Origin of the sequence: Vagococcus salmoninarum (genome assembly GCF_003987495.1) — a bacterium.
GTDB classification, from domain to species: domain Bacteria; phylum Bacillota; class Bacilli; order Lactobacillales; family Vagococcaceae; genus Vagococcus_D; species Vagococcus_D salmoninarum.
The window spans coordinates 115,343-157,820 of the sequence record NZ_NGJU01000004.1; the positions used below are offsets into that span (position 1 = coordinate 115,343).

A 42,478-nucleotide genomic window follows, 5' to 3' on the forward strand; every position below is an offset into this window, starting at 1 on the left:
AGAAAATATAGCTTGCTTATTTTTTTTATTTTCTTGGTACTTAATCTTTATTTGTAAGTACAAATGTGCAGAAAGGATCAAAAAAAATGCATTGACTAAGTAAGCCACTTTTTCACTAAACAGATTAATAAGCCCTAAGGCAAGGACTGGTCCAATTACTAATGAGAAATCAATTTGAATATTCATCAAACTATTTACCGTTACTAAATACTCTTTGGGAGTTAATTCAGTAATAATAATATTTTCACCTGATTTTGACAAAGGTAATACCGCGCTAGATATCCCTAAAATCGTGAAGAATATGACGTAGGAATTAACAGTAGTTAAATTCGCAAAAAACAAATACACAAAAAGGATTGCTCTAAGTAAATTAGTTAAGTATATAACTTTAACAACAGAATACCGATCTAATACAAAGGCAATTAGCGGCGCAACAATAATTGAAGGTAATTCTAATGTAATCAGTGAAATAGCAATCAAAAACGGACTTTTTGTTTGATTATATATAAACCAAATGAGGGTTAAACTCATAGCTGATTGACCGATACTTGTTAAACTCGCACCTAATAAAAATTTAGACATGTCATTTATCTTAAAAACTTTTAACATGGGATTATTTTTTTTCATATGTGTTACCTTCTCTTTATAAATAGCTTCCCTTCCTTGGCAGTTGATTGAATCGAAATTTAATTGCTTTAAACATCTTTCTTACACTTCTCAGACCATATTATTTCCCATACTTCATTTCGGAAATTTTCTAAGATAAACTAATTTCTTCTTTTCGATAGTTACTTTTTTCAAGTAAAGCATATTTTATAAAAGAAGACAACAAAAAAGGGGCCGCGACATTCGTCACGACCTCCCTTTCACTTTAAATATCCAAACTTTCTTGTCCGACAGGCTCTTCCACTTCAGGAACGAAACTAATTAAGACTTTACGGGGTTTGCTGCCTTCTGAAGGGCCAACAACACCTTGTTCTTCCATCTGGTCAACGATCCGGGCGGCACGGTTGTAACCGACTCTAAAGCGCCTTTGAATCATCGAGATACTAGCAGTTTCCATTTCGATGACCATCGCAACAGCATCATCATATAATTCATCTAAAGGTTCCCCACTAGCTGAGTTGTTAATCGGTTCTTCTGAGGGCATCATGCTTTCTTGATAATCAGCCCCTTGTTGCTCTGTGACAAAGGACACCAAATCTTCAACTTCTGAGTCAGAGATAAAGGCACCTTGCACACGGATTGGTTTATTCTCACCCATCGGTAGGAAGAGCATATCTCCCCGACCAAGGAGTTTTTCTGCTCCGTTGCTATCAATAATCGTCCGAGAATCCGTTCCACTGGAAACAGCAAAGGCGATTCTAGAAGGGACATTAGCTTTAATAATTCCCGTAATAACATCCACACTTGGTCGTTGGGTCGCTAAAATCATATGAATCCCAGCAGCTCGAGCCATTTGGGCTAAACGCGTAATCGCATCTTCCACTTCGTTACTAGCTACCATCATTAAGTCGGCTAACTCATCAACAATCACGACGATAAAAGGTAGGACGGGGCGATTTTCGCCATCTTGCATATTGTGTTCAATCACCATCTCGTTATAACCAGTAATATTTCTAACGCCACTACCTGCAAAAAGTTCATAACGACGTTCCATTTCACTAACAACTTTGTGTAATGCTTGAGCGGCTTTCCGAGGATTAGTCACGACTGGTGTTAATAAATGAGGAATGCCATTGTAAACATTCAGCTCCACCATTTTCGGGTCAATCATCATTAATTTAACTTCGTGAGGTTTCGCACGCATTAAAATACTTGTGATAATCCCATTAATACAAACTGATTTCCCACTACCTGTTGACCCGGCAATTAATAAATGGGGCATCTTCGCTAAATCAGCAGAAATCACATTTCCTGAAATATCTCGGCCTAAAGGAACTTCTAATAAATTAGATTCGTTTTTCGGCTGTGCTTCAATAATATCCCGGAATGAAACCATACTGACTGCATTGTTCGGGACTTCGATCCCAATCAAAGACTTACCAGGAATTGGGGCTTCCATCCGAATGTCTTTGGCAGCTAAAGCTAAGGCTAAATCATCAGTTAAGCCGACAATTTTACTAACTTTAACGCCGACAGCTGGCTGAATTTCATACTTAGTAACTGAGGGCCCTAAGCTAGCTCGCACGACTTTAGCATCGACACCGAAACTTTTAAACGTTGTTTCTAAGACGCCGACATTTTTTTCAATTGATTTGTATTCATCACTTTGATCAGTTAAAGGAATTTCATTTAATAAGTGAGACTCTGGTAAATGATAGTCCCGGTTTTCTGTTTCTTCCGGAATTTCAAATTCCAACTCTTCCCCTTCAGCCTGATCTTCAGCTAAGTCTGTTGGAGCAGGAGTCTGTCGTTTAATTGGTTCCTCAGACTCAAATTTATACTGATTTTGATAACTATCAATTTCCAATGACAACTGTTCTGTTTCAGCTTTCTTAAGGCTAGCTTGTGCTAAGTCTTCAACTGATTCCCGGGCTAATTCTTCCCCAGGTGATAAGTTTCGGACTTGGTTCTTAGCTGCTTCCGCGGCTTGAAGTTCTTCTTGTTCAGCCTTTAAAACAGCTTTTTCCGCGGCCTTGGCGGCTTTTTCAGCCTCTTTTTCGGCTTTCAATTCTTGCTTAGCAATTCTTTTAACTTTATTTTCAGCTAGTTTGCTACTAACATTTTTACTGTAAGAACTGATTCGATCAGTCATTTCTAAAATATTCATATTAATTAGTAGTAAACTCCCACTTAAAATTAATAAACCAGAAATCAAATAAGTGCCTAACTGGGAGACTAAGAAGTAAGTCGTACTGTATAAGAGACCTCCAACCATACCACCACCAACATTTTGATTGACAGTATTGCCACGAATATCCGTAAAGAGTTTTTGCCAAGTTAACTTAATAATATTCGTTTCCTCAGTCATGATTGATTGAAACAACACGCTGTGAATTAAAATTAAGACGCCAGCATATAAAATAATTGCGCCGATAATGCGTTTTTTTTCTTTAATTTCTAGATCTTTACCTGCAAAGACTAGGGCCACACCGTAAATAATTAAAAGTAGGCCTAATAAGGGATAAGTGCTACCACCAATGATTCTTAAAACATTTGCTACTAAGACACCTAAAAATCCTAATTTTAAAGCTCCAAAAACACCTAATAAGACAAATACTAGGCCAATTATAATGTACATTGTCCGTTCTTGTTGCTGTTGTTGTTTTTTAGTTACTTTTTTTCTACTTGTTTTTTTCTTTGCCATCAATTTCCTCCTGACTACTAACGACATTCAAAGACTTGTTAGTAGAGTTCCTTCCCATTATACACCAAAAGAGAGAATAAAATAACTGCTTTATTCTCCCTTTATTTAACTGTCTTTATTGGTCTTTCATCGCGGCCTTTAAAGCTAAAGCTAGTGGACTTTCTTCAGGTTCACTTTCTTGGCTGTATTGTTTCAGTAACCGTTTCTCTTCGTGCTTCGTCATTTTTTTCTTCCGTTCTTGCCCTGTTGGAATTTTTTCGGTAATGACACAGAATTTACATTTGAAAAATTCACCATTTTTACCTTCATGAATTTCCATTTTTTTATGACATTGCGGACAACGCTTATTAGAAACTTTCGGGTCCTTACGACGGCGGTACTTACAATCTTCTTTCGTACAGACAAAAATCTTACCATCACGAGTATTTCGTTCTCGTAAAGGTGAGCCACAATCTGGACACTCTTTGGCGGTAATTGAAAAGTCTGTGTACTTCTTCTCACTGGTTTTAATTTCTTTAACTAGTTGAGCAGTATCTTTTTCAATTTGCCGAATAAAGTCTTGGCTTTTCCGTTTGCCTAAAGCAATTTCTTCTAATTCCCGTTCCCACTTTTCTGTTAAGTCAGGTGAGACTAACGAAGGATTGACGAGTTTCAACAACTGTTTGCCTTTTGGACTAACGGTTAGTTTACTGCTACTTCGTTCCATTAATTCCGATTTAATTAATTTCTCGATAATTTCGGCTCGAGTAGCTGGTGTCCCTAATTTATGTTTTTCCATTAAACCAAGTAAGTTACCTTCTGATAAAGGTGCTGGTGGCGTCGTTACTTCTTTATTAATCACTAAGGTAGCAGCTAAGCTTTGACCTGCTGTAAACTCAACTTGTCGCTGACTGTCATTTTTATTAGTGCCTTTCCAACCAGCTTCTTCAATTTTAACTTGTTTAAAGACAAACTGATGGTTGCCAACAGTTGCTTCAACGGTTTGTTGATTAGTGACATGAGGGTCACCAAACAAACTCAAGAATCGTAAGGTAATCATTTGATAAATCTTTTGTTCGTCGTTATCCATTTTTTCGGCCCGTGGTGCTTGCTCCGTTGGAATCAAGGCATGGTGATCCGTGACTTTGCTGTCTTGGAAAACTTTTGGTACTTTGACAACTGCTCCTTGGCGAATAATTGCTTTTGCTTCATTAGGATAGTAGCTAGTGACTGCTTGAAGACGTTCTTTCATTGTCCCCTTCATGTCACTTGTTAAATATTTAGAATCCGTCCGGGGATAAGTCACAACTTTATGAATTTCATATAAACTTTGAACGATTGATAACGTCTTTTTCGCTGAAAAGCCATACCGTTGGTTAGCTTCTCTTTGAATTTCCGTTAAGTCATAAGGGAGCGGTGCTCCTTCGGCTTTTTTCTTATTAGTAATTTTTGTGACTTTGACTGGTTTTGTGCCAATCTCTTTTAAGATTAACTCAGCTACTTCCCGTTCTTTCATACTTCGTGGGTTAGCTAGTTGCAAACGGCCTTTTAAGCCTTGATACGTTAAATCAATCGTAAAGAAATTTTCTGGTCGAAATTTTTCAATCTTTTCTTCCTGGCCTCTAACTAAGGCAAGGGTCGGCGTTTGCACACGACCAGCTGATAAGCTGTCTTCATACTTAACTGTTAAAGCTCGCGTCACATTTAAGCCAACTAGCCAATCAGCTTCTGCTCTAGCTAAAGCTGAGTAATACAAATTATCGTATTTTTTACTTGGTTCTAATTTTTTAAAACCATCTTTAATCGCTTTTGTTGTTTGTGAGGAAATCCAGAGACGTTTCACTGGTTTAGTAAAACGGACGTATTCTAATATCCAACGCGCGACAAGTTCCCCTTCACGTCCAGCATCAGTGGCGATTACGGCTTCGCTAACATCTTGCCGTTTTGCCAATTGACTGATCGCTTTTAATTGTTGGCCTGTTTTTGGTAATGGTTTGATGCCGACTTTTTTAGGAATCATCGGTAAGCTCTCCATCTGCCATGTTGCCCACTCTTTATTGTAATCTTCCGGCATTTTTAAGCCTAATAAATGACCAAGTGCCCAAGTAATAATGACAGTTGGTCCTTCAATATAACTTTTTGATTTTTGAGTTGCTCCAAGAACTTTAGCTAGATCTCTTGCAACACTTGGTTTTTCCGTGATAATTAGTTGTTTCATCGTTGTCCTTTCCATCTTCTGATAGCTTGCGACAATGTCTCAGAAGCATCAGTCCTTTGTACTGTTGAAGGTCCTCGTCACAATCGTCGCAGTAGAGTAGCTCCCCTTCATTCCAAAAGGCTGTTAAGTAATCTGGTTTCTCTTTCATCATACTATATTTTGCCTGTAATTGGGCAAATTTTTCTTGATAAGCTAACTGGGCTGAAGCTAAATCTGCAAATAACGTCTCTTCAACGATATCATCTTCCCAATCATCAAAAAACCACCATGGCTCATTTTCACTATATGTTGTAATTAATTGATACATGATTTACCATCCTGTCTACATAATCTAATCGCTTTTCCCTAGTTTAATAGCTTTTGCTCTTTTCTGCAAATAATTGATTTGAACATTGTCGAACAGAAGACTTTTATGCCTCAAAGACAAATAAAAAAGCTACTTTTTCAGTTAAAGTGAAAAAGTAGCTCAGCTTTATTATTCGCTAACAGGTTTAATTTTTCCATCCCATTGTTTAGTAATCCAAGCTTGGGTTTCTTCTGAACGCAGTGCAGCTAATAATTTATCAATTGCCTCATCGTTTTGATTATCACTACGAACAGCTAAAATATTCGCATAAGGTGAGTTGTCTTTTTCAACTAAGACTCCATCTTTTTCCGGTGATAAATCAACGCCACCAGCAAAGTTGGCATTAATTGCAATTAAATCTGCTTCATCTGCTTCATAGGCTTTTGTTAGCAACTCAGGGTTAACATCATAAATAAATTCTAAGTTTTTAGGATTTTCTTCAATGTCATCAAAAGTCGCTGTTAATAAATCTGTGCCAGCTTTCACTTTAACTAAGCCAGCATCTTGTAAAATCGTAATAATCCGGCCCCAGTCAGAGACAGAGTTACTTGCAATGACTTTAGCACCATCTTTTAAATCTTTAATATCTTTTAGATTTTGGGAATACAACGCCATTAATTCAATGTGAATGGCCCCTTTGTTAACAAAATCATAGCCATTTTCTTCGACTGATAAATCGAAAAAGGGAATGTGTTGGAAGTAATTTGCATCAATAACTTTTTCGGCTAAAGATTTATTCGGTAAAATATAGTCATCGAATGTTTCGATTTCTAAATTAACGCCTTCTTCAGCTAATTGCGGTTTGATATGTTCTAAAATTTCCGCGTGAGGTGTGGCTGATGCCCCAACTTTAATTGTTACTTCATCTTTATTACCAGCTGTCTCTTCTTTACCTTTACTGCCACAACCAACTAAAGCTAACGCTAAAGTACTTACTGCTAAAATCCCGATTAATTTCTTTTTCATACTTAATTCCTCCTATTTTTTATACTATTTTAACGTTTATCTGACTTCTTCACGGCCAGATCGCCAATTCCTTGAATAATAAAAACGATAATTAAAATACAAATGGTTGCAAACAAAGTAACTGTTTGATTGCCTCGCATAAAGCCATCCTGATAAGCTAGGCCACCTAAACCACCGGCACTAATAGCACCAGCCATTGCGGTAAAACCGATCATTGTAATCGTTGTAACAGTTGCGCCTGAAATTAAAGCTGGCAAACTTTCTGGTATTAAGACTTTCCAAATGACTTGTAAGCGGGTGGCTCCCATCGCCTCCGAGGCTTCGAGAACACCACTGTCAACTTCCCTAAAAGCAATTTCAACTAAGCGACCATAAAAAGGGGCTGCTGAAATAACTAAAGCGGGAATTGCTGCTGTCGGTCCTAAAAAAGTACCAATCATTAATTTAGTTATAGGTATTAATAAAATAATTAAAATGATAAAGGGCACTGAACGACAAATATTACTAATGATTGAAATAATATTATAAAATACTTTTGCCCCAGAATTTGAACTTTTACTTAAGTAGTATAACAATAGCCCTAAAATAATCCCAATTATAATGACAAAAATCATAGAAATTCCAGTCATATATAAGGTTTGTTTCGTAGCTTCTAGAAATTTTTCACCATCTAATTTTGAAAAATCAAAATACTCTTCTGCTAATGTTTTCTTCATTTACTTTTCCCCTCCACACCGACGCCAGCTTTTTTGAAAAAAGTCTCAGCTTTGGCAATTTCCGCTTCAGAACCAGTTAATTCGACAATCAGCGTTCCAAATGAGCTACTTTGGGTTTGTTGAATTTGCCCTTGGATAACGTTAATATCAACGTCACATTGGCGGATAACTTGAGAAATAATGGGGTTTCTTGCTTTACTGCCTTCAAAAGATAGTTGTAAGATTTTACCAGCTGTAAAGGTTTCTGCTAAGAAACTTAAGGCATCTTGATTATTTTCTGCCGGTGCCGTTTCTTGTTGGACAAAACGCTTCGTAACCGCTTTTTGGGGATTACTAAAGACTGTTAAGACGTCTCCTGATTCGACAATTTTACCTTGCTCCATGACTGCAACTTTATGACAAATTTTACGAATCACATGCATCTCATGAGTGATTAAGACAATCGTCAAGCCTAGTTTGCGATTAATATCTAGCAAAAGTTCTAAGACTTCATCTGTTGTTTGAGGATCTAAAGCACTCGTTCCTTCATCACATAATAAGATTTTAGGGTCATTAGCTAAGGCTCTCGCAATTCCAACCCGCTGTTTTTGCCCACCTGACAATTGACTAGGATAAGCTTTCTCACGCCCTTCTAAACCAACCAGTTTGATTAATTCTTGAGCTTTCTCTTCTCGTTCTGCCTTAGGAACACCGGTCATTTCTAAAGGTAGCGTAATGTTATCAATAACCGTTCGTGACCACAATAAGTTGAAATGTTGAAAAATCATGCCAATTTCTTTCCGAAATTCCCGTAACTCTTTCGGATTCAACTTAGTAATGTCTTGATTATCAATAATTACTTCTCCCCCAGTTGGAATTTCCAAACCGTTTAATAACCGGACTAGGGTACTCTTACCTGCCCCTGAGTAACCAACGATCCCAAAGATTTCACCTTCAGCAACTGAGAAATTAACATCAGAGACAGCCGTTACTAAGCCACTTTTACCTTTAAATTCTTTTTTTACATTTTTTAAATTAATGAGAGTCATCATTTTCACTCTACTTTCTGTGCATTTCACTTATTTTCTACTTTAAGCTGATATCCGATAAACCCAAGCTATCGCTTCCCTTGTCTATTACTTCATCAACTCGTTCCTCGTTGTGAGGGGATGATGAGGCAACGCAATGTCATGGCTGACATTCCCTTGTACTGCAAGTCATCTAATTACTACGTAATTAGTGGCTTGCAACAAAAAAGCTTCCGTCCTTGTTTTTGCAAACAAGGACGAAAGCTTATGATTTCGTGTTACCACCTTTATTTATTACTACCTCGCGATAGTAACCTTCATCAGTACAGGACAAATTCGTCGGATACTGGTACACTTTAACGGGTGTTTACGTTATAAACTTACTGATTTAACAGCTCATCTATACTGCTCAAAGACCATCTTCCATCTCATTTCAGTTATCCGCTTGCACCTGACCGGACTCTCTTTTAAACTTTCCTGATATGTACTCTTCTTTTCAAAGCATTTCATTTATTGTTACCCATTCTATCAATTAGAATTTTAAATGTCAATCTAATTCGTTAAATTCTTTTTCCTCTACATCAGTTAGAACAACTAACCATGCAAAATCTTCATTTTTAGCATCTAGGGCTGAAGCATCGCTTAAGGCTTCTTGGTTAATTGATACAACTTTACCACTTAAAGGCGACACTAATTCTGTCACAGCTTTTTCAGCTTCAATTTCTGCGAAAGACTCGCCAGCTTTTAACAGATCACCAATTTTTGGTAATGAGACAAAAGTAACACTGCCAAAATCATCTTGGCCTTGATTGGTTAAGCCGATTGAATAATCTTCTTCAATTTTTCGCACCCAGATTTGTTTATTAATTACTTTTTTCATTGCACTACTCCCATTTGGATGTTTATTTTAATAACTCTTCGTATTGACTTTCTTTAAAGCCTAATAAGACAGGCTGACCATTTTTTTCCATAATTGGACGTTTGATTAGCATACCATCGAGACATAAACGACCAGCAGCTTCTTCGATTGAAAATTCATTGACAACATTTTTTAGTTCTTGTTCACGGTAACGAATCCCACTCGTATTAAAGAAACGGCGAATCGGTAAGTCACTTTCTGCCATCCAAGCTGCTAATTGCTCTTTAGTTGGTGGCGTTTCTATCATATCGATTGTATTATAAGTCACATTGTTTTCATCAAGCCAAATTTTAGCCTTCTTACACGTTGAACATTTCGGATACCAATAAAAATTTACCATCTGATCCCTCTTTCCATTAATTATCTATTCTTAGTATAACATAAATTCGACTTAATTCTAAGGTTGTCTTGTGATATTAGTAATTATTATCTGACTTTCTTTATCACGACAACTCTTAATTTATCAAAGAAAAACAGACAACTTTTGGCTAGTTGTCTGTTTTAAAATCTAAGTAATCGTCTTTTTGAAAACGCATTGACATAATAATTCCGACACCAATCAAGTTACCAATTAAAGATGACCCACCTTGGCTAATAAAAGGCAGTGGAATCCCTGTTAATGGCAGTAGACCAATATTTGCCCCAATATTTTCAAAGACATGGAATAAAATCATCATAATAATCCCCGTTGCGATGTAAGCATAAAACTCGTTGTTCGTGTCAAAACACACACGAATCATGCGGTAGATTAAAATAAAATACATGATGATAATTAAACAACCACCAATGAAACCAAAGTTCTCACCAATAACTGTGAAAATCATATCTGACTCTCGGACTGGTACATAAACTTCTGAAACATTGAAGCCTTTACCAAACATCCCACCTGAACCAATGGCTATTAACGACTGAGCTTGTTGGTAAGAGTGACCAGAGGCATCGTGGAAAGGATCTAACCAAGATTCTACCCGTAGTAGCTGGTACTGCTTAACCCCTGCTGTTCGTAAAAATTCCCGACCACTGTCAGTTGTTACTAAGAAAATCGTAATCCCTGCCCCAATCGCAAATACCGTAATCACTGGCAAGATGATTTTCCAAGAAATTCCTGACATTAAAAAGATACCACCTAAAATCGCTACATAGACTAATGAGGTTCCTAAATCTTCTTGAAAAGTTAATAAGAAAATAACTGGTGCTGTAAATGCGGTCAGCTTACCGATTAAAATAAAATCATTTCTAATTGTATGCTCTCGGTTGACATTATGCCTTGTAACGACATAGGCCAACATTAAGATATAAGCAATTTTCATTAACTCCGAAGGCTGAAAGGTAAAACCACCAAAACTAAACCAGTTTTTCGAGCCTGTCAATTCTGCTAATTTCTTATCGTGTAAAAAAATTAAGGCAGTCATTAAGCCGAGCCCCATAACATAAAAGACCGGTGTCATTTTCCACAACATCTTTGACGTAAACTGCATTAAAATGACGACAGCGATTGCTCCAATTAAGAGCCACAAGACTTGTTTTAACATTGGTGTCAAGATATCTTTGGTCACTAAATCGTGAGTCAAAGCGACGTATAAGGAGGCTAGCCCCATCAATGATAAAACAAACACAGGTAACATCACACCGTAATCAATGCGATTATCTAAACTATATTTGTATTTCTTTTTATTCATAGCACATCCCTTTTCTATTCTACAATATACTATTATACCTAATCTAATCTTTTCTTAATAGCTTACTGACTAACTTTAAGAATTCTTTACTATTTCAATGGTTTTAAAAATTCAACAACTGCTTCAAAAGTTGCTTGTGAAGCTGGCAAAGTCATATCAAACTGATACTCGTGGTCCAGTTCTTCTTGACTGTCATAAAAAGCAGTAACAACTTCAGTTCCTTGGCTTTCAAGAAGTTTAGCTAAAGCTTTTCCTTGGTCTTCAAATGAGAAGTTATGGGCATCAGTAATAAAACTTCGTGGGAAATTTCCAGTAATATGAGTTAACATATCTGCTTCCTGAATAATTGTCGATTCAAACCAATCCGGATTCCCTGTATAGGCCCACCCGATTCTTTTAACAAAAAAATCAAGTAAAGGCAGTTCTCTTAAGGGTTTTGTCGCCTCACTTAAAGAAAAGGGGGCACAAAAGAAAATCGCGCTTTTTATCGTAGCTGGATCGACCGTTCTTTCAAAACCAGTCCCTTGAGCGTATTCATCGTTAACTTGACTATTAATAAATTGGGCAACTATTTGGCCCCCAGCTGAATCACCACCAAAGACAACATTTTCTAAGTCTAAAGAATAATCTGTGGCTTTTAACTGAATTTCACGATAAACTTCTGCTAATTGAATTAAGGGCCCTGGGTATCTCGTCCTAGGTGCTAAGTCATATTCGATGTTAACAACGGCAAAGCCCTCTGCTGCTAACATGTTTGTATAAATACTAACATCTTCCTTTTGACCACCGACATAAGCACCACCATGAAGCCAAAAAATTACTGGGTGTTTGCCAGTTGTTTTCGGTAATATTAGATCATAACGATTATTTGCTGCTGAAGAAGGATAGCTTAAATTCTTTTGAACATCAATTTTTTGGTTGACTTCCAAATAGTTAGTAGGCTCTTTCGCAGGGCCACCGTTAGAAAATACTTGGTGAATAACTCCCGCTGCCGGATAGGGTGTAAATACTGCAACAAACAGTGACAACAACAGACAAACAAATAGAACAATTCCAGTATCTTTAAAAATGCTTTTCATTAATTAATTCCTTCTCCATCTCAGGTCATTTCAACCATCTTTTGGGCTTTTTTTATTACCAATATTGTAACTTGTTTTAGTGACAATCACAACAGTAAGAGAAGCCCGCGAATTCTTCCAACTATTCTTTGAGCTAAATTCATCTTATACTGCTCTAATCACTTAGAATGAAACATTAAAGGTTAATGTGTCTATCAATTAATTTTACACAGGTTGTAAAAAACACGAATTGGAGTTAATGCCTATTTTATGGTATAATAGACTTAGAGGAAACAATTACATGTTTCTTTTTTCTTTTAATCCTTGAAAGGGAGTGGCGTACTAAATGTTTAGACCAGCTCAAAAAGTTGCTTCAGAAATCGGTAAAGATTTCCTACCTGACACTAAAGTAAAGTTTTATTTCCGTGGTGATTTAGAAACCGGTAAAGTAATTAAACAAATGACAAACTCAGCAATTATTTCCATAAAAAAAACTGCTGACAATAAAGATGTCATTTTCCAAACAAACGGCAATATCGTCATCAGTTATGAAGACTTAAAATTAAAAACGAATTAATTAAATAAAAAAAACGGTTAGCAGTGACTTATCTCTGCTAACCGTTTTTTTATGCAATTATTTTTAAACCAACAGCAGCGATTAAGATCAGACTAATACAGACAATCCGCTGCCAGTCTTTTCCTTCATTGTAGATTAACATGCCTAGGATCGCTCCCCCTGAGGCACCAATTCCGGTCCAGACAGCGTAAGCCGTCCCCATTGGCAAATAGTCCATGCTATATGACAGTAATAAAAAACTAACGGTAAAAGTCCCTACTAATAAAAGTAAAGACGACAGATTTTTTTTATTATTAAAACGATTAATCGAAGCCACCCCAAACATTTCAAAGATGCCAGCAAAAATTAATGAAATCCAAGCCATTATTGTTCCCCTCCTGCATTCACTTCTTTAGGTGTTGCTAATTTAAGTCCAACAACCCCAATTAATAGTAAAACAATTAAACCAATTTTTGCCACACTTAGAGGCTCTTTGAATAAGAGACTTTCTAATAGCACTGTCCCTGTCGTTCCAATTCCAACAAAGACAGCATAAACAGTTCCCACTGGTAACTTTTGACTTGCTGAGATCATTAAATAAAAACTAAAAAAGATTGCTAATATTGTTAGCCCCCACTCGAACAAGTTACTGGCATGTTTTAAGCCAATTACCCAGCCAACTTCAAACATTCCTGCAACTAATACTTTTGTCCATTCTTTGTTCATGTACTCCACCTCATCATTATTATTAATTGCCCAGCGCAAACAGAAAAAGCCTAGGAATCTACTGCGCTATCCAGTATCTCCCAGGCTTTTATCCTTCCGTGACATAATCTATGATTATGAGTTTTCTCTTGGACCAGACCACTGACGTGCGGAACCCTAGAAAACATTTACTTTTCAATTATCATTTCATTATACTCATTTACACTAAAAAAGCAAGCCTCTAACTAAAAGATGTCCATGAATTTTCTACCTATAGAATAAACATATGTTTTTTGATATACTGAATAGTATCTTACGTAAACGGATGTGATAACTATCAAAAAAACAATTATTACTATATTAGGAATCATTTTATTTTTAGAATTAATTGCAGTAGGCTACTTTGCTGTCACTAATCAACAAGGGAGTAAAAAACAAGAGATTGAAACCCTCATTACGAAAGAGGATCAAAAGCGAACCCCTGTTAGTGAATCTTCTGAAGTGACCAGTGAACCTTTAACAACTGAAAGCTCTGATGAACATGAGAACTGGCTAAAAAGTGACTCAGAAATTAGCTTTCCAATCTTGATGTACCACAGTCTTTCTGAAGGTAATAGCCTAAAAATCCCGCCTGCCGAATTTAAACAACATATGGAGTGGTTAAAAAAAGAAGGCTACTACACATTAACCCCTGAAGAAGCTTACGACGTTTTAACCTTAAATAAAAAACCTGCCGAAAAAATTGTCTGGATTACTTTCGACGATGGCTATTTAAACAATTACACTGATGGCTTTCCAATTTTAAAAGAGCTAGACTTAAAAGCAACCATCAACTATATTACAACTAAAATTGAAGCAGAAAACACCTTTAATCTAGCTCAAATGAAAGAGATGAGTGACAGCGGCTTAATCAGTATTCAAAGCCATACTGTCAATCACTTAGAAGTCAATGTCATGCCTTATGATCAACAGTTTAGTGAAATGGCTGATTCTAAAAAATTATTAGACGATCAACTTAAGCAAAACACAACGACTTTGTGTTATCCTGCTGGTCGTTACGATGAAAACAATTTTAAAACAGCTAAAGATGCTGGCTATCAACTGGCTCTAACGACCGAACCTGGCTATGCCCAAGCCTCTGATGGTCTCTACGCCTTAAAACGAGTACGAGTTTCTCCTGGCTACGATGGTGCTGGTTTTGGTAATTTACTATTAAGTAATCAATAATAAAACAAAAAACTTAGAACCCCTGACTGGGATTCTAAGTTTTTTTGTGACTGATTTATTTAGTTCCGAATAAACGGTCGCCGGCGTCACCTAAACCTGGTACGATGTAACCATCTTCGTTCAGACAGTCATCTAAACCAGCTGTGTAAATATCAACATCTGGATGAGCATCTTGTAAGGCTTTCACACCTTCTGGCGCTGCTACTAAACAGACAAATTTAATGTTGTTGCCGCCACGTTTTTTCAAAGCATCAACTGCTAAGATCGCTGATCCACCAGTTGCTAACATTGGATCCACAACGAATAACTGACGTGTTTGAATATCAGAAGGTAATTTAACAAAGTATTCAACTGGTTCCCATGTGTCGTGGTCACGATACATACCGATGTGTCCAACTTTAGCAGCTGGAATTAATTCTAACATCCCGTCAACCATGCCGATACCTGCCCGAAGGATTGGTATAATCGCAACTTTTTTACCTGACAAAGCTTTTTGAGTTGATGGTCCCATTGGCGTCTCAATCTCAACATCTTCTAAAGGCATGTCTCTTGATACTTCAAATGCCATCAACATTGCTATTTCATTAACAACCTCACGAAATACCTTTGTACCACAGTTCTTATCACGGATGATAGTTAACTTATGTTGAATTAATGGATGATCAATAACTTGAAATTTTCCCATAGCAATTCTCCTTCTTTCTGGTTTTGACTTCTCGTCGTTGGCAATAACGCCTATGGCTAGAAGTCTTCTATTTTTTATCCTCTACTATTGTAAAGGAAAAAAGAGTGATTGACTAGTCAATCACTCAAGTTTCTAACGATAAAGTGGAAATTTTTCAGTGATTGCTTTAATTTCTTTAGAAACTCTAACTAGAGCTTCTTCATCGGTGTGGTTTGATAGGGCCACATCAATTAATTCCGCAATCCGAGTCACATTAGCTTCTCGCATGCCACGAGTCGTAACAGCAGGTGTCCCAATTCTAATACCACTTGTTTTAAAGGGGCTTAAAACTTCAAAAGGAATCGTATTTTTATTAACAGTAATATGGACTTTATCTAACAATTCTTCTGCTTCTTTACCATTTAAACCATAACCTGACACGTCAATTAGTAACAAATGATTGTCAGTTGCGCCACTAATTAAACGCGCTTTTGGCGCTTGGTTAAAGACTTTCGCCATAGCTTTAGCATTCTCAATCACTTGCCATTGGTAATCTTTAAAATCCTCATCTTGGGCTTCTTTAAAGGCTACTGCTTTAGCAGCAATCACATGTTCTAAAGGACCACCTTGAATGCCAGGGAAAATCGCACTATTAATTTTCTTAGCTAATTCAGCATCATTTGTTAAGATTAAACCACCACGAGGGCCTCTTAAAGTTTTGTGAGTCGTTGATGTCACAATATCCGCATAAGGCATGGGATTATCATGATACCCTGCGGCTACTAGACCAGCAATATGAGCCATATCGACTAATAATTTAGCGCCAACTTCATTAGCAATTTCTCTAAACTTAGCAAAATCAATTGTTCGGCCGTAAGCACTAGCTCCTGCCACGATTAACTTAGGTTTAATTTCCCGCGCTCTGATGCGCACAACATCATAATCAATGACTTCTGTTACTGGATCAACACCGTAACCATGGAAGTCGTAAGTCTTACCACTAAAGTTGACTGGTGAGCCATGAGTTAGATGACCACCGTGGTTTAAATCCATCCCAAGAACTTTATCACCAGGCTCAATTAAAGCCAAATAAGCCGCTGTATTCGCTTGTGAACCAGAATGTGGTTGAACATTAGCAAAATCAGCATCAAACAATTCTTTCGCTCGCTCAATGGCTAAATTTTCAACGATATCCACATACTCACACCCGCCATAATAACGGCGACCAGGGTAACCTTCCGCATACTTATTCGTTAAAATACTACCTTGAGCAGCCATAACTGCTTCTGAAACAAAGTTTTCCGATGCGATTAATTCGATATTTCTTTCTTGTCTTGTTGCCTCTTTATTGATTGCATCCCATAATTCAATATCATTTCCCTTAAAACTCATACCATCAACACCCCATTTTCTTTTCTATATTGTACCATAGTAAGCTTTCATTCCTCAAAATAAACAAGCCCTAATTAAAATATTCCTGATTTGCGGCTTTTTTTAAGCGATTCATGTAGGCTCGCCCTTCACCTTGATCTGGATAAGTCTCAGCTAAAATCAAGTCTAACTGAGGATCTAATTCATCTAACGCTCTCAGACCACTGAACAAATTTTTACTAGCCACAAGAACATTATTGTCTTGACTTAAAGGATAAGCTACCTGGAATTCTCCCTGATATTGGTTAATTAACTGCTGATTAGCTAACAGACCGACTTGTAAGCCTTCCTCGTTAGCCCACTTTAAGGCAGCTCCCCACTTAGATTGATGACAGTCAATCATCATGACTTTAGTGACTGGTGCATAATGTTGATACTTCATCCCTGGCGCTTTAGGCGCTTCATTTTCATCAACTAAGTGTTGGTCTAACTTAATATCCCCAACAACTGCCATTAATTGCTCTTGAGTAATTAAGCCTGGTCGCAAAATGACGGGAATCTCTGAAGTTAGATCTAAAACTGTTGATTCTAAACCAACTTCAGTCGGCCCATCATCTAAAATACCGGCGATTTTACCGGCTAGATCATGAAAGACATGAGCAGCTGTCGTTGGACTTGGGCGACCTGACGTATTGGCGCTAGGGCCAACAAGAGGAACCCCTGCTTTAGCAATCAAGTCTAAGGCTAGCTGGTTATTTGGTACTCTAAAACCGACTGTGCCTAAGCCGCCAGTCGCATTACTTGGTAAGCTACCTTTTTTGATGTTAAAAATTAACGTTAATGGTCCCGGCCAAAAGGCTGCCATTAGTTTTTCCGCTTTTTCTGACCAACTAGCAACATAGTCACTTAGCTGACTTTTATCAGTAATATGAACGATTAAGGGGTTGTCACTTGGGCGACCTTTGGCCTGATAAACTTTTGCAATTGCTAAAGCGTTCGTGGCATCAGCCCCTAGTCCGTAGACGGTTTCCGTTGGAAAGGCGACAACTTCTCCTGCTTTCAAACAGTTAGCAGCTGCTTCTATATTGGCTTGTTTAAATATTTTTGTTTCCATAGTAAATTTGTACTCCCTTACTCATGATTTACTTGCTACTAATACGTGCCTTGTCATTGGCCAGACTATGTTAATAACTAATTATCTTTCAACTGAAATCATCCGATCTTGGCCTTGTAAATCTTGATGAACCAGTACTTGATGGTCTGGAAAGGCTTTTTGAAATAACTCTTGGACTGCCTGACCTTGTTGATAACCAATCTCTAAATAGATTTTTCCAGTTGCTTTTAGCCTTAAAGGTAATTCTTCCGCTAGGCGTTCATAGATTTTTAACCCTTGATGGTCAGCAAAAAGCGCTAATTTTGGCTCGTGTTGTCTGACACTTTCATCCATCACTGCCCATTCATCGTAACTGATATAGGGGGGATTAGAAACAATAATATCAAACAGCTGATGCTTGACTGGGGCTGTTAAATCCCCTTGATAAAAAGCTACTTCTAAAGCTAAGTTTTGACGATTCTTTTCTGCCACGACTAAGGCTTCTAAGGATAAATCAACAGCTGAGACTTGCCAGTCAGGCGCTTCCCCTTTTAAGGACAAAGCAATTGCCCCCGTTCCCGTACCGATGTCTAAGACTGATAAGTCAGCCTTTCTTGAATTATTAGTTAGAACTAAGGCTACTAATTCTTCCGTTTCTGGTCGCGGGATTAACGTCCCTGAGCTAACTTCAAAACGCCGACCATAAAACTCACAAGAACCAATAATATATTGTGGGGGATAATCTTTTAAAATTAAAGCCAAATCAGCTTCTAATTGTTGGACCTCATCCAGTGGCATCGGCTTTCTAAGATTCATTAGCAGCTCGGTTTTCTGCCAACCTTTTCGTTCCAGTATTAAATACTCAGCAATATAGCTTTCTTTATCAGCCTTTTCTAAAAAAGAAGAAGCCCAGTTAAGGACTTCTACATAAGTGGGATTATCCATTTTGAATCTCTTCTAATTTCGCAGTTTGATCATAGATAACTAAAGAATCAATGATTTCATCTAATTCACCAGATAAAATTCGATCTAATTTTTGAATCGTTAAACCGATTCGGTGATCAGTTACTCGGTTTTGAGGATAGTTATAAGTTCTAATTCGTTCAGAACGGTCACCTGTTCCCACAGCTGATTTACGACTAGCATCGTATTCACTTTGAGATTCAGATAATAATTTATCTGAGACACGAGCACTTAAAATTTTCATTGCTTTCTCTCTGTTTTGAAGTTGCGACCGTTGATCTTGCATAGCCACAACAATTCCCGTAGGTAAGTGAGTTAAACGGACGGCTGAAGCAGTCTTGTTGACGTGCTGTCCACCGGCGCCACTAGCATGGTAAATATCAACCCGGATGTCTTTCTCTTCTAAGTTAATCTCAACTTCTTCCGCCTCTGGTAAAACGACCACTGTAGCAGTTGAAGTATGAACCCGACCTTGAGATTCAGTTGATGGTACTCGTTGAACACGGTGAGCACCACTTTCATATTTAAGTTTTGAGAAAACATTTGTTCCAGTAATCATGGCAATGACTTCTTTGTAACCACCGATACCAGTAATATTCGCTTCTAGGACTTCAAACTTCCAGCCTTGAGAAGACGCGTAGCTTTGATACATTTCAAATAAATCCCCAGCAAATAACGCCGCTTCGTCACCACCAGCAGCTCCTCGTATTTCCATAATAATGTTTTTATCATCATTAGGATCTGAAGGGATTAATAGAATTTTGATTTTTTCTTCAATTTCTTCTTTTTCTTTTTTCAAATCAGAAAGTTCTTCTTTTGCCATCTCTTGCATATCGGCATCAAGTTTCTCCCCTAGTAATTCTTCAGTTTCAGCAATTCCTGAAACCACTTCTTTATAACGACGGTACACTGCCACAGTTTCCCGTGAACCAGCTTCCTCTTTTGATAATTCCATAAAACGTTTCGTATCTGACACAACTGTTGGGTCACTTAATAATTCCCCTAGTTCTTCATAACGGTCTTCAATTGATTGTAGTTGATCGTACATCGTTGTTCTCCTTTATAATTATGTATTTTTAGCGTTCACTTGGCTTTGGATTTAAAGCTTCGCTACAAAGGCTGTTGCAAATAGTGTTTGCGACAAACAGGGAAGTACGCTTCATTACCACCAATTTGGATTTGTTCTCCTGAATAAACTGCTTGGCCGTCTAACTGGCGCAAGTTCATAATCGCCTTGCGATGACAGAACCAACAAATTGTTTTCAACTCTTCTAATTTATCCGCATAAAGTAATAAATACTTTGAGCCTTCAAACAATTCGTTCCGAAAATCATTTTTCAAACCAAAAGCCATCACTGGAATGCCTAGTTCATCAACGACTTTGGCAAATTGAATGACATGATGTTTTTCTAAAAACTGTGATTCGTCGACTAAGACACAGTAAGGCTCAAAGTCTAACTCTTTAATAAACTGATAGACATCGGTCTGACTAAAAATTGGCGTAGCTGGTCGGGATAAACCAATCCGACTTGAGACTTTGCCAACACCGTCTCGTGTATCAAGGCCACTAGTCATCAAGACTACTGGTTTATTTTGTTCTTCGTAATTATGGGCAACTTTGAGAATTTCAATGGTTTTACCACTATTCATTGCACCGTATTTAAAAAATAATTGAGCCATAATAAGACCTTCACTTTCATTTTCTTCCTCTGTAAGTATACTGTATTTCCTGAAAAAAATCATCTTATTAGTTAAAAAAGCTAGCTTATGTCTTTAGTTTCCTTGTGATTGTTAAACAATCTTTGAAAAAGTTCCCTTGACTCGTTTTAAAATTGAACTTTGAAGCCTGGAAATTGATGGATGCCTGTGCCAAAATAAACTAAATCAAGATGTAACAACTCGGCCTTAGCTTTAAGTAGCTCTGGCAAAATCTCTGGTCCTAGTTCTAATTGGTTATGGGAGGGAAACACCCTTCTCACTCCCTCTAAACGAGCAATTTTTTCCCAAGAGTTGACTAAATCAAGGGGGTTCGTTGAAGGATAAAAGGCGTAGATTGGCGTTTCATCACTGTATAGTAAGTCACCAGTAAAAAGATAGCCTGAAGTTAGATCATAATAAACTAAGTGACCTGGACTATGACCAGGGGTATGAAGAACTTGGATGGCACGTCCCCCAAGCTCAATGACTTGGCCGTCACTTAAAAAATCTGTGGCTGGACCTTTAAACATTTCAAACGTCGCGACTTGAAACTCAGCTGGAAGTTCTTGGCTTAAATCGCGAGTCAATTCCCCTCGGACGTGTTCGTTAGTTTGACTGGGGATGCCATTAGCTAGCCAATCCCCTTCACTTTCATGAAGGTAGACTTCTTGATTGGCTGTTAAACCATTCGTATGATCCCAGTGAACATGAGTTAAATAGGCACTGTAAGGTAAACTTGTTAAAGACTTAACGACCTCATGAATTTGACCAATCCCTAAGCCAGTGTCAATTAGCATCCCTTGGTCTTGACCTAAGATCAAAAAACTGCGCACCTTTTCCCAATGACCGTATTCACTAATGGCAAAGGTTTGCTCATCAATTTTTTCTATTGTAAACCATGATTCCTCCATGTTCTTCCTCCTTTTTCTTTAAGTGTTTCAAAAAGGCTTGCTTGATTACTAGCTAACTCTAAGTAGCCTAATAATTTTAAGCCTGTCAACGAATTTTGCAAAAAAGGAGGGTGACAGTCGTCACACCTCCTTAATGGCTTACTTTAACTATTAATTTGGACCTTGGCCTTTAAACCAGCCAGTCTTAGCATTGATCGTTACTAAGTAGATTGGTAATTCTTCTTGTAAACGATCTTTTAACAATGAAGATTGTGTATTCGTTGCAAATAGATCATAGTAGGCTTCGCCGTCAACAATCATTCGCGGTCTTAGTTCATAACCACCTTCAACAATATAGCGACGACGTAAACTTTCGTTAATCACTTTATCTTGAATACCAGGTGCCCATGACCAATCCCCAGTTTGGACGCCAGCACCTTCATTAGGAATAATGCCACTTGGGGCATTTCCTTGAGTATTGTTAGTTGGTGCTACTGGTTGTTGCCCTTGAGGTTGAGCTTGCCATTGGTTTTGGTCTTGCCATTGACTTGCTGGTGGCACGTAACTACCTTGAGAGGCAGCTGCTTCTTTTTCAGCTGCTACAAGTTGGTCGGCGGCTTTTTTCTCTGCTGCTTTCAAAGTTGTTTCAACTTTGTCTAAATCTTTTGTGTATGTATCTTTTAAAGTTTGATTTGTTAATTTATTGATAGCTGCTTGGGCACTTTCAACATCTTTACGGCTTACTTCAGCTTTGGCTTTTTCAACTTTTGCCACTAACTCTTTGGCTTTTTTATTCAGCGAACCTTGTTCTTTGGCTAATAAAATTCCTTGATTAATTAATTCTTCAAATTTATTTTCTGGTGTTTTAATTTCTTGTGGGTAAACTGGTTCTTCGTCTTTTAAGACCGGTTTATCGGCTAGTTTATCGCCTTTAATAACTGGGCTAATAAATAATTGATTTAACGCCGTTTGTAATTCAATTTTATGACTTAAGTCCTCAATCATTGGGTCAAATTCCCCTTGAACTTTTTCATCTTTTAACGTAGCGACTTCTTTAGTTAACTTATCTAAACTGGCCTCTGAGGCGTCTTCATTTAAAAAGACTTTTTCTTCATTAAAATATAGTTTATTAAAGTTATTTTCTAGTAACGCAACTTCCTTAGCTAAATCAGCTGCCGCCTTTTCTTGGGCTTTTCCTTGATAGCTCGTAAAACCAAAGTAACCACCGACTAGTAACAACAAAGCTAATAGCCCCCAAAGGATTTTTTTGTTAAATGGTTTCCGTTCTTTTGGCGTTGAGACTGGTGTCTCTGGCGGAGTTCCTTCTGCCTTAGGCTCAGTCTTAGCAGCTGGTGGGATTGGCGTTGCATCAGGAGCAACAAACTTCTCAATGATAACCTCTTCCTTTTTAACTTCGATTGCTTCTTTAGTCGTAGACTCTTCTGCTTCTGCATGAACTTCAGCTTCTTCTGCCATAGCCGCTTCTGCTTTAGCGTTTAATGCTTTAAGTTCACTTAAATCTTTCGTTAAGTCTTTTGTAAAGTCTACGAAGGTCGGTTCGAATTGATCACAGTTGGGACAAAATTCTTCATCTTTCTGTGAGACATAGCCACAGTTAGGGCATTTTTTACCTTTTTTCATCATTTTTTTATCACATTCCTATTTTAATTTTAAGTTTTTTTGTAATAACAAATCATGTCTAGTTTAACATATAATGACGCCCTTTGTTAACTATTTTCGGTAAATGTCTAAGGATCAACTGGCATGTCCCTTGTCTCAAATCCCAAGCAGTGCTTGTTCTGCTTAAATTAAGGACTAGTCGTTGTTTCTTTAGGAGTAATCCAAATATTCAACCAATCTGGGCTATGCCCTACTTCAAGATTAACTTTGTCAGAATAACTAGTTTCGACTAGCTTAGATTCTGATTGCCTAATTTCTAATGGATTATCTTTTATGCGCTGGAAAATCAATTCCCGATCGTACTCTTCATTTAAAGAGACTATGACCATCTTTTTTTTGAGTCATAAGTCAACCTTACTCTATTCCTCAACAACTTCCTCAAAAGGCAAGATAAATAATGTCACTTCTGTTGACGTATGAGCGGTTTCCAAGCTTAACTTGTCTGAATAATTAGCCGTTTCACTTTTTTCAAGGATCGCTTCCCCTTCCACAGGATCTTTTTCTAACATCTTTTCAAAAACCCATTCTTCACGGTAGTCATCCTCCCCTAAAGCGCCAAAAAGCATTTCCATAATTCGACTGACTTCTCCTCTTGAATCATCTAAGTCTCTATTTCTAGTATCAATATAAACCAACACACTTTCTAAATGCTGACTATCTGGCCAACCTTCCGATTTATAATCTATTTCAATGACTTTATTCCGAGTTTGATAGATTGTACTATTCTCAATCAAATTAAGTTCATGAAAAATATCATAGTCCAACAGATTTTCTTCGAACTCACCGATTGTCTGCTGGAAATGAGGTCGATTTTTCCACGCCTCTCTTTCTTCTAAAAGGGCTAATTCTTCTTCAGAGGTTAGTGGCTCATCACTAACCTCAGGCTCTGATATCGCCAAGGAGCCACAACCACTTAAAAATAATAGTAAGGAAAGGAATAATACACCTTTTTTCATAAAACTACCCCACTTTCTAATTCGTAAATTTTATCAGCTAACTGATCAATATGTCCTTGGTCATGACTTGTAACAATCATTGTTTTGCCTGCCGACTTAGCTTCTATTAATAGTTTTAAAATATCCGCAACCCCTTCTTTGTCTAGACCGTTAAAGGGTTCATCTAAAATCAATACTTGGGGGTCTTCCATAATACTTTGAGCAATACGCAAACGCTGCTTCATTCCTAGTGAATAATGTTTATATTTCTTTTTCCCAGTCTGACCTAGTCCAACTTTTTCTAAATAATACTCAACTTCTGTTAAGGGGATTTTTTTTTGAATATTAGCTAACAGTTGTAAATTTTCTAATCCTGACAAGTAGGGAATAAAATCTGCTTGTTCGATGATTACCCCAGCCTCTTTAATATAATTTGTGCCATGAATAATTGTTTGCTTACCAACTGTCACCGAACCTTCATCTGCTTTAATAAAACCACAGATAACTTTTAATAATAAAGACTTTCCTGAGCCATTATGCCCAATCAATCCAACACACTGACCTTCTTCCACAGTGATTGAGACATTTTCTAAAACTGTTTGTCCTTTGTAAACTTTAGTTACTTCTTTTACTTGAATTTTCATTTTTTCCTCCTAAACTAAATCTCGTAGTCCAGTTTTTTTTCCCAGAAATAAGACAACACTATTAAACACATTCCTAACACACTACTGATGCTATAATTATCTTGCCAATCGATAAAAATTAAAGAGGCTTTAGGAAAACTCATATTAATAATAAAGAGACTAGTTATCACACCAGACATCCCAAACAAATAACCTAAGCTTGTAACTTTTAAATATAAACAAAACCCTAAATACCATAAACCTAATAAAAGTAAAGTATGGGCCAGGGACAATTTAACAAATGATTGATTAAACATTCTTAGACTTTCAGCATAAGGATAATTGTTCCCATAACTCACTAAAGTGAATAAGGAGAGATGAAAAACTAGTGAAAATACGACTACCTTTACACTGCCATAGCGCCTAATCCAGCGATAGCCTTTTTTCTTGTTTTCTGACCTGATTAACACGTACTGGTAATAATTTTTTTCCATAGATAAGAAAAAGAAGGAGCCTACAACTACGGCTGTAAGAAAAAAAATAAACGGTGAGACTAATTGCATGACATTTTTCCCAGCCATATAATCGATTCCATAAAAATCAGTGTGAATGAATAGTCGATTGAAAATCGCTCTTTTAGGTAAGTCTACTCGATAGTCCCCACGATAATAGTTAAGTTGACGAATAATCTGATAGTAGTTTAAATAACTTAAGCCGATTCCCGTAAGACTAATTAAACTGAATGTTTTTATTTTTCTCATAAGGTTTGCCTTTCTTAATAAGTAGTAACCGTCTTTTTTAGCCCAATAAACCAAAGAACTAACCCTAATAAGCATAAAGGCAAGGCTGCGTAAAAAACTTCATGGGTTTGATAGACTGTATTAAAAGCCCCAAAACTTGTAAAGACAGCGAAAAAACGACTACTTGTGATTACGCCAATATAATTAAAGCCATGATAAATAGCTAAGATCCCTAAAAGAACTTGGTATTCTTTTTCCAAAAGTAAAACTAGCCCACAAGCTAAAAAACTAAAAACTAGTGCCATAACAAAATAAATGCTCCAAACCATAAACATAAAAAATAAATAGGGGTGTCTTTCATAAAAACCTACTGGAAAAATTGAGGCAAAATCACCAATATCTGTCAAACCTCGTCTGACAAACAAACCACCAATAGAATAAAAGATTGTGCAACTTAAACAAAAAAAGAAGGCTGATTGAAATGTATAAACTAAACTACTTTTCAACATTAAACGACTAAAACTTTCAACGCGATGTCTACCTAAGTAAAAAAGTGAGCGTTTTTCTTGAAAGAGACTTAAAGTTGGTAAAATAATAAAAATCGGCAAATAGCTATGTAAAAAAAAGATTGACGAATCGACCAAACCTTCCCAGGTCATGATTTGCCAAATAAATGCTCTTCTAGTAAATGACTCCCTGCCTTGAACTAAATCTGGGGCAGCATAATCCATAACTAAAATTTCAAATAAACTACTAGCAAATAACCATGAGATAAACATCCCACTAAGCAATATGGCAATACTAAAAGGTAATAACTTATTTCCTAACTTAAACTTCAAGTTGGTCATTCTTCACACTCCATTCTAAAAAAGATAAAACAGTAGTTATTATTTTTTTAACGTAGTCTACTGTTTTATCTTTAACATTAACGTTCGTCTGGACTCCAAGAACCAGTAATTCTGACAGTTCCACCACCTGTATTATTAGTTTTTTTTAAGGCCTAAACGATAATTGTAAGTTGCTTCAGCATTTGGAGTAGCAAAAGTCGCTCTCTTTCCTCTTTGAACGTCAGTCCGTCCTCTGTAGGCGCCATTAGAATTTCTCATTGTTGCTGTAATCCAAGCACTCCCCGTATCATCACTTAAATTAATTGCCCCTCGTCTATTTGTAACAGCTTTAGTTCTTGAGCCAGTTAAACTTTCTTGACCAGTCGAGCTATAATCAACTTTAAAGTTAGTAAAGTAACCAATTTGACGAGCAAAAGCCACTTCACTACTAAAAAAAACAGCCAATAACAAACTAAAAATCAGTATTTTCAACTTCATAATTATATTCCTTTCTTTTTCGTATCAGTAACATCTCAAAAATCTAGTTCAGACGGAGGTTTGATTTTCGTTAGCCATTTACTTTTTCATATCATATATTTGCCTTATGAATTAGTGACATCCTTTTTCCAACAGCTCGACTTATCACTTTGAGCACCACCTCATTTAATTAACTATCTTAGTTAAGATTAGCAATAATCAGTTCCTAGTAGAGCAATTTATCTTACTAAGCTGAATTTTAGTCCTAAGTTACTTTACTAATTAAGAAAAGTTTAAGATTCATCGCCTTTTTTTGAATTTTTGAATCAGCTATACTCAAAATGAGGTGATTACATTGTTATCTGTCTTTATTTCCACGTCAAAAGTGCAGCAAAATCACGCACTGAAATCCTTTATTGCTAACTACATTACCATTGAAAAATTAGACATGACAATTGAACAGACGACTACAAATCCTGACGACATTTTAAGTTTCATAGACCCTCCCTCTCGTCTAACTGGCCTTTATTTTGTTGAAGTCCCTACGAACTTGCTAGAACCCACCTTACAGCTAATCCTCAAAATACGTGAGGCTGACCCTTTAGGAAAAGTTGTCTTATTAAGCTCTTCTTCTCACCTACTTTTACCACTAGTCTTGCCATATCATATTGAGCCTTTAGACTTAATTGACTTAGATAATTTAGCTGACATTACTAATCAAGTCACTGCCTGCTTAAAAACAGCCCAGAATCGTCATACCTCTCCTTTATTAACAGGCCGTGATTTCTACCTAGTTAAGAGCCAAGGCACTATACGCTCAATTCCTTATGAAGAGATTATTTTAGCTGAAACCAGCACTAGACCACACCAAATCACCTTACACTTAAAAGAGGAGGCAATTCCTCATTACGCTAATTTAAGAACAATCCAAGACCTTAGCACTACTTTCATCCGTCCCCATCATTCTTATGTAATTAATATGTCCCACTTTCTGCAAGTCGATTACAAGGCAAAAATGATCTATTTAACAGGGGATCAAACTTGCCCTCTGTCCCGTTCTGGCGCAGTCCGCATCAAGAATTATTTAACTAAAAAGCCAAAAAACCTAAGGATTAAAGTCAGGGACTTATGATTCCTTAGGTTCTTTTTAACTTTTAACTAACTTACAACTTTATTCTAAAAACAAATTCCCCACAATCTTCATCAATCTGAAAATCGTATTGATAGTCATACTGCTTCAAGATTGTAGCGACTAAATATAAGCCGAGACCGTGACTTTTTTCAAATTCACTGTCTGTTTGACTTGCTACCGTAATAAAGGGAGCAAAAATATCTTTTTGAGCTAAGTTGACTTCTGGGCTCATTTGATTACGAATTTCCCACTCTTCGTGATTGCCATTGATCGTAATTTGACCAGCAACTGGGGTGTATTTCACTGCATTGCCAATTAAATTTGATAAGATTTTTTTCAAATTGCCACTTGGAATATTAATCTTGCTACAAGGTATTTCCGAGACATTTAAGACTAACTCTTTATCTTTGATCATATATTCATAGACTTCTAAAACTTCTGCTGTCCCTTGAGCTAAATCAGTTTCACCAGTATAAATGACTGATTCAATTTTTGAAACTTCCAGCATTTCATTAACTAAACGGCTCATACTTTTCAAACGGGCATAACACTTATGTAAGTACTCTTCATGATTTTCAAAGCCTTCGACTTGGCTAATCATGCCTTCTAACATCGTGGTCATCGCCATAATCGGGGTCTTTAACTCGTGAGTCGCTCCTCGCATGAAGACTTGTCGGTCCTTTTCTAACCGCTTGACCGTAGTAACTTCAGTATTTAATTGGGCCATTGTAAGTTGTAAATTTTGATACATGGCATGAATGTTATTTTCTAGTTCTTTTAGTTCATCCCCTTGGCTGGCTTGGTAATCTAGTTCAATCGAACTACTAGACATCCCTTTTAAGAGATAGTTAATTTTTGTGATTTTTTCAGAGACATAACTTGCATAAAAACGGGAAACAATAAATGACACGCCTAAACCAGTCAATAATAAATAAGGAATCATCGACATTAAGACCGCTGTCACATCTTCTTGATTAACGGAGACCGGATAATAAACTTCTACAAAAAATTGGTTCCCTTGATAAGTAATTTGCCGTTGTACCAACAATGATTCTTGAAGATTGCTTAAAGTCGTTGCACCAAGTTGAGCTTGTGTCACTGGTTGAGTACTTTGAAAATCGTCCTGGTAATAGCCTTCAAGACTTTTTTCATCAAACTGAACACCGTCATTAATTACTAGGGAAGCAAACGCCGGGAATATCAGCTGATCTTTTTGACTGACAAAAACCGTAAAACCTTGCAACATATGCTCTTCTAACTTTTCAGTATTGACTCCCCCTTGGCTAATCTCATTAAAAATCATTTCAGCTTTTTGATCAAACTTACGTTGTTGACTTAATGTTAAAAATTTGGAAGCGAATAAGCCAAAAATAATAAAGAAGACGCCAATTGTCATTAAAATCGTTCCTGCTGTCACAGTCCAGGTTTTCCAGTACAAAGGCATTTTACTAATTTTAACTAACAGTCTTTGACTCATTTTTTTTATCATAAACGTTCTACCTTATACCCGATGCCTTTAATTGTTTTAATACAATCAATCGGTAATTTTTTTCTAATATTTTTGATATGTACATCAATGTTTCGACTGTCGCCTAAGTAGTCATAGCCCCAAACGACAGTTAGTAATTCATCCCGTGAATAAACTTTGCCGTTACTTAGAAGCATAGTCTGTAACAATTCAAACTCTTTGACCGTTAAATCAATGGCTTCCTCTTCATAATACACTTCGTAATTATTGATCAATAACCGTAACCCACGATAATTAATCTCTTGTTTTTGTTTTTCATAAACTCGCCTTAACAGCGAGGCGATTTTGTAAACAAGAATTTTCATAGAAAAAGGCTTAACAACATAGTCATCAACACTTTGAGCAAAGGCGTCTAATTGAATCAATTCATCTGTTAAGGCGCTGATAATTAAGATCGGCACATCTGATTTCCGACGTACTTTTTCAAGGACCTCTTCGCCGCCAATCCCCGGTAACATCATATCTAAAAGAATTAAGTGGAATTCCTCGGACTCAAAGGCTTCTAAGCCAGCTTCTCCCGTTTCCACTGCCTTCACTTGATAACTTTCCCGTTCTAAAAAGTTACTCATCGCTTGGCGAATTTCCTTCTCATCTTCAATTAATAATATTTTATAGGACATTTGGCTCACTCCTTAAAGGACTTATTGATGATTATTATATCATTAAACCTACCTTATGATTTACTTTCCATTACTTATATTAATTGTCACCGTATAATCTAAGGGGACATACTTATTATAAGCACTCATACTAACAACTGTTCCTGGTTTCTCTTCAGAGCTAACATAATTAACTAAATAGCCAATGTTTGCCCCTTTACTCGTGTATTCATCGTAGAAGATTTTTTGGAGATCACCTTCTGTTTCACCGACAACATCTTTTAAGTAAGGTTGCCCGGCAGAGTAAGTCACAGTTATGCCTAAGTCATCTTTACTCGTCAACTCGGTCTCAGCAGCAGTGCTTTGCCAAATAAGTTGACCATAAGGAACCTCTAAGTTAAAAGCTTGTTTCACTGTTACTTCAACGCCTTTTTGGGTTAAGGCTTCTTCCGCTGTTAACTGACTAAAATCAGGCACAATAATCCCTTTACCAGCAGACAAACTGACCGTTATTTTGGCTTGTTTAGCAACTTTTTCTTTGCTAGGAACTGATTGAGCAAAGCTTAAATCACTTTCAACGTCATCGTTAGCTACGTATTTAAAGGTCATCACTACCTCATTAGTCTTCCCCCAAGCAGCAATATCTGCCTTACTTTTACCACTAAAATCAGGAACGACAATATCTTTTTTCAAGACTTCTTTGCCACTAGAATAGTAGATAACGCCACTGTCTTTTCGTTTAAATGAATCAGTCAGTTCCTCTTCTTTTAGTTCCAACTTTAGAAACGTTCCTTTGGCAATTTTGGAATCTGCTTCATTAACTATTTTTAACTTCTCCACTTGGTTGTCAGTCAACCATTTTTCCGCCTCGCCAACTTTCAACTTACTAAAGTCTGGTAGTTTCAAGATTTCTTCTGGGTCTGCCCCTTGGCTAACAACGAAAGTTAAGGTAGAACCTTTTTTGACTTTCTTCTGCTTTTTGATTGGTTGTTTAACGACTTGATTAACTGGCACAGTTAAATCATAGACCCCTGTCGTTTCTATCTTTAGCCGATTTTCACTGGCCCAAGAGCGGACGTCCTCAAGCTTGCTTTGATGAAAATCGGGCATTGTCACATGCGTTAACTGATAAACTCCGAAAGCACTGACTACTAGCAGAAGGATTACTAATGCCATGATTTTTAGTTGGAATTTACGTTTCTTCTTTTGATAATTACGGTCGATTTCGATCTCTTCAACTAACCTGTGACTTCGGCTTGGTTTGGCTGAGACTTCCTCCTCACCTCGTTTTATTTGAGAGGACGCGACTTTTTCTGGTGGGTCTTGCTCTGGTTTTTTGGATTCGAAACTCGTTAAAAAATTACTCATTTCCTTGAAGTTTCCCTTCTTTCAGCACGAGAATCTCATCTGAACAATTCGCAATTTCTTGTGAGTGAGTCACGACAATCACACATTTATTGTGAATGTGAGCTAAATCTTTAAAAATTGTCACGATCTCTTGCTCCATGCCTTCATCTAAATTACCTGTTGGTTCATCGGCTAATATAATGTCGACATTCGTTGATAGGGCCCGAGCAATTGCCACCCGTTGTTGTTCACCACCAGAAAGATGAGTCACACTACGATCAGCTTTGCTTTTGCCGATGCCAATATAATCTAATAAATTATAGGCGACTTCTTTCGTATTTTTAGGAAGCTCATTTTCAGTAATTGACATTGCCAATAAGACATTTTCAACGGCTGTTAAATAAGGAATTAAGTTAAAACTTTGGAAAACGATGCCGATTTTATTACGGCGGTAACTGTCATACCCGATTTGGACAATCCCTTGATTTTCGTACAAGACTTCCCCTTTCTTCGGGGTGTCTAAGGCACTAATCAAAGATAAATAAGTGGTTTTACCTGAGCCAGATTGACCTAAAATAGTATAAAATTTGCCTTTTTCAAAAGTATTGTTAACGTCTTTTAAGATTGTACGTTTGCGATCCCCATCTTGGTAAAAATAATCTAAGTGTTTCGTTTCTAAAATAGTCATTTGGATTTTCCTCTCTTACATCATAATTTTCTTCGGGTTTAGGCGGATTAAGTAAGTCATTGGAACAATCGTCGCAATCACAATTGTGCTAATGCCAATTAAGTAAAAGCTCAGCACATATTTGCCACTTAGTTTGACTTGATACTCTTTCGTGACATCTTCTTTTGATAAATTACTTTCAGTCGGACTTACGCCAATTGACATCATACTACCGGCACTAGCCTCTTCCGCCTCTTTTTTATTTTCGGCTTCAATTTGGCTTTGCATCATTGAACTCGAGACGCCTTTCGCTAAATAACTACCTGAAAAAACGGCTAAGCTGATTGCTAAAAAGGAAATAACTAAAATTTCTAGTAAGACTTGGCCTACGACTTTTTGACGTTTTTCCCCTAATGATAAATAGATACCAAATTCATGTTTACGATCTCGTAAAAATAATAAGACAACTAAGCTAATAATTAATAATGAAGCACCAATCGCTGCAATTAAAACAAAGCCAGCCATTTTCGACATTGATTTAACTGGTCCCGCAATACTATTATATTGATCTGTCGAAGCCGTTAATTTATAATTTTCCGGAATTAGAGGCTCGGTATCAGCTTTAAATTTGTCCATGTCTTCAGAATTTTTCAAGACATATGTCGGGCTAAAAGGTTCCCCAGGTCCAGATAATTCAGGGTCGATTTTGTCTAATTCCGCCTTTTGAAAAGCCAGTTCATGGTTGACGACTTCATTAGGTGTATAAATTGTGTTTTGAAACTGGATATTCATAAAGGCACTCATTGGATTTTGATCCGTGTCTTTATCTTTGTCTTTCTTCTCTAACTCGATTGGTTCAAAAATACCAATGACTTCTAAGGGCACATCTCTTGTAGCAACGGGTTCAGCATCTTTGCCAAAACTCTCGGCAAAATTAAAGACATTTGTGATGTAAGTAATTTTGTCACCAATCGCTAAATTGTTTTCCTCAGCTACTTTTTGAGAAATAACTGCCACAGGTGACCCTTTTTCAACTTCTTCTTTCGTAAAGGTCCGACCTGATAATAGTTTGGCTTTTTTCGTTTTAATATCTAAAATGTCTTCATGCTGAATACCTTTTAAACGAAACTCCATGCCCTCTAGGTCGCCAGCCATCATCAGATTTGAGTCTTTATCCGTTTCAGGTTTAAAGGCTTTTAAGTCTTTCCCACCACCCATGATTTCTAAATTATAGTCATAGTTTTTCACGTAAGTAGAACTACCAATTTGATTGATAACTTCTTTACTTAAGGGATCGACAATTAAATTTTCTCCCTTGTTAAAAGCTTCTTCGTAGGCTTTGGGGTCAACATCGACAGTGACAGTCCCGCCTAATTGTTTTTTTATGTTTTTTTCAACATTGCCCGTTGCTTCTTGAATTGAAATTGCCCCGGCAATTAAATTACCTAAAATTAAAACAATGGCAAATAAAATAATTGAGCGACCTTTTTTTCTCGTAACACTTAAAAATGCACGTTTGACGTAATTCATAATTGATTCCTCCTGCTAATTGATTTTGCTCCTACTGAAGCTAAAATCATCTTAACAAGGCAATATGAAGCCCATGTAAAAAAGCAATGTAGTTGTCGTAAATAAAAAAAGAGCCCTTGACTAATGTCAACGGCTCCCACTTTAGCTAGACTATTCAGTTAATTCAAAACCAGTAATTTTAAAATCTGCCACATAGCCTTGAACCTCATCATCGACTAATTTAGCGGTAAAACTAACGTCATCGCCTTTTTCTAAAAAGGTAGCTGCTTCAAAATCATCAGTATTGACGATATAGACTTTGCCATCAGTTAAGACAAATTTTATGATCGTTGCCTCACTAGTTACCATTGGTGGTGTTAAACGACTAACTTTTCCACTTACTTCAACATTTTTCGCTTCTGACGTACTAGCGGCATTGGTCGTTTTTTCACCTAGTTTTAAACGATACGTTTGGAGGGTTTGAGAAACATTGTCTTCCATGGCAATAATGTCACTATCTGTGGCATTGACATAGGCAATCTTTTTGAAAATCCCATTTTTGTCTAACATTGAGACAACCCAAGTTGGTACCCCATCAATGTTGTAAAGGAGAGGCATATTTCCTTCTAATTTCTTTTCTGGGTAGACAAGGTCAACTAAATTAATTAAGCCTTCACTATCCATCATATTTTTCTTACTGTAATAAGTAATTTCTCCCGTTCTAGCGTTAATAAATGAGTAGCCAATGGCTGAATCATCAGAACTTGACGGTGAGGTAAAATCAGTGAAATAAAGCATTTCCCCAAGCTCATTAAAAATCGGAGTCACTTCGTCTTCAGTGCCATTCTCAGTTGCTAGCTTGACACCTTTTTTCGCCATTCGACTGTTTAACCAGCCGTTTTCGTATTTACCATAAACACTGTTCATTTCACTAGCCATCTCTGGTGAGATTGGCGCATCAATAAAGGCGGGGACATCATCTAAATCATAAACCTTAACTGCCCCATCTTCAGTGTCTAAAACGGCAATTTTCATTTTTCGATAGTTGGGATTCTCGGAAATTCCTCGTGGTTTATACAAGGTTTGAACATAATAAGCATGGCCCTCATCATCAATTTCTAATTGCGGGTCCCCAATCGATTTATAAGTAGCGGTAGCAAAGTAAATTTTCCGTTCAACATCTTTAAAAAAATAAGCACTTGGAATATAAGTCATTGGTGTTTTGACTGGAACTGGTTGCTCATAAACATCCGTCGCTGACATTTGTAAGTACCCTTCTGATTCGCCACCTTTTAACCAACGCCAAAAGCCTTTAAATTCCAAGGGAGCAACATAAACAACTTCTCCTTTTACCTTTTGAACTTGTAAGTCACCTAAATCGTAGAACTGTTGATTTTCAAACTGGTTCATCGATTTTTTCATTTTGTTACGAACCGTTTTCGGTGGAATCGTCACCGGTGTGTCTTTTTTGTCAAGTTCTGGTGTATCTGTTCCTTCAACTAAATTCAACGTACTATACACTTGTTTCTTACTATAAATATCATAGCCCGCTGATGCTCCAAGTAATAAGACACCTAAAACAATTAAAGCTATGACTTGCTTCAAGAAACGACTACTCCGGTCAGTGACTAAGTCAGAGCCTGAATTGATAACATAAACAATCCCAACACCAATCAGCCCTAAGACACAGTTAGTTAAGGTATAGTTCAATAATGATTTACTCGGTAATGCAACCCAAATAAAAATCATGTAGCCTAAAAGTAAAATTCCGACTAGACTCCCTAAACCTAGCCATTGTTTTTTATTTAAAGAAAAACTATTACTCATTAAAAATGTCACGATAATTACGACTAATAAAATACTACTAATGCCTAATTGGCTTATCATCTCAATCTCTCCTTTAGTTTCCATGCTCTTCTTTCAGTTTAGTCTTTATTGCTGACAAATACAATCCGTCCTAAGACTTAATCTAAATTGCAGTTATTTTAAGACGTGCTATAATTAATTTACTAGTAATTTCAGAAAGGGACCTAACTTTAATGGCCAAACATCGTTTTTTTTATGGGTACAAGCGTGACTTTGCACGCTTTATTTCAACACATGTTTCAAGTATTCAATTAATTGTCAGCTATTATGCTATTTTAACCGTCATTGCCTTTATTCTTTTGAAATTGCCCTTTTTTAGAAACCCAGGGATTCAGACGACGTTCCTTGACGATGCCTTTATGGCGGTTAGTACCGTCAGTGTTACCGGGTTAAGTACTTTTAATATTAATGAAGTCTTTAACGACCGAGGGGTTATTTTATTAGAAATTCTCTTCCAAGTTGGTGGCCTTGGAATTATGATGGTCTCGACTTTCTTCTTTATTGTTTCCCGCCGAAAGATTTCTTTGAAACAACGGCAACTAATTATGACGGATATGAACCAACCTCGTTTAAGCGGGATCGTTCGGTTGATTCGGACTACATTAGGAATTATTTTATGGATTCAATTTATTTTCGGTTCAATCTTTTCTGTCCATTTTTATTTATCGAATCACCATGCAACGATTCGCGATGCGATCTTTTACGGTTTCTATCAAGCTATTTCCGCTGTCACTAACTCTGGGTTTGATGTGACCGGTGGCTCAATTGAACCTTACGCTAATGATTACTTTTTTATTATTTGTATTATTATATTGATTATGATCGGTGGGATTGGTTTCCCCGTTATTATGGAAATCAAAGAATGGCTTTTCTTCAAAAAGAAACGACGGGGGTATCCTTTCCGCTTTTCTCTTTTCAGTAAATTAGCCATCGGGTCATTTATTATTTTGTTTGTCGCTGGTACGCTCTTTATTTATTTGTTGGAACGGAATCATCTCTTTGCTGATATGCCTAGTTCCCAACGCTTAATCACCTCGATGTTTTATTCGATGACCACCCGAAATGCCGGGTTGCAAATCAATGACTTAAATCAGTTTCAGACACCAACCTTGATCCTTTTTTCAACTTTAATGTTTATTGGTTGTAGCCCAAGTTCTGTTGGTGGTGGTGTCCGAACAACAACTGTGGCGATTGTCGTCTTATATCTTTTTTCTTTTATTAAAAGCGAAGAAAACATCAGTATTTTCGGTCGCCGAATTTCTGATGAAGATGTCAAAAAAGCCATAGTTGTCTTTAACTTATCCTTATTAATGTGCTTTTTCTCAGTCATGGTTTTATCTGCCACTGAGGATCATTCCTTAATTTCAATCATTGTCGAAGTCGCCTCGGCTTTTGGAACTACAGGCCTTTCCCTAGGCATCACTGATGACTTAACGACTGTCGGTAAAATTATTATTGCCGCCTTAATGTTTATTGGGCGAATTGGCATGTTGTACACGTTAATGTTATTTATCCCTAAAGAAATGCAAGATAAAGGTTATCTTTACCCAACTGAAAAAATAATCATCGGTTAAAGGATGAAACTATTCGATCTAAGTTAATTAGAAAGAATAGTTTTTTCTTAAGACGAGCCATGACTATTGGCAAGTCTGAATAATTACGCTATTATATGGTATGATTAGCAAGACGAAAAAATTTAGTTTCCAATGAAAAGTCTTAAATTTCATTGATATTAGCAGGAGGAATGAGCAATGAGCTTACGGAGTCAATTAGCCACATTTGTAGGGAAATCCACACAATGGTTTTTACAAACATTTTTAAAAGGTGGCAGTAGTTTGCCTGGCAAATTAGCCTTAAAGATTGATCCTAATATTTTAGCTAGTTTAGCGAAAGATTATGAAGTGATTGTGGTCACAGGTACTAACGGAAAAACATTAACAACTGCTTTAACTGTTAATATCTTAAATAAGGAGTTTGACAATGTGTTAACTAACACTACTGGTGCCAATATGGCTCAAGGAATTGTGTCGACCTTCTTGTCAGCGAAACACACGAAAGGTCAGAAAAAATTTGCGGTCTTAGAAATTGATGAAGCTAGTCTGAGTAAAGTTACCGCTCAAATTAAACCAACCCTCTTCTTATTTACTAATATTTTCCGCGATCAAATGGATCGTTACGGCGAAATATATACAACGTATCAATTAATTGTTGACGGTGCTGCTAACGCGCCAGAAGCAACAATTTTATGTAACGGCGATTTACCAATTTTCAACTCACTTGAGACTGTTAATCCCCGCCAATACTTTGGCTTTAATCATCAAAATGATAGCCAGCTAATGGCTCATCATAATACTGATGGAGTTGTTTGTCCTAAGTGTCAACATATTCTCCACTATAAAATGATTACTTACAGCAACTTAGGCAAGTATTACTGCCCTAATTGCGACTTTAAGCGTCCAAAACTCGATTATCAATTGACAATGCTTGGCGAAATGACTAATACTTCCGCTGAATTTGTGATTGACAATGAGCGTTACGCCATTGAAGTCGGCGGCTTGTACAATGTTTATAACGCCCTAGCAGCAACAGCTGTGGCTGAATACTATAAGGTTAGTCCTGATAAAATTCGCGAAGGCTTAGCTTACGATGAAAAAATCTTTGGTCGTCAAGAAGTCATCACTATTGATGGTAAAATCTGTACTTTAGTTCTCGTTAAAAATCCCGTAGGCCTTAATCAAGTCATCGATATGATCGACTTAGCCCCTCGACCATTTTCTCTCGTTAGTTTGTTAAATGATAATTACGCAGATGGCATTGACGTCAGTTGGATTTGGGATGGCAATCATGAACTTTTTCCTGAGATGGGGGTTTCCCAAGTCATTACTGGTGGTGACCGTTCAGAAGATATGACCTTGCGGATGAAAGTCGCAGGTATTCCTGAAAATAAATTAAAAGAAGTGCCGGCTATTTCTGATGTTATTGAAGAAATCAAACAATTACCAACGGAACAAGTTTTTATTTTAGCCACTTATACTGCAGTCTTACAACTTCGTAAAGAATTAGCACATCAAGGCTATATTAAAGGAGGCATGTAAGATGTCACAATTAGAAATCAGAGCTTGTCACTTATATGGAAATTTACTAAATACTTATGGTGATAACGGCAATATGTTAATGCTTGCGTACCAAGCAAAAAAACGAGGAGTGACCTTTACTTCTGAGATCGTCAGTATTCACGAAGGCTTTAAAGCTGAAGACTACGATTTTGTCTTCTTTGGTGGCGGTCAAGACTATGAACAAGTCATCGTTTCTAAAGATATTCAAAAGAAAAAAACTGAGTTAACTAAGTTCATTGAAGAAGATGGGGTGACTTTAGCGATTTGTGGTGGTTATCAAATGCTCGGTCATTATTACATTGGTGCTAATGGTGAAAAAATACCCGGTATCAGCGCCCTTGACCACTATTCTTTAAGCCAAGATAATAATCGTTTTATCGGCAATGTTGAAATTTACAACGCTGAATTTGATGAAACTTACTACGGCTTTGAAAATCATAACGGCATGACTTTCCTAGGTGCTGGCGAACGCCCCTTAGGTCAAGTTAAAGTTGGTCACGGCAACAATGGTCAAGATAAAACTGAAGGGGTTATTTACAAAAATACCTTTGGCAGTTATTTCCATGGTCCTTTGTTAGCCCGTAACGAACACCTTGCCGTCCGCTTAATTGACTTAATTTTAACTAAAAAATATGGCCCTGATTATCAAAAAAAATAAACTGACTAGTGTCTTCCAACCTTTACAGTTAGGAAGACACAGTCAGTTTTTTACATTTCATTCGGATTATCAGAGACATCTTCGAAAAATTCCCGCGTAAAGCCTTCACCAATCACACTTTGAGCGTCATTAATAATAACAAAGGCTAGTGGGTCAATCTCATTAATAATTTTTTGAATTGGTAATAATTGTTGACGACTAATCACTACATATAATAATTTTTTCTCGTTTTGTTGATAGTACCCTTTGCCATTAATAATCGTTAAGCCACGTTCTAGTTGCTCACTAATTTCTTTAGATATGGCTTCATGTTTTTCAGAAATAATCGTCACGGTCTTTTTCGGATTAGAGCCTTCTAAAATAAAATCTAACAGCTTCGTTGAGACTGCTAAAGAGACAATTGTAAACATCATGCTTTCCAGTCCAATGACAAAAACTGAAGGAATCACGACGATTAAGTCAAAGAATAATAAGGCATAGCTGGTGTTCCACCCTAAATACTTATTGGCTAATTTGGCCAAGATGGCACTTCCTGCCGTGGTCCCATTCCCTTTCATAATCAAGCCCATGCCGATTCCCATTAAAGCACCTGCCCCAATGGCTGCAATGATGACTTCATTTGTTTCAAAGGCTAACGTTTCAGTCAGCTTTAAAAAGATTGACATCGTGCCAATGGCATAAATAGTGTAAAATATAGTTTTACGGTCTAAATATTTGTAACCTACGACCATCAAAATTGCATTAAAGAAAATATTTGTCACGGCTGGTGACAGCCCATTCGTATAATAAAGGATCATCGTTAAACCAGTTACGCCACCTTCACCTAGTTGATTAGGTAAGGCAAAGACATTTACAGCCATGGCAAACACTAATGACCCAATCGTTATTTTTAACAAATTAAATAATAGCTCACGGTAATTCTTAGTCAATCTAACTCCCCCTTTAAAGCCTTCACTAATAAAAAAAAGACGTTTACGTCCTCTCTAAAGATACTAAATGTTTTAAGAGAATGCAAATCATTTTACTGGATTTTTATACACAGGGGTCACTTCCCTTAAACTAATAGGAAAATAATAATAAAGGAGCTCATTTCGATGACAAAAACAATTATTGAAAAACTTAACTTAACTAAATATTCCCAAGGGGTCTTTTTAAACCAACCACAAGATTCGACTTATTTTGACGAACTTATGCCATTAAAAACGGACTTAACTCATTTGAAGGAACCGCTAGACTTACTTTTTACTTTTGTCGATTCATTACCTGACTTAATTGCCCAAATCAAGAAACTGACTAATGAAGTTGTTTTTGCCCCACAAGGTTATCTCTTTGTCGCCTATCCTAAAATTGGCAATCAAAAATACCCGACTAGTGTTCATCGCGACGCGATTTTTCCAGCACTAGGGATTGATCCTGATGGTGATGGTTATTTAGCAGAGACAGATTTCAAATTTTCACGGATGGTCAGTCTTGATGATACTTTTACGATTGTTGGCCTTAAATACTTACCGAAAAAAAAGACTGTTAAAAGCCAACCAGCCAGTCAAAGAGTCAGTGATTATGAAGCCTTAATCCCTAAGTTAAAACAAGCTTTGCAAACTAATTCAGTAGCTTTAACTTTTTTTGAAAGTCTAACCCCTGGTTATCAAAGAAGCTGGGCCCGCTATGTTTACAGTGCCAAGCAAGACACTACCCGTCAGAAACGGCTAAATGAAACGGTTGACTTATTACTTCAAGGCTTTAAAAGCAAAGACTTAGCTAGTAAAAATAGTTAAAGATAAGTTGCCTTGATTTTGAGTGTTGATCTTTCTCATCAGCTAAATTTATACAGAAGATTTTTAGTGACATGCCAGGCACCTTTCACAAGACTAAAAAGACTGTCACATTTGAGTTAACAGTCTTTTTAGTTTAATTATTTTCAATTATCCTTGATGAATTTCGGTTTCAAAGACTGGGCTATTAGCTAATGAGTCATGAACTGGACACGTTCTATTAATAAATTCAACAAAATCGGCAATTTCAGCAGCTGTGTTATCTGCTTTCACGTAAAATGTTGAGGTGATTTTAGAAAAGCCAATCTTCGCTTGGGGATTTTTCCCAGTAAAGCCATCTGGGTCAAGTTCACCGGCTAATTCGACTTTAATTTCTTCTAAATTAATCTTATGTAACCTTGCAAAAGAACGGGCAACAATCACTTTACATGCCCCTAAACTACAAAGTAAAGCTTCCACTGGATTCATTCCTTCATCAGTACCACCTAAATTCTTTGGCTCATCTAATAAAAATTCAAACCCTCTTGAACTACATTTAACTTGTAACCCTTTGATTGACTCTGTTTGCGCTGTGAATGTTTCTACTGCCATTTTAATTGCCTCCTTTTATTAATCACTCTTACAAGTGTAATATATCACAAACTAAACCGTTATCATTAAAAATCACTCTTTTTTAATCATTCTCTTACTATCTTTACTAATTATCCTTCATTAAATAGACTTTTTACCTCTTGGTTACCACGTATTAATAGACTTGATAAGAACTTAATCAATAATAATAAGGGCCTAACTCTGACATTTTTGGATAATTAAGCTAAAATAACTTAATAAGGAGGGATAGTATGGTTAAGAAACAACCACAAGTTGGAGTCGGTGCCCTATTACTAAATGATCGACAAGAAGTCTTACTCGTTTTAAGAAAGAAAGCCCCTGATCCACACTGTTGGAGCTTACCTGGTGGCAAAGTCGAATGGTTAGAAACGATTGAACAAGCCACTATTCGCGAAATTAAAGAGGAAGTTAATCTTGATATTCAACTAGAAAAATTAATTTGCGTGACTAACCACTTGTTACCTGAAGAAGACGTTCATTTTATTTGCCCAACTTTTTCAGCTACAATTGTAGCTGGTGAAATAGTTAACAATGAGCCTGAAAAACTGGCTGACATCCGTTGGTTTCCCATAACTGATTTACCTGATAATTTAACTTATACGACAAGTTATCCACTGTCTTTATTAGCATAAAAAAGTGAACCTAAGAATATATCTTAGGTTCACTTTTTTCGTTACAATTGAGGCTACAGTCTACTTCGCCACCAATATTTTATAAAATACCAACTAATGTTAGTAATTTCATGACTATCAAAAGAGCTAGTCATCGGCAAATAATAAGCTTCTTTTACGTAATACATAACACCCTCTCCCCCGGGACTGAACCCTTAAAATGAGACAGTAATAAAAACACCTATGCGGTTGCTTGTTTTCGATAATCTATCGGAGATAAGTAACCGTATTTTTGTTGAATTCTCTTTTCATTATAATACTTGATGAAATTTTGTACAGTTTCGATTACACTAGTAGTAGAGCATCCAAGCTCTGACTGTATTGAGAACGTTTCAGACTTTAGAGTGGAATGAA

The 42,478-nt window shown here is 36.9% G+C and carries 44 protein-coding genes, 1 riboswitch and 1 other annotated feature (1 of these 46 only partly in view); of the genes, 8 read left to right on the forward strand and 36 right to left on the reverse strand.

Features of this window, described 5'->3' with window-relative positions; translation table 11 throughout:
• The 11 genes from CBF35_RS03900 to CBF35_RS03950 form a co-directional block, all read right to left on the reverse strand.
• Positions 1-627 carry the 5' portion of an MFS transporter gene (locus CBF35_RS03900; RefSeq protein ID WP_126778678.1) on the reverse strand. It extends 579 nt beyond the left edge of the window, so 627 of the gene's 1,206 nt are visible here — the first part of the coding sequence; the start codon lies at positions 625-627; its stop codon lies off the left edge, out of view.
• Positions 628-871: 244 nt separating this feature from the next.
• Positions 872-3,310 (reverse strand): DNA translocase FtsK, encoded by a 2,439-nt coding sequence (locus CBF35_RS03905; protein WP_126778679.1) that lies wholly within the window; start codon positions 3,308-3,310, stop codon positions 872-874.
• Positions 3,311-3,425: 115 nt separating this feature from the next.
• Positions 3,426-5,507: a DNA topoisomerase 3 gene (locus CBF35_RS03910; protein ID WP_126778680.1), complete on the reverse strand. Its 2,082-nt coding sequence runs from the start codon at positions 5,505-5,507 to the stop codon at positions 3,426-3,428.
• Complete coding sequence (locus CBF35_RS03915) at positions 5,455-5,814, reverse strand: DUF1033 family protein (RefSeq protein WP_126778681.1); 360 nt, start codon at positions 5,812-5,814, stop codon at positions 5,455-5,457. Before CBF35_RS03915 ends, CBF35_RS03910 begins: the two co-directional genes overlap by 53 nt.
• Positions 5,815-5,982: 168 nt before the next feature.
• A complete protein-coding gene (locus tag CBF35_RS03920; protein ID WP_126778682.1) occupies positions 5,983-6,819 on the reverse strand; it encodes a MetQ/NlpA family ABC transporter substrate-binding protein in 837 nt (278 codons plus the stop codon).
• 29 nt (positions 6,820-6,848) lie between these two features.
• Positions 6,849-7,535 carry a methionine ABC transporter permease gene (locus tag CBF35_RS03925; RefSeq protein ID WP_126778683.1) on the reverse strand — a complete coding sequence of 229 codons (687 nt, stop codon included), beginning with the start codon at positions 7,533-7,535 and terminating at the stop codon, positions 6,849-6,851.
• Complete coding sequence (locus CBF35_RS03930; RefSeq protein WP_126778684.1) at positions 7,532-8,563, reverse strand: methionine ABC transporter ATP-binding protein; 1,032 nt, start codon at positions 8,561-8,563, stop codon at positions 7,532-7,534. The genes CBF35_RS03925 and CBF35_RS03930 overlap by 4 nt, the downstream gene beginning before the upstream one ends.
• Positions 8,564-8,792: 229 nt before the next feature.
• Positions 8,793-9,051 (reverse strand) — a binding site (T-box leader).
• Positions 9,052-9,089: 38 nt separating this feature from the next.
• Positions 9,090-9,422, reverse strand: a complete 333-nt coding sequence (locus tag CBF35_RS03935) for a glycine cleavage system H family protein (RefSeq protein ID WP_126778685.1) — start codon at positions 9,420-9,422, stop codon at positions 9,090-9,092.
• Positions 9,423-9,444: 22 nt separating this feature from the next.
• The gene (locus tag CBF35_RS03940; RefSeq protein WP_126778686.1) at positions 9,445-9,801 is read right to left on the reverse strand and encodes an arsenate reductase family protein; all 357 of its coding nucleotides are present in this window, start codon (positions 9,799-9,801) and stop codon (positions 9,445-9,447) included.
• Between the two features lie 148 nt (positions 9,802-9,949).
• Entirely contained in the window at positions 9,950-11,140 is a 1,191-nt protein-coding gene (locus CBF35_RS03945; RefSeq protein ID WP_126778687.1) for an FtsW/RodA/SpoVE family cell cycle protein, read from the reverse strand.
• 89 nt (positions 11,141-11,229) lie between these two features.
• Positions 11,230-12,219: an alpha/beta hydrolase gene (locus CBF35_RS03950; protein ID WP_126778688.1), complete on the reverse strand. Its 990-nt coding sequence runs from the start codon at positions 12,217-12,219 to the stop codon at positions 11,230-11,232.
• A gap of 325 nt (positions 12,220-12,544) precedes the next feature.
• Here CBF35_RS03950 and CBF35_RS03955 point away from each other — a divergent pair, with 325 nt between their 5' ends.
• Entirely contained in the window at positions 12,545-12,775 is a 231-nt protein-coding gene (locus CBF35_RS03955; protein WP_126778689.1) for a hypothetical protein, read from the forward strand.
• Positions 12,776-12,824: 49 nt separating this feature from the next.
• Here CBF35_RS03955 and CBF35_RS03960 read toward each other — a convergent pair whose 3' ends face one another.
• Together CBF35_RS03960 and CBF35_RS03965 are read right to left on the reverse strand one after the other, a co-directional pair.
• On the reverse strand, positions 12,825-13,139 hold the full coding sequence (locus CBF35_RS03960) for a DMT family transporter (RefSeq protein ID WP_126778690.1): 315 nt from the start codon (positions 13,137-13,139) through the stop codon (positions 12,825-12,827).
• Positions 13,139-13,480 (reverse strand): DMT family transporter, encoded by a 342-nt coding sequence (locus CBF35_RS03965; RefSeq protein ID WP_126778691.1) that lies wholly within the window; start codon positions 13,478-13,480, stop codon positions 13,139-13,141. Before CBF35_RS03965 ends, CBF35_RS03960 begins: the two co-directional genes overlap by 1 nt.
• Before the next feature lie 75 nt (positions 13,481-13,555).
• A riboswitch (guanidine-I (ykkC/yxkD leader) is annotated at positions 13,556-13,651 on the reverse strand.
• 135 nt (positions 13,652-13,786) lie between these two features.
• On the opposite strand from CBF35_RS03965, the gene CBF35_RS03970 reads away from it, so the two are divergent.
• On the forward strand, positions 13,787-14,686 hold the full coding sequence (locus CBF35_RS03970; RefSeq protein ID WP_126778692.1) for a polysaccharide deacetylase family protein: 900 nt from the start codon (positions 13,787-13,789) through the stop codon (positions 14,684-14,686).
• A gap of 55 nt (positions 14,687-14,741) precedes the next feature.
• Here the strand turns inward: CBF35_RS03970 and upp are convergent, their stop codons facing one another.
• The 14 genes from upp to CBF35_RS04040 form a co-directional block, all read right to left on the reverse strand.
• Positions 14,742-15,371 (reverse strand): uracil phosphoribosyltransferase, encoded by a 630-nt coding sequence (gene upp / locus CBF35_RS03975; protein ID WP_126778693.1) that lies wholly within the window; start codon positions 15,369-15,371, stop codon positions 14,742-14,744.
• Positions 15,372-15,503: 132 nt separating this feature from the next.
• On the reverse strand, positions 15,504-16,742 hold the full coding sequence (glyA, locus tag CBF35_RS03980; protein ID WP_126778694.1) for a serine hydroxymethyltransferase: 1,239 nt from the start codon (positions 16,740-16,742) through the stop codon (positions 15,504-15,506).
• 70 nt (positions 16,743-16,812) lie between these two features.
• Positions 16,813-17,835 carry an L-threonylcarbamoyladenylate synthase gene (locus CBF35_RS03985; protein ID WP_126778695.1) on the reverse strand — a complete coding sequence of 341 codons (1,023 nt, stop codon included), beginning with the start codon at positions 17,833-17,835 and terminating at the stop codon, positions 16,813-16,815.
• A gap of 81 nt (positions 17,836-17,916) precedes the next feature.
• Positions 17,917-18,759 (reverse strand): peptide chain release factor N(5)-glutamine methyltransferase, encoded by an 843-nt coding sequence (gene prmC / locus CBF35_RS03990; protein WP_126778696.1) that lies wholly within the window; start codon positions 18,757-18,759, stop codon positions 17,917-17,919.
• On the reverse strand, positions 18,752-19,825 hold the full coding sequence (gene prfA, locus CBF35_RS03995; protein ID WP_126778697.1) for a peptide chain release factor 1: 1,074 nt from the start codon (positions 19,823-19,825) through the stop codon (positions 18,752-18,754). The genes prmC and prfA overlap by 8 nt, the downstream gene beginning before the upstream one ends.
• 62 nt (positions 19,826-19,887) lie before the next feature.
• On the reverse strand, positions 19,888-20,457 hold the full coding sequence (locus CBF35_RS04000) for a thymidine kinase (RefSeq protein ID WP_126778698.1): 570 nt from the start codon (positions 20,455-20,457) through the stop codon (positions 19,888-19,890).
• A 146-nt stretch (positions 20,458-20,603) separates the two neighbouring features.
• Positions 20,604-21,386, reverse strand: coding sequence for an MBL fold metallo-hydrolase (locus tag CBF35_RS04005; RefSeq protein ID WP_126778699.1), 783 nt, complete (start codon positions 21,384-21,386; stop codon positions 20,604-20,606).
• Positions 21,387-21,536: 150 nt separating this feature from the next.
• Complete coding sequence (locus CBF35_RS04010) at positions 21,537-23,009, reverse strand: cell division site-positioning protein MapZ family protein (protein ID WP_126778700.1); 1,473 nt, start codon at positions 23,007-23,009, stop codon at positions 21,537-21,539.
• 164 nt (positions 23,010-23,173) lie between these two features.
• Positions 23,174-23,374: a hypothetical protein gene (locus tag CBF35_RS04015; RefSeq protein WP_126778701.1), complete on the reverse strand. Its 201-nt coding sequence runs from the start codon at positions 23,372-23,374 to the stop codon at positions 23,174-23,176.
• A 30-nt stretch (positions 23,375-23,404) separates the two neighbouring features.
• Positions 23,405-24,001, reverse strand: coding sequence for a hypothetical protein (locus CBF35_RS04020; protein ID WP_126778702.1), 597 nt, complete (start codon positions 23,999-24,001; stop codon positions 23,405-23,407).
• Positions 23,998-24,624 carry an ABC transporter ATP-binding protein gene (locus CBF35_RS04025; protein ID WP_126778703.1) on the reverse strand — a complete coding sequence of 209 codons (627 nt, stop codon included), beginning with the start codon at positions 24,622-24,624 and terminating at the stop codon, positions 23,998-24,000. Before CBF35_RS04025 ends, CBF35_RS04020 begins: the two co-directional genes overlap by 4 nt.
• Before the next feature lie 14 nt (positions 24,625-24,638).
• The gene (locus tag CBF35_RS04030) at positions 24,639-25,364 is read right to left on the reverse strand and encodes a hypothetical protein (RefSeq protein WP_126778704.1); all 726 of its coding nucleotides are present in this window, start codon (positions 25,362-25,364) and stop codon (positions 24,639-24,641) included.
• Between the two features lie 14 nt (positions 25,365-25,378).
• Positions 25,379-26,191, reverse strand: a complete 813-nt coding sequence (locus CBF35_RS04035) for a hypothetical protein (RefSeq protein WP_126778705.1) — start codon at positions 26,189-26,191, stop codon at positions 25,379-25,381.
• Positions 26,192-26,326: 135 nt separating this feature from the next.
• Positions 26,327-26,668, reverse strand: coding sequence for a hypothetical protein (locus CBF35_RS04040; protein WP_126778706.1), 342 nt, complete (start codon positions 26,666-26,668; stop codon positions 26,327-26,329).
• 334 nt (positions 26,669-27,002) lie between these two features.
• Here CBF35_RS04040 and CBF35_RS04045 point away from each other — a divergent pair, with 334 nt between their 5' ends.
• Positions 27,003-27,779, forward strand: coding sequence for a LytTR family transcriptional regulator DNA-binding domain-containing protein (locus CBF35_RS04045; protein ID WP_126778707.1), 777 nt, complete (start codon positions 27,003-27,005; stop codon positions 27,777-27,779).
• Between the two features lie 31 nt (positions 27,780-27,810).
• On the opposite strand, the gene CBF35_RS04050 is transcribed toward CBF35_RS04045, so the two are convergent.
• The 6 genes from CBF35_RS04050 to CBF35_RS04075 form a co-directional block, all read right to left on the reverse strand.
• Positions 27,811-29,268 carry a sensor histidine kinase gene (locus tag CBF35_RS04050; protein WP_126778708.1) on the reverse strand — a complete coding sequence of 486 codons (1,458 nt, stop codon included), beginning with the start codon at positions 29,266-29,268 and terminating at the stop codon, positions 27,811-27,813.
• On the reverse strand, positions 29,265-29,927 hold the full coding sequence (locus CBF35_RS04055) for a response regulator transcription factor (RefSeq protein ID WP_126778709.1): 663 nt from the start codon (positions 29,925-29,927) through the stop codon (positions 29,265-29,267). Before CBF35_RS04055 ends, CBF35_RS04050 begins: the two co-directional genes overlap by 4 nt.
• 60 nt (positions 29,928-29,987) lie before the next feature.
• On the reverse strand, positions 29,988-31,274 hold the full coding sequence (locus CBF35_RS04060) for a PASTA domain-containing protein (RefSeq protein WP_126778710.1): 1,287 nt from the start codon (positions 31,272-31,274) through the stop codon (positions 29,988-29,990).
• Positions 31,267-31,941, reverse strand: coding sequence for an ABC transporter ATP-binding protein (locus CBF35_RS04065; RefSeq protein ID WP_126778711.1), 675 nt, complete (start codon positions 31,939-31,941; stop codon positions 31,267-31,269). The genes CBF35_RS04060 and CBF35_RS04065 overlap by 8 nt, the downstream gene beginning before the upstream one ends.
• 15 nt (positions 31,942-31,956) lie before the next feature.
• Complete coding sequence (locus CBF35_RS04070) at positions 31,957-33,450, reverse strand: ABC transporter permease (protein WP_126778712.1); 1,494 nt, start codon at positions 33,448-33,450, stop codon at positions 31,957-31,959.
• A 150-nt stretch (positions 33,451-33,600) separates the two neighbouring features.
• Positions 33,601-35,316, reverse strand: a complete 1,716-nt coding sequence (locus CBF35_RS04075) for a DNA-binding protein (protein WP_126778713.1) — start codon at positions 35,314-35,316, stop codon at positions 33,601-33,603.
• A 152-nt stretch (positions 35,317-35,468) separates the two neighbouring features.
• Here CBF35_RS04075 and CBF35_RS04080 point away from each other — a divergent pair, with 152 nt between their 5' ends.
• The 3 genes from CBF35_RS04080 (at position 35,469) to CBF35_RS04090 (ending at position 39,069) form a co-directional block, all read left to right on the forward strand.
• Positions 35,469-36,869, forward strand: a complete 1,401-nt coding sequence (locus CBF35_RS04080; protein WP_126778714.1) for a TrkH family potassium uptake protein — start codon at positions 35,469-35,471, stop codon at positions 36,867-36,869.
• Between the two features lie 177 nt (positions 36,870-37,046).
• Complete coding sequence (locus tag CBF35_RS04085; RefSeq protein WP_126778715.1) at positions 37,047-38,390, forward strand: Mur ligase family protein; 1,344 nt, start codon at positions 37,047-37,049, stop codon at positions 38,388-38,390.
• A 1-nt stretch (position 38,391) separates the two neighbouring features.
• The gene (locus CBF35_RS04090; RefSeq protein ID WP_126778716.1) at positions 38,392-39,069 is read left to right on the forward strand and encodes a type 1 glutamine amidotransferase; all 678 of its coding nucleotides are present in this window, start codon (positions 38,392-38,394) and stop codon (positions 39,067-39,069) included.
• 50 nt (positions 39,070-39,119) lie between these two features.
• Here the strand turns inward: CBF35_RS04090 and CBF35_RS04095 are convergent, their stop codons facing one another.
• Entirely contained in the window at positions 39,120-39,998 is an 879-nt protein-coding gene (locus tag CBF35_RS04095; protein ID WP_244922558.1) for a YitT family protein, read from the reverse strand.
• Positions 39,999-40,163: 165 nt separating this feature from the next.
• Between CBF35_RS04095 and CBF35_RS04100 the strand changes: the two genes are divergently transcribed.
• Complete coding sequence (locus tag CBF35_RS04100) at positions 40,164-40,844, forward strand: YdeI/OmpD-associated family protein (RefSeq protein ID WP_126778718.1); 681 nt, start codon at positions 40,164-40,166, stop codon at positions 40,842-40,844.
• A gap of 147 nt (positions 40,845-40,991) precedes the next feature.
• On the opposite strand, the gene CBF35_RS04105 is transcribed toward CBF35_RS04100, so the two are convergent.
• A complete protein-coding gene (locus CBF35_RS04105; protein WP_126778719.1) occupies positions 40,992-41,432 on the reverse strand; it encodes an OsmC family protein in 441 nt (146 codons plus the stop codon).
• Positions 41,433-41,683: 251 nt separating this feature from the next.
• Here CBF35_RS04105 and CBF35_RS04110 point away from each other — a divergent pair, with 251 nt between their 5' ends.
• Positions 41,684-42,085 (forward strand): NUDIX domain-containing protein, encoded by a 402-nt coding sequence (locus CBF35_RS04110; protein WP_126778720.1) that lies wholly within the window; start codon positions 41,684-41,686, stop codon positions 42,083-42,085.
• A 220-nt stretch (positions 42,086-42,305) separates the two neighbouring features.
• Here CBF35_RS04110 and CBF35_RS15100 read toward each other — a convergent pair.
• Positions 42,306-42,478, reverse strand: a 173-nt coding sequence (locus CBF35_RS15100) for an IS3 family transposase (RefSeq protein ID WP_148112177.1), incomplete at its 5' end; no start/stop codon positions are given.

Coding starts and splice junctions, on each gene's coding strand:
- prmC (WP_126778696.1), bottom strand. CDS start 18,759: ATGGATAATCCCACTTATGTAGAAGTCCTTAACTGGGCTTCTTCTTTT.
- CBF35_RS04005 (WP_126778699.1), bottom strand. CDS start 21,386: ATGGAGGAATCATGGTTTACAATAGAAAAAATTGATGAGCAAACCTTT.
- CBF35_RS04100 (WP_126778718.1), top strand. CDS start 40,164: ATGACAAAAACAATTATTGAAAAACTTAACTTAACTAAATATTCCCAA.
- CBF35_RS04025 (WP_126778703.1), bottom strand. CDS start 24,624: ATGAAAATTCAAGTAAAAGAAGTAACTAAAGTTTACAAAGGACAAACA.
- CBF35_RS03930 (WP_126778684.1), bottom strand. CDS start 8,563: ATGACTCTCATTAATTTAAAAAATGTAAAAAAAGAATTTAAAGGTAAA.
- CBF35_RS04040 (WP_126778706.1), bottom strand. CDS start 26,668: ATGAAGTTGAAAATACTGATTTTTAGTTTGTTATTGGCTGTTTTTTTT.
- upp (WP_126778693.1), bottom strand. CDS start 15,371: ATGGGAAAATTTCAAGTTATTGATCATCCATTAATTCAACATAAGTTA.
- glyA (WP_126778694.1), bottom strand. CDS start 16,742: ATGAGTTTTAAGGGAAATGATATTGAATTATGGGATGCAATCAATAAA.
- CBF35_RS03955 (WP_126778689.1), top strand. CDS start 12,545: ATGTTTAGACCAGCTCAAAAAGTTGCTTCAGAAATCGGTAAAGATTTC.
- CBF35_RS03945 (WP_126778687.1), bottom strand. CDS start 11,140: ATGAATAAAAAGAAATACAAATATAGTTTAGATAATCGCATTGATTAC.
- CBF35_RS03985 (WP_126778695.1), bottom strand. CDS start 17,835: ATGGAAACAAAAATATTTAAACAAGCCAATATAGAAGCAGCTGCTAAC.
- prfA (WP_126778697.1), bottom strand. CDS start 19,825: ATGTACGATCAACTACAATCAATTGAAGACCGTTATGAAGAACTAGGG.
- CBF35_RS04000 (WP_126778698.1), bottom strand. CDS start 20,457: ATGGCTCAATTATTTTTTAAATACGGTGCAATGAATAGTGGTAAAACC.
- CBF35_RS03925 (WP_126778683.1), bottom strand. CDS start 7,535: ATGAAGAAAACATTAGCAGAAGAGTATTTTGATTTTTCAAAATTAGAT.
- CBF35_RS04055 (WP_126778709.1), bottom strand. CDS start 29,927: ATGTCCTATAAAATATTATTAATTGAAGATGAGAAGGAAATTCGCCAA.
- CBF35_RS03950 (WP_126778688.1), bottom strand. CDS start 12,219: ATGAAAAGCATTTTTAAAGATACTGGAATTGTTCTATTTGTTTGTCTG.
- CBF35_RS04110 (WP_126778720.1), top strand. CDS start 41,684: ATGGTTAAGAAACAACCACAAGTTGGAGTCGGTGCCCTATTACTAAAT.
- CBF35_RS03965 (WP_126778691.1), bottom strand. CDS start 13,480: ATGAACAAAGAATGGACAAAAGTATTAGTTGCAGGAATGTTTGAAGTT.
- CBF35_RS03920 (WP_126778682.1), bottom strand. CDS start 6,819: ATGAAAAAGAAATTAATCGGGATTTTAGCAGTAAGTACTTTAGCGTTA.
- CBF35_RS03935 (WP_126778685.1), bottom strand. CDS start 9,422: ATGAAAAAAGTAATTAATAAACAAATCTGGGTGCGAAAAATTGAAGAA.
- CBF35_RS04060 (WP_126778710.1), bottom strand. CDS start 31,274: ATGAGTAATTTTTTAACGAGTTTCGAATCCAAAAAACCAGAGCAAGAC.
- CBF35_RS04085 (WP_126778715.1), top strand. CDS start 37,047: ATGAGCTTACGGAGTCAATTAGCCACATTTGTAGGGAAATCCACACAA.
- CBF35_RS03940 (WP_126778686.1), bottom strand. CDS start 9,801: ATGGTAAATTTTTATTGGTATCCGAAATGTTCAACGTGTAAGAAGGCT.
- CBF35_RS04020 (WP_126778702.1), bottom strand. CDS start 24,001: ATGAAAAAAGGTGTATTATTCCTTTCCTTACTATTATTTTTAAGTGGT.
- CBF35_RS04065 (WP_126778711.1), bottom strand. CDS start 31,941: ATGACTATTTTAGAAACGAAACACTTAGATTATTTTTACCAAGATGGG.
- CBF35_RS04090 (WP_126778716.1), top strand. CDS start 38,392: ATGTCACAATTAGAAATCAGAGCTTGTCACTTATATGGAAATTTACTA.
- CBF35_RS04105 (WP_126778719.1), bottom strand. CDS start 41,432: ATGGCAGTAGAAACATTCACAGCGCAAACAGAGTCAATCAAAGGGTTA.
- CBF35_RS04050 (WP_126778708.1), bottom strand. CDS start 29,268: ATGATAAAAAAAATGAGTCAAAGACTGTTAGTTAAAATTAGTAAAATG.
- CBF35_RS04080 (WP_126778714.1), top strand. CDS start 35,469: ATGGCCAAACATCGTTTTTTTTATGGGTACAAGCGTGACTTTGCACGC.
- CBF35_RS03910 (WP_126778680.1), bottom strand. CDS start 5,507: ATGAAACAACTAATTATCACGGAAAAACCAAGTGTTGCAAGAGATCTA.
- CBF35_RS04015 (WP_126778701.1), bottom strand. CDS start 23,374: ATGGTCATAGTCTCTTTAAATGAAGAGTACGATCGGGAATTGATTTTC.
- CBF35_RS04070 (WP_126778712.1), bottom strand. CDS start 33,450: ATGAATTACGTCAAACGTGCATTTTTAAGTGTTACGAGAAAAAAAGGT.
- CBF35_RS04075 (WP_126778713.1), bottom strand. CDS start 35,316: ATGATAAGCCAATTAGGCATTAGTAGTATTTTATTAGTCGTAATTATC.
- CBF35_RS04035 (WP_126778705.1), bottom strand. CDS start 26,191: ATGACCAACTTGAAGTTTAAGTTAGGAAATAAGTTATTACCTTTTAGT.
- CBF35_RS03905 (WP_126778679.1), bottom strand. CDS start 3,310: ATGGCAAAGAAAAAAACAAGTAGAAAAAAAGTAACTAAAAAACAACAA.
- CBF35_RS03915 (WP_126778681.1), bottom strand. CDS start 5,814: ATGTATCAATTAATTACAACATATAGTGAAAATGAGCCATGGTGGTTT.
- CBF35_RS04010 (WP_126778700.1), bottom strand. CDS start 23,009: ATGATGAAAAAAGGTAAAAAATGCCCTAACTGTGGCTATGTCTCACAG.
- CBF35_RS04030 (WP_126778704.1), bottom strand. CDS start 25,364: ATGAGAAAAATAAAAACATTCAGTTTAATTAGTCTTACGGGAATCGGC.
- CBF35_RS03960 (WP_126778690.1), bottom strand. CDS start 13,139: ATGGCTTGGATTTCATTAATTTTTGCTGGCATCTTTGAAATGTTTGGG.